This is a genomic window from Acinetobacter sp. YH12112 (assembly GCF_013418945.1).
In the GTDB taxonomy this organism is placed as follows: Bacteria; Pseudomonadota; Gammaproteobacteria; order Pseudomonadales; family Moraxellaceae; genus Acinetobacter; species Acinetobacter indicus.
The window spans coordinates 1-50024 of sequence record NZ_VPBA01000028.1 but is presented as its reverse complement, the minus strand read 5'-3'; the positions used below and the strand labels follow the sequence as shown (position 1 = coordinate 50024).

Genomic DNA, 50024 nt, shown 5'->3' with positions numbered 1-50024 from the left:
CAAAGTAAGCCCGTTGAGGATCAGTTTTCATATTGCATCTATTGCCCTTCTTAATTTACTCAGATTCGACTCTTTGGCTTCTGCAGGTAATCTACCCAAACATCTGGAAAGTTTAATGGAGAAATCTGATAGATATGTTTTACCTGAGAGACGGATGAGGAGTTACCCAAGAGTTGTAAAAGGAAAACCTCAAAAATACCCAAGAAAAAGCCAGTCAATCTCTTAACTGACTGGCATTACTCAACTGAGGGCTTTTTTAGGACTAAACACTTACTTTTTCTGAAACAGATACATCTGGTATTGCGCATTCAGCAGGAACTGATCCTGCTGCTCCAGCGCCTGACGGCGTTCCGGTTTGGCCTTATAGGCATATGGCGTCATCGCAATCAGATGTTTTAAATCGCTCTGATTTAAGCACATTGCTGCATCAACAACATCTTCACTGACCAACTCAAACACATCTTTTAGCTGTTCCACAAACTTCTGTGGTTCATGCACTTTAACTTCTTCAAACAAGGCTTCGCGCATCGCAAACAGATGCTGCGGTCCCGGGGTTACCACCATCAGATAAGCTTCCGGTTTCAGCACCCGCAGAATTTCCTCTTTCGGAATTGGGCTAAACAGACTGGTACACAGATCAATTGATTTATCCAAAACCGGCAAAGTCGCACCGGTTCCCACCACCCAGGTCACGTCTTTATTCAGTTTGGCGGCCACTTGCACTGCATTTTTGGCAATATCGACGCCCACACATTGCAGCACTTCAGCCTGCATGGCGTTGGTGTAATAGCCTTCCCCACAGCCAATATCAAGCAGGTTTTCAATACGCAGGCTGCGAATTTTCTCTACCACCGCCTGCTGCAGCGGTGCATAGTGTCCTGCACTTAAAAATGCCCGGCGCGCCTGTACAGACTCCGGAGTATCGCCCGGATTTTTACTGTGCTTATGTTGCACCACATGCAAATTGACATAGCCCTGTTTGGCCACATCATAACTGTGCTTGTTGTCACAGCGCCATGTTCGGTCGGTCAGGCTTAAGGGCTGACGACAGACAGGACACATCAGCAGGTTCATGTTTTTCTCCCAAGCTTGCTGCCATAAAAAAAGCCGGCAAGCGCCGACTTTTCAGTTCAATTTGCTTAGCGCAATTTTAAGGTCATTAAGCCTAAAACCACCAGCATAATTGTAATAATCCAGAAACGAATCACCACCTGGGTTTCACGCCAGCCTTTCTTTTCATAGTGATGATGCAGCGGCGCCATTAAGAACACGCGTTTATTACGCATCCGCAGTGAGCCGATTTGCAGGAAGACCGATATCGCCTCAACCACAAACACGCCACCCATAATCGCAAAGACGATTTCCTGACGCACCATCACCGCAATTGTGCCGAGCATCGCGCCTAACGATAAAGCGCCGACATCACCCATAAAGACTTGCGCCGGATGCGCGTTGTACCAGAGGAAGGCCAGACCGGCACCAATCATGGCGGCACAGATCACCACCAGTTCAGAGGCGTATTTGACATAAGGAATATGCAGATAATCGGCAAAGCGCACATCACCGGCCAGATAGGCAAATACACCTAAACCGGCCGCAACCAGTACAATTGGCATGATCGCCAGACCATCCAGACCATCGGTCAGGTTCACCGCATTGGAAGCACCATTAATCACCAGATAGGTAAAAATAATAAAGCCAATACCCAGTGGAATCATGGATAACGGAATGCTGAAATCTTTAAAGAACGGAATTAAGACATCCAGCATATCGGCGGTTTGCGCCGCGTTCGGCTGCTGTGTGGCAATATAGTACAGCGCAATACCTGCGCCCAAAGAGGCCACCGAAGTCCAGAAGAACTTCTTGCGTGCCGGTAGTCCGGCATTGTCTTTATAGCGGATTTTAATCCAGTCATCGGCCCAGCCAACCGCACCGAAGATCACCATAACCGCCAGCACAATCCAGACATAGGGGTTGGAAAGATCGGCCCAGAGCAGGGTCGAAATCCCAATCGACAGTAAAATCAGCACACCGCCCATGGTCGGGGTACCCATTTTTTTCGCATGCCCTTCTGGCGCAAACGAGCTGACTGCCTGACCGTATTTTAATGCCTGTAACTTACGAATCATCACAGGTCCAAGCAAAAGACCAATCCCGAGCGCTGTCAGGACACTCAGCAATGAACGTAATGTTAAATAACGAACCACCTGAAACGAGCTGTGATAGCCCGCAAGCTGTTCAAACAACCATAACAGCATTTAAAGTTTCTCCATCAATGCAGTCATCAACGTTTCCATATGGGTATAACGAGAACCTTTGAACAGGAAACTCATGGACTGAGGTTGATGTGTTTCGACTAGACTAATTAAAAATGGCAAGGCCTGTTCCTGATTCAAAAAGGCCTGGAGTTTTTTGCCGTATTGGGTACTGCGTGCCCCTTCCTGGCTGGCCGGAGCAAACTCGCCCACCGCCACCACAAAGTTCAGGCCTTTGAGCGACACTAGATCGCGGCCGAGCTTATAATGCTCAATTGCCGCCGATGCACCCAGCTCGCCAATATCACCGATGACCATGACCCGAATCCCCTCCTGCTGCGCCAGCACTTCACCGGCCGCCCGCATTGAGGTCGGGTTGGCATTATAGGTATCATCAATCAACAGATGCGCACCGTGCTGAATAAAATTCAGACGACCTTTGGCACCTTGGGCCTGTTCCAGTCCGGCTACAATATCATCCAGACCGATGCCAATCGCCAGCGCAAATGCCGCTGCGGCTGTGGCATTCTGGATATTGTGTTCACCAGCAAACGGTAAATCGACTGCACGCCCGCCTTGCGGGGTATGCAACTGGAAACGGGCCGATTGTGGCTGGAGTTCGATGTCGGTGGCAAACACATCCCCGCCATTACCAAAGCTGAGGCACTGTTCAGTGCGAACCGCCTGACGGATTGTGTCAGCAAAATCATCTGCGGCCGGTACAATCGAACATCCATCTGCCACAATATGCGCATAAATTTCAGATTTGGCCCGGCAGATGCCTTCACGGCCGCCGAACTCGCCCAAATGTGCGGTCCCGATATTAATAATTCCCGCTACCTGCGGCTGTACCAGCTGCGAAGTGTAATCAATTTCACCCTGATGGCTGGCCCCAAGTTCCATCACCGCATATTGATGTTCCGGACGCAGCTCCAGTAACATCATCGGTACACCTAAATCATTATTCAGGTTACCGCGGGTAATTAAGGTCGGCGCCAAGCGCGATAAAATACTGCCCAGCATTTCCTTGGTGGTGGTCTTGCCGCTGCTGCCGGTCAAGGCAATCACTTTCAGGTCGGGATATTGAGCACGACGATAAGCGCCCAAATGACCCAGCGCCAAGCGGGTATCCGGCACCACCAACTGGAAAATATCGGCATCGACCGGCTGGCTGACAATCGCTACCTGACAGCCGCTGGCTGCCACCTGTGCCACAAAATCGTGGGCATCAAAACGCTCACCTTTCAGTGCTAGAAAAGCATCGCCGGCTTCGGCATGACGGGAGTCGGTTAAAATCCGCTTAATTTCAGTGTTTGGCGCACGACCATTCAGCCAATAACCCTGGGTAGCCTGTTGTAACTGCGCTGCGCTCCACGGCGTTAGGACCGCAGTACTGGTGGTTGAAGTATGCATAAAAATTCCTGATTAGGCGGGATAAGCAGAGCTGGTAGCATGATGCTGGGCATCAATTGCAGCCTGTACTTCAACGACATCATCAAACCAGTGTCGCACCCCATCAATTTCCTGATAATTTTCGTGACCTTTACCGGCAATCACCACGATATCGCCCGGCTGGGCCTGCTTCACCGCAAACTTGATCGCTTCACGACGATCACGGATTTCATGATAGCTGTGGCCGCTAAAATCAATGCCCTGCTGCATGTCAGCAAAAATCTGGTCAGGCGATTCAGTCCGTGGATTGTCCGAAGTGAGCAAGGCGATATCGGCCTGCTCTAGCGCGGCTTGGGTCATTAACGGACGTTTGCCGCGGTCACGATCGCCGCCACAGCCAAAGACAGCCCAGAGCTGCTGCGATACATGCCGTTTCAGGGTAATTAACACCTGTTTCAAGGCATCTGGTGTATGCGCATAATCGACCACAAACAGACGTTCGCCATCACGAATCACCTGCATCCGTCCCGGTGCACCTTGCAGCTGTGGCGCGCTGGCAATTAAATCCGACAAGTCAAATCCGGCCTGCTCAACGGCAATCAGACTGGCCACCAGATTTTCCACATTAAAATGGCCCAGTAACGGACTGTGTACACGATAACGCTGCTGGGCGCTGATCAGTTCAAACTGCGCACCAGCCAGACTGTATTCGATATTCTGCACCTGATAATCCGCCGCTTGCGTGGTGGAATAAGTCAGGATTTTTGGTTGTGCCGGATTCTGACGCGCGGCGGTCAGCATAACTTCAGCAAAGGCATCATCCAGGTTAATGACCGCCACTTTTAAGCTGGCAAAACGGAACAGCGCGGCTTTGGCTTCAGCATAGGCCTCCAGCGTACCATGATAATCCAGATGGTCACGGCTTAAGTTGCTGTACACGGCAATTTCAATGCTACAGCCATTTAAACGACCCTGTTCCAGTCCATGTGAGCTGGCTTCAATTGCCGCAAATTCAGCGCCTTGCTGGGCATAGCTGTGCAGGGCCTGCTGGAGCTGTAAGGCATCCAGCGTGGTATGCGAAGAGGCTTCCAGATTCGGTAAAATGCCATTACCGGTGGTGCCCATCACCGCACACGGTTTGCGCTGTAACATCAGCAGCTCTGCTATCAGACGGGCGATGGTGGTTTTACCATTGGTGCCGGTAACCGCCAGAATACGTGCAGCCTGCAGCGGTTGGGTCGCGTGCAGATACTGTTTTTGCCACTGCCCCATTAAGTGACGTACCTCCGGTACGATCAGCTGATTCGGCAGGCCCAAATCGCTTTCTGCAATAATGGCCAACGCGCCACGCGCCAACGCCGCTTCGGCAAACTGGACGGTTTTTTCAGGCTGCGAAAAACTGGTCAGGGCAATAAAAATTTGCCCTGCTGTAACTTTGCGGCTGTCTAAGCTGAAGCCGGCAAAGGGTTGTGACATCCATCCAGCAACATGCTCAACGGTGTAAAGATCTTGAAATGTAATGGACATTCATCACCTATTTACTGGATTTGTGCTGTATCTAAAGGTTTATCTAAAGGTACATTCATTAAACGTAAGGATTCCTGCATCACCCGTGCAAACACTGGCGCAGCGACCAGACCGCCATAGTATTGACCGGTCGGGTTTTCTACCACCACAAACATGGCCAGACGCGGGTCACTGACCGGTGCAATTCCGGCAAACAGGGCGCGGTATTCATTTTGCGAATAGCCTTTGCGGTCGGCACGCAATTTATGTGCGGTACCGGTTTTACCGGCAACACGATAACCCGGAATATTGGCCTGACGCGCCGTACCGCCCGGTAAAGTCACCGCTTCCATCATCAGCAGAACCTGCTCGGCAATTTTCGGGTCAAGAATCTGCTCGCCCTGCACTTCGCCTTCCAACTTATACAGACTCAGCGGCAGTTTTTTGCCCTGATTGGCAATCATGGCATAGGCATCGACCAGTTGCAGCACGGTCGCATTCAGACCATAACCATAGGACATGGTTGCCACTTCAGAGACATTCCACTTGCTTGGCGGTAAAATCAGGCCGGCACTTTCACCCGGGAATTTCACAGCCGAACGCTGGCCAAAGCCCAAGCGTTTATAGAAGGTGGGCAAGGTTGAATAGGGCAAAGACAGGGCAATTTTCGCCACGCCGACGTTAGACGATTTCTGGATAATGCCAGCCAGGGTCAAATTGCCATAATTGCGGGTATCACGGATGGTATGGTTACCAACACGCATCGAACCACCCCCTAAATTGACCACAGTATTGGCCGAATATTTACCACTTTCCAGCGCCATGGCCACGGTAAATGGCTTCATGGTCGAGCCCGGCTCAAAGGAATCGACTGCCCCGCGGTTACGCATGGCATCTTTGTTCTCCAGGCCCTTTTTGTCATTCGGGTTATACGATGGCCAGCTGGTCATGGCTAGAATTTCACCGGTTTTCACATCGACTGCAATGGCTGTGGCAGAACGGGCATTATTGGCCACGCCGGCAGCGGTCAGTTCACGATACATGATGTATTGCAGGCGCGAGTCGATACTTAAAGTGATATTTTCACCGTGCTCGACTTCTTTAATCACTTCCGGATCTTTAACCCGGTTACCACGTTTATCACGGATAATTTGCTGTTCGCCATCGACCCCAGCCAGACGGCTGTTCAGCTGCATTTCCAGACCTTCAATCCCGGTGCCTTCACTATTGGTCAGGCCAATAATCTGGGCATTCGGCTGTGGCTGCGGATAATAACGCTTATAGTTTTTCTCGGTATAGACACCCTGGAAGTTGCGCTTCAGGATCAGCTCCGCCTGCTGTGGCGGTACTTCTTTTTGCAGCACCAGATAACGCGAACGCGGACGCTCATGCATTTTCTGATGCAATTCCTGACGGTCCATGCCCACCGCATCGGCCAGTTCATCCAGATTCAGGTTTTTATTGGGCAGTTGACGCTTGAGTTTGCGGTTATTCGGGTCTTTGGCCAGCTCAGCCATGGTGTCGTCATACAGCTCTTTGGCCTCAAAATAATCACGCGGATCAATCACCACTTTCATGATGGGGGTACTAATCGCCAAAGGCACGCCATGCCGGTCGTAAATCACGCCGCGCATGGCTTTGAGTTTTTCAGTTCTTAGAATATTGGCATTGGCCTTATTCTGCAGAAAATCATGATTGATAATCTGCACATAAAAGGCCCGGCAGACCAGCGCCACAAAGACCAGCAGCACCGTTCCCCACATCAGGTAGAAGCGCCACATATCGACATTTAAACTGCTTTTTTGGGTAACAGACTGCTGTTTTTTACCTGTTTGCTTCTTACGCGAATTTACCATGTACAGCCAGCCCTATTGTTTCTGTTCTGAAGTCGTCGGCAATGAAATCACCACAGTTTGTGCGGTGGGTGGTGAATACATGCGTAACTGGGTTACGGCACGTGTCCCGATCTGGGCGGTGGCACCAAAGGTCTGCTGTTCAATCAGCAGACGGCCCCACTCGGCATTGAGATCATCGCGCTCACGCATAAAAGAACTGAGCTGACGATAATCATGTCGATATTCAAACACCTGAAAGACCACCATGAGCGCACTGATAAACACCAGGGCCAACAAAATCAAATAGACGACCATTTTTTTCAGTCGTGACTGTTCTGTATTGTTTTCAACTGCTTTGGTTTTCATTCTTCGCCTGTTCAAGCTAACTTTTCAGCCACACGCAGCCACGCACTGCGTGAACGCGGATTGGCTTTGACTTCCTCTTCACTCGCACGGATACGAGCAATCTTTTTTAAACGGCGGGTATCTTGTTGTACTTGCGGCAGCCCCCAACCGGTATCTTCTGCCAAGCTTGATTCTTTTTGAATAAACTGTTTAATCAAACGGTCCTCTAAAGAGTGGAAGCTAATGACCGCCAGACGGCCTTCAGGCTTCAGCACTTCCACGGCCTGAGGCAAGAAAATATCAATATCTTCTAATTCTTTATTAATAGCAATACGAATGGCCTGAAATGTTCGCGTTGCCGGATGTTTATGCTTTTCCCATTTTGGATGGGCGGTTTTCACAATTTCGGCCAGCTGACCAGTGGTTTCAATCAAACCGGCATTTTTAATAGCTTTGGCAATACGGCGGCTATAACGTTCTTCGCCATATTTAAAAATAATATTGGCCAGTGCTTCTTCTTCAATCTGCAGCAGCCACTCCGCCGCGGTTTCGCCTTGCGAGTTGTCCATACGCATATCCAGCGGGCCATCCTGCATAAAGCTAAAACCACGTTCAGCCTGATCCAGCTGCGGAGATGATACGCCCAGGTCGGCCATCACGCCATCGACCTGTTCAATACCGCGTGCGGCCAGTTCCTGCTTTAAATCGGCAAAGCTGGCATGAATAATTTTAAACCGTGGATCTTGCTGTTCCAGTTCTGCTGCAACCGCTAAGGCCTGTGGGTCTTTATCAAAGGCATATACACGCGCATGTTCATCTAATTTGGACAGCAATAAACGGGTATGTCCACCGCGGCCAAAGGTGCCATCGACATAAATTCCTGTATTGCGTTCTGCCAGCAAGGCATCAACAGTTTCGTGGAGTAATACAGAAATATGCGACATAGGGATTCAATCAATACAGCCAAAATTTAACTGCACATTATTACCTTGTTTTGACAAAGCTCCAAACGACTTTTTGTACAGAAATATTACTTTTCATAGAGAAAACCGTTTTGTGATTTTGCCAAATATTCAAAAAGCCTCACAAGGAGGCTGTTTGAATTTATTTTTAACCAGTATGCAGACAATTAACGTTTGCTGCTATAAATCTGGTCGAAGATGGCGCCGTTCGCAAAGTGGGTTTGCTGCGCTTTGGCCCAGCCACCAAATACTTCATCAATGGTGAAGGTTTTCAATTTCGGGAACTGATGCGCATACTTGGCCAGTACCTTTTCATTGCGTGGACGATAGAAATGTTTGGCTGCCATTTCCTGTCCCAGCGGTGAATATAAATAGTTGATATAACCGGTTGCCAGCCACTTGTTGCCATTGCGCTCTACGGTACGGTCAACAATTGCCACTGAAGGCTCGGTTAAAATCGACATCGATGGATAAACAATATCGAACTTGTCTTTACCCAAGGTTTTCAGGGTCACCAGCGCTTCGTTTTCCCAGGTCAGCAGTACATCGCCAATGCCGCGTTCTGCGAAAGTGGTCATTGAGGCACGTGCTGCAGAGTCCATCACTTTAACGTTGTGATACATCTTGCTGACAAAATCTTTGGCTTTGGCTTCATTGCCGCCCGGCTGGTTCAATGCATAGCCCCATGCAGACAGGTATACCCAACGTGGCAGACCACCGGTTTTCGGGTTTGGGGTAATAATCTGTACACCCGGTTTGGTTAAATCGGTCCAGTCTTTGATGTGCTTTGGATTGCCCTTACGCACCATAAATACGATGGTTGAGGTATATGGTGCCGAGTTATGCGGGAACTCTTTTTGCCAGCCCGGCTGGATCTGGCCCGATCTGACGATTTCTTCAATATCGTTGGCCAGTGCCAGAGTCACCACATCACCTTTCAGGCCATCGACCACTGAACGCGCCTGTTTGCCTGAACCGCCATGGGACTGCTTGAAATTCACGCTTAAACCGGTGCGTTTTTTCCAGTAATCACCAAATGAGGCATTAAATTCATCATAGAATTCGCGTGTCGCATCATAAGACACGTTCAGAAATTGACGATCCGCTGCCTGGGCAGAATTGACCGTTGCCGCAAGGCCGGTTGCCAGCAAAGCCGCTGAAAATAAAGCTTTAATTTGAGATTTCATGACAGCACAAATAGGTTATCTACATTAATGCTAACTATATGAAATAAAATCATAAATCGCAATTCAGAAAAATTTTTACTTTCGTTTTAAGATGGGCAATTTTTTCTTTTAATCATTTGTTTTTCTTTTAAAAAGCAGCATAACCGATGGGCCAAAATCAGGTTATAGCTTTTTATGGAATAGATATTCAAAAATATGAATAAACCCGGCTTTCAAACGCTTAACGAGATGTCCTGATTTAAAGCAAGATTAAGATGAGATAGCCCGCGCTTGATCCATTCACCTAAATACCCAGTTACATATCAATAAAATGCGAAACTTGCATAATTATATATAAAAAAATATGATATAAGATAAGTTTTGTTGCTAATCTTCACTTTCTCTTCACAGTTATTTGCTAAAACATGTACTCAACAGCGAAATGTGAATAGAAGTAACCAGTAACCTGACATTTTTTATATTTTTGTAAAAAGTGTGATGCAGTTCTTACTTTTTACATTTTATCTGTGGTTATATAGTAGCCACAACGTAAAAAAAATTAAATCCAAAACCAGTTTGGGGGAGTATCAGGATGAAACAGTCAGTCTATGTACTGTGTTTAAGTTTAGGATTGGGCCTGATGGCGCAAACCAGCCATACGGCAGTGGTTAAAAATACCCATACTGCGGTGAAAATGGTGCCGGCCAAACCCTCCCTCATTGAAAAAGCCCTGTTGCAGCAAAAAGAACAGTTAGGCACCACCAAAACAGACAAGCTGCAAGCCGATAATGACCTGAAAATGATGACGTCAATTAAAGCAGCGCCAACCCAGAATTTCTTTGCTTCACAAAACCAGCGTTTTAGCCGTTTTGTACAATCCTTCTTCAGCTCAAACCAGTCTTAATTGACCGGATTGAACTGAACCTGCGCGTGGCTGACTCCCCCCTCAAGCCGCGTGCTGTTGCAGCCTGATCATCGAATGCAGAATAAAGCATTAAGTGATCAGGCTTTTTCGTTATAATAGATTCCAATTTACATTCTGACTCATTACTGATTATGACTGTTCGTACCCGTATTGCTCCTTCTCCTACCGGTTTTCCGCATGTAGGCACTGCATATATTGCCTTGTTTAACCTGTGCTTTGCCAAACAGCATGGCGGCGAGTTTATTTTGCGTATTGAAGATACCGACCAGCTGCGCTCGACCCCTGAATCTGAAAAAATGATTCTCGATTCTTTGCGCTGGTTAGGCCTGAACTGGTCAGAAGGTCCAGATGTGGGTGGCCCACATGCGCCATACCGTCAATCGGAGCGTATGGACATCTATAAACAGTATGCCCTGGAACTGGTTGAAAAAGGTCATGCCTTCTACTGCTTCGCGACTGCAGAAGAACTGGACCAGATGCGTGCTGAACAGCAAGCACGTGGCGAATCTCCACGTTATGACGGTCGCGGTTTACAGCTTTCTGCCGAAGAAGTTCAGCGTCGTCTGGCGGCAGGCGAACCACATGTAATCCGCATGAAAATTCCAACCGAAGGCATCTGCAAATTTAACGACATGCTGCGCGGTGAAGTGGAAATTCCTTGGGCGCAAGTCGACATGCAGATTCTGCTGAAAACTGATGGCCTGCCAACCTATCATTTAGCCAACGTGGTCGATGACCATTTAATGCAAATCACCCACGTCATTCGTGGTGAAGAGTGGATTCCATCGGCACCGAAACATCAGTTGCTGTATCAATACTTTGGCTGGGATATGCCGGTACTGTGCCACATGCCGCTGCTGCGTAACCCGGACAAATCCAAGCTGTCAAAACGCAAGAACCCGACTTCAATCAACTACTATAAAGACATTGGCGTACTGCCAAAAGCCTTGCTGAACTATTTGGGCCGCATGGGCTGGTCAATGCCGGATGAGCGTGAAAAATTCACCCTGGCGGAAATGATTGAACACTTTGACATCAACCGTGTGTCTTTGGGCGGTCCAATCTTTGATGTGGAAAAACTGAACTGGCTCAACGGTCAGTGGATTAAAGCCCTTTCTCCGGCTGAACTGCTGGATACCTTGTTGGCCTGGAAAGCCGACCGCGCCAAGCTGGAAGAAATTGCTGCCGCGATCCAGCCACGTATCAACCTATTATCTGAAGCCGTGAACTGGTCTGCGCACTACTTCAACCATTTCCCAACACTTTCAAAAGAACAGTTTGAAAGCAAAAAACTGTCTGAAGAACAGGTGCGTCAAAGCTTGCAGTTTGCCATCTGGCGCCTGGAAAGTCTGTTCACCTGGAACAATGACACCGTGAGCCAGACCTTAATGGACTTGGCCGCACAAATGGAAATTAAACTGCGCGACTTTATGCCGGCATTCTTTATTGCCATTGCCGGTTCAACTGCCTCTACGCCAGTGATGCAGACCATGGTCACTATTGGTCCGGATTTAACTTTTGCCCGCCTGCGCCATGCGCTGGAAATTGTGGGTGGACCAAGCAAAAAAGAGCTAAAAGCTTGGGAAAAACTCAATGAAAGCTTAAAATTGCCGAAAAATGATGCAGTTGATGCAAGTTAATGCAGTTTTTTGTTGACGTGTGAGCATTATCTTCATAATATAGCGCTCACACAGACTGGGGCCATAGCTCAGTTGGTAGAGCGCTACAATGGCATTGTAGAGGTCAGCGGTTCGATCCCGCTTGGCTCCACCATGGTTTCATAATTGTGTTGCCTCAATAAGTCCCTATCGTCTAGAGGCCTAGGACATCGCCCTTTCACGGCGGTAACCGGGGTTCGAATCCCCGTAGGGACGCCATATTTAAGCTCACTTTTAAAGTGATCTGATAAAAAACCCAAGCATTATGACTTGGGTTTTTTATTGCCTGTTGTTTTATTTTGCTGTGCTTTTTTGCTTTCTGATGTATTCCGATTAAAATAAACCACAGATTAGAATTTTGGAGTTGTAATGCAATACCGTTGCCCGAAGTGTCAAAGCCCGAAAATCATGCCTGTTGCGCAAGCAGGCCAAGCAGCTCCACGTCCGGTGGTGCCAAAAAGCCTGGTATTTCTGATTCCAGCCATTTTTATTTTATTGCTGCTGGTGCTGATTAGTATTGCAATGTGGATTTTTGGTGATGGTGCGGGCACTACCCTGCAAACAGCAACCGTAATTGTCTTTGTGATCTGTTTAATTGCCGGCTTCATGTTCTATCGTGATTTGCCAGATTTTAAAATTTCAATGCAGGCTTTTATGCAAAACCAGAAGAAATGGAAATGCCGCGAATGCAACCATGAGTGGGAAATCTGATTTTTCTCATTGATTCAAACAAAGCTGCATCTGGCGTTGATAAGGATAGCCCTCAACGCCAGCCTATGATTATAAAAAGATAAAAATCATCTCCCTCAATGAATTGCTAAAAAGTATTGCACCACTTCCCGCGATCGCTGCACACCCTCCTTCTATAATTTATATAGCGCGACCAGGATAATGCTCACCTCTTTATAGCTCTCTATTCAAACTACATAAAAAAACCAGCCCGAAGGCTGGTTTTTTATGCATCCAAATTAGGGATTAACCACCAATTTTGCGATATTTCTGACGCTTGGTAATCAGGTCATCACCATCACGTTTACGACGGTATTCTTCGAATTCAGCATAGTTACCAGTGAAGAATTCAGGAGTTTCACCTTCGAATGACAGGATGTGCGTTGCAATACGGTCGAGGAACCAACGGTCATGCGAGATCACCATCACGGTACCCGGGAAGACCAGAATTGCATCTTCAAGCGCACGTAAAGTTTCGATGTCCAGGTCGTTTGACGGTTCATCGAGTAGGATGACGTTAGCGCCCATTTGCAGGATTTTCGCCAGTTGCAAACGGTTACGCTCACCACCTGACAATTGACCAACACGTTTTTGCTGATCTTGGCCTTTAAAGTTAAAGCGGCCAATATAAGCACGTGATGCAATTTCGTATTCACCAATACGTAAGATGTCTAAACCGCCAGACACTTCTTCCCACACGGTTTTGTTATCATCTAGCGTGTCACGAATCTGACCCACGTAAGCGACTTTAACCGATTCACCCAGTGTTACCGTACCGGTATCTGGCTGCTCTTCACCAGTCATCATACGAAACAGTGTGGTTTTACCTGCACCGTTCTCACCCACAATACCGACAATTGCTGCAGGTGGTACAGTGAAGGTTAAATCTTTATACAGGGTACGATCACCAAATGACTTGCTGATGCCTTCAACCTCAACCACCTTGTTACCCAAACGTGGACCAGGTGGAATGTAGATTTCAGAAGTTTCGTTACGCTGCTGGAATTCACGTGAGTTCAGCTCTTCAAAACGCTCCATACGCGCTTTGTTTTTCTTTTGCTGACCTTTAGCATTTGAACGAACCCATTCAAGTTCTTTTTTCAATGCCTTCGCAAAAGATTCTTCCTGCTTCTGCTCTTGCTCTAAACGCGCGTTCTTTTGCTCTAACCAAGACGAATAGTTGCCTTGATATGGAATACCATGTCCGCGGTCAAGCTCCAGAATCCACTCGGCAACGTTATCAAGGAAGTAACGGTCGTGGGTAATCGCCACGATGGTGCCCGGGAAGTCTTTCAGGAAACGTTCTAACCATGCAACAGATGATGCATCTAAATGGTTCGTCGGTTCGTCCAGCAGCAGCATGTCTGGTTTAGACAATAGCAAACGGCACAGTGCCACACGACGGCGCTCACCACCTGAAAGCTTAGTCACATCTGCATCCCATGCTGGCAGGTTTAATGCCGCTGCGGCTTGCTCCAGCTGGTTATTCAGGTTGTGCGCATCCCAAGTCTGAATAATGGCTTCCAGCTTTTCCTGCTCTTTTGCAAGCGCATCAAAGTCTGCATCTTCAGCCGCATATTCAGCGAATACTTCGTCCAGACGCGCCAATGCATCAAGGGCTTCACGTACCCCATCTTCCACATTACCACGAACGTCTTTGGTTGGATCGAGCGGTGGTTCTTGCTCAAGGTAGCCGATTTTAATCCCTGGCTGTGCACGTGCTTCACCAGAGAAATCTTTATCTACGCCCGCCATAATACGAAGCAAGGTCGATTTACCTGCACCGTTTAGACCAAGCACACCAATTTTTGCGCCTGGGAAAAATGATAAAGAGATGTCTTTTAAGATTTCGCGCTTCGGCGGAACCATCTTCGACACTCGGTTCATCGTATAAATATATTGGGCCACGTAGGACTCCTCAATAGAAAAACCAATTTCGGGGGCAAAACCGCCACCCCTACTCAAATGAGCGAAAAAATAATCGGCTATTATACCTGAAAGCCAGAAAAAGATAAGGGATCGGCCTCATCTTCCACGCTTTGTTACAACTCTTTAAAGTGTCCAAAATTCAGGTATACATTGCAGCCTTATCCGCCGTTGAAATTTTAAAATGAGGGCGTCTTTATGAAATTTAAAGATAATTGTTGCAGATATTTCCCTCTTTATTTCATAAATAGACCTGCTACACTTGATCAACATATAACTCACGCAAGATGAACGAAAAATGACGTATAAAGCTGAAACTTTGGCCATTCATGCTGGCTACACCCCTGAACCGACCACCAAAGCTGTGGCAGTGCCCATTTACCAGACCACCTCTTATGCCTTTGACAATACCCAGCACGGTGCCGATCTGTTCGATTTAAAAGTACAAGGCAATATTTATACCCGTATCATGAACCCGACCACGGCAGTGCTGGAACAACGCGTGGCAGCGCTCGAAGGTGGGATTGGTGCGCTGGCACTGGCATCGGGGATGGCTGCAATTACCTATACCATTCAGACCCTGGCCGAAGCCGGCGATAATATTGCATCAGTTTCAACCCTGTATGGCGGTACCTATAACCTGTTCGCACATACGTTGCCAAAACAGGGCGTCGAAGTCCGTTTCTTTGATTATCAGAACCCGGAAGCCTTACGCGAACTAATTGATGACAAAACCAAACTGGTTTTTGTGGAATCAATTGGCAATCCGCTGGGGAATATTATTGATTTAGAAGCCATCTCCCAAATTGCGCATGAATATGGCATTCCGGTGGTGGTGGATAACACGGTGGCTACACCGGTGCTGCAAAAATCCTTTGATTTTGGTGCCGATATTGTGGTGCATTCACTGACCAAATATATTGGCGGCCATGGCACTTCGATTGGTGGAATTATTGTCGATAGCGGTAAATTCCCGTGGGGTAAATATCCTGAACGTTTTAAATCTCTAAATACCCCTGACCCAAGCTATCACGGGGTGAATTATGTCGAAGCCTTGGGCGAAGCGGCCTTTATTGCCCGCGCCCGCGTAGTGCCGCTACGCAATACCGGTGCAGCGATTAGCCCACATAATGTTTTCCTGATTCTGCAAGGACTGGAAACCTTAAGCCTTCGTATGGAACGTCATACCGAAAATGCCCAAAAAGTGGCGGAATATTTACAGCAGCATCCAAAAGTGAAATGGGTCAATTACGCCGGCTTAAAAGATCATCCACAACATGCGCTGGCGCAAAAATATGTCAAAGGCAAACCATCTGCGATTCTGTCTTTTGGTGTGCAAGATGGCCGTGAAGGCGGCACCCGCTTTATTGATGCGCTGCAACTGTTTACCCGTTTAGTCAATATTGGCGATGCCAAGAGTCTGGCCTGCCACCCGGCTACCACCACCCATCGACAATTAAATGATGAAGAGCTGAAAGCGGCGGGTGTAAGTGAAGATATGGTACGCCTGTCAATTGGTATTGAACATATTGATGATTTGATTGCCGATCTGGAGCAGGCGCTGGCTAGCGTTTAATTATTGCAATTTCACGACAAACGGTCTGCTTTTGCGCTGCAATGGCAGACTTTTTGCTTTTTAAACATAGAAACAAGGACTTGCTTTTTCGAAAAATTTTAAGCAGAATTTACCAAACAACCCCAATACCCCATTAGAGTAATTACTCTAAAATAACTTTTAATTTCAATCACTTATTTTATGGCTTTTTTTAAACTTCGGTTATTATAATGCCCATCATAACAGCCCGAACCAATGAGATTGGGCGCAAAAATTCAAATAACAAAGACCATTGAGTCTGATCTTTTAATCAAGCAGGGATACAAGTGTGAAGGCAAAACTAGAGAAACTTTTCAAGAAAAAAGTAAATGGAAAAACCGTACTGATTACCGGTGCATCCAGTGGTATCGGACTGACCACCGCTTATCGTCTGGCAGAGGCGGGAGCGCATGTGCTGCTGGTGGCACGTACCCAGGAAACCCTGGAGCAGGTAAAAGCAGAGATTGAAGCCAAAGGCGGCAAAGCATCTATTTTCCCGTGTGATTTAAATGATTGGGAAGCCATTGACCAGACTTCAAAAGATATTTTAGCGTCTGTCGATCATATTGATATTTTGGTTAACAATGCCGGACGTTCAATCCGTCGTGCCGTGCATGAATCTTTAGACCGTTTCCACGATTTTGAACGCACCATGCAGCTGAATTATTTTGGTGCCGTGCGTCTGGTGATGAATATTCTGCCACAAATGATGGTACGTCGTAGCGGCCAGATTATTAACATCAGCTCGATTGGCGTATTGGCCAATGCGACCCGTTTCTCGGCTTATGTTGCCTCTAAAGCCGCATTGGATGCTTTTAGCCGCTGTCTATCGGCCGAAGTACATTCACACAATATTGCAATTACCTCCATTTATATGCCACTGGTGCGTACTCCAATGATCGCACCCACCAAAATGTATAAATATGTTCCTACCCTTTCACCGGAACAGGCGGCCGATTTAATCTGCTATGCCATTGTGAAACGTCCGAAGAAAATTGCCACGCATTTAGGACGTTTGGCTTCAATTACTTATGCGATTGCACCGGATATTAACAACAAGCTGATGTCGATTGGTTATAACCTGTTCCCAAGTTCATCGGCTTCGGTGGGTCAGCCACAAAAGCTGAACTGGGTACAAAAAGCGTATGCCCGTTTGTTCCCGGGTGAACACTGGTAAAACAATCCTTTTAAAGACCTGTCTAATGACAGGTCTTTTTATGTTATAAAACCCCTCATTTTGAACAGTTAAAGTAAGACTATGCGGACCTTTTCCCTTATTCTGCAATATGGGTGTTTTGCCTTTGCCCTGTTTCTGGGCTATCAGGTGGCGATGGCGCTGTATCATCAGGATTATGAGCTGATGGAATTGATTGCCGATGTGGGCACGATTCTGATCTGTATTGATTTAGGTGTGTTTTTATTTTCTAGTAAAGCTGCCAATAAGCTGAGTTTGCAAGAATATGCCAAACAGCTGGAACAGCCGCCTACGCCACTGGTGAGTTTTACCCGCAAGCTGGGGCATTTGGGCATTATGCTGATTTTATGTAGCTGGATTGTGCCGATGGTCAATTAAATAGGGCAATAAAAAAACCTCCCAATTGGGAGGTTTTTTTAAGAGCTAAAGATTACTTCGAACCTTTAATGCCGGCTTGCAATAACAATGCACCTAAACCACCAATTTTATTGTCTTGTGGTTTGGCCGCTTGCGGCTTTTTGCCCTGAGGGCGATCACCCTGCGGACGCGCCTGTTGCGGACGTTTACCCTGCGGCTTACGTTCAGTACGCTGTTCGTTTTGGTCACGGCGTGGCTGACGTGGTGCTTTCGCTGCTGCAGCACCTTCCGGACGCATCGACAGGTTCACACGGTTACGCTCAACATCTACCGTTAAAACACGCACCTGAACAATTTGACCCGGTTTCACCACTTTATGCGGATCAGACACGAATTCATTCGCCAGTTCAGAAATATGGACTAAACCATCCTGATGCACACCAACATCGACAAATGCGCCGAAGTTGGTGACATTGGTGACCACACCTTCTAGCTGCATGCCTTCAGACAATTGCGATACTTCGGTAATATCATCACGGAATTTGGCAGTACGGAATTCCGGACGCGGGTCACGGCCCGGCTTTTCAAGTTCGCTCAGCACATCCTGAATGGTTGGTAAACCAAACTGGTCATCTACAAATTCTTCGGCATTGACCTGACGGATAATTTCAGTATTGCCAATAATGTCTTTTACAGTCGTTGCTTTGGCTTCAACAATTTTAGACACCAGCGCATACGACTCCGGGTGCACCGCAGAGGCATCAAGTGGCTCAGAACCATTTTGAATACGCAAGAAACCTGCCGCCTGTTCAAAAGTACGCTCACCTAAACGTGGCACTTTTTTCAGAGCCTGACGGTTATCAAAACGGCCATTTTCCTTACGGAAATCCACAATTTGCTGCGCGATTGATTTGTTCAGACCTGCGATATAACCCAGAATTGCTGCAGATGCCGTATTCACATCCACACCTACCGAGTTCACACAGTCTTCCACCACCGCTTCCAGGGTTTTGGCCAAACCAGTCTGGTTCACATCGTGTTGATACTGACCCACACCAATTGATTTCGGATCAATTTTCACCAGCTCTGCCAATGGATCTTGTAAACGACGGGCAATGGATACTGCACCGCGAATCGACACATCCAGCTCTGGAAGTTCTTGAGAAGCCAATTCAGAAGCAGAATAAACCGAAGCACCTGCTTCAGACACAGAAACGCGAGTCAGTTTCAGGTCACTGTTTGCTGCCATCATTTCAGCTACTAGCGCTTCAGTTTCACGGCTTGCGGTACCGTTACCGATCGCAATCAGGTCGACATTGAACTCGCGGCATAAACGTGCCAGCTCGGCCAGTGAACCTTCTTTATCATCTTTTGGAGCAAATGGATAAATGGTGCTATGTGCCAGTACATCGCCTGATTCATTCACGACTGCCAGTTTCACACCGGTACGGATGCCCGGGTCAACGCCCAGCGTCGTACGTGCGCCAGCAGGTGCAGACAGCAGCAGATGACGTAAGTTTTCAGCAAACACCTGCATCGCTTCTGCTTCAGCCGCCAGACGTTTTTCAGTCAGCAATGAATGCTCGATGGTCGGACGGACTTTACCCAGCCAGAACAGTTTTGCGGTCTGCTTTAAATAGTCCTGACGCGCTTGTGGCTGCACGGTATCTAAGTTGTATTCGGTTTCAATACGTGCCAGTGGCGCTTCATCTTCACCATCAACTTTTAAGCCCAGCACGTTTTCCTGACGGCCGCGCAGCATGGCCAGCAAACGGTGCGATGGTACTTTGTTCAGGCTTTCAGAGAAATCGAAGTAATCACGGAATTTTTTACCGACTTCTTTTTTCTCATCACTGGCCACCAGACTTTTCAGCACAGCAGTTTTGGCAAAGGTTGCTTTCAGTTCAGTGGTGAGTGCAATATTTTGCGCCCAGTCATCAATTAAAATATGCTGAATCGCATCGAGCTGGCTTTCCAGGTCTGGATAATCTTCATGGCTAAAGCCGGCAAGCGCTTCTACTGGATCAATCGCTTCTGCAAAGATTTTCTCTGCGATTGGACCCAAGCCGGCTTCTTTGGCTTTAAAAGATTTGCTGGTACGTTTTGGACGGTACGGCGCGTAAATTTCTTCTAAGGCATTTTTAGTTTCAGCCGCATTCACACGTGCCAATAAATCATCAGATAATTTATTTTGTTCTTTGAGTGATTCAATCACTTTTTCACGGCGTTCAAACAAATCACGCAAATACGCTAAACGTGTATCGAGCTGGCGAAGTTGCGTATCGTCTAAGCCCTGCGTTACTTCTTTACGGTAACGTGCAATAAAAGGAACACTGGCACCTTCATCAATGAGTTTGATGGCAGCTTCTACCTGATTTGGACGTACGGCAAGTTCTTTTGCCAACTGCTGAACTAAGTCAGTCATCGTGTTTGATCCCACAAGGATAAGTACTAAATGGCATGATTATAAAGACCAGGCCCATAAAATCCACAATTGTTTTATGAAATTTACAGATGGCGATTCTTGCCAATTCGCAGATATTTCACATTTTTGCGGTAAATTCATCATTTCAGGGCCTTTTCTTCCCCAAATTGTGGGATTTATCTTCTATCATAGATGTATATATTTGGTATCTATGTCTTGATTTTAACTGCAATATTTGTTGCTTTAGAGCATAGTCAAGGCATACAGATGAATCGTATACTCAAAGTCAGTGAAAGCTTTGCATACGACCACAATAAAGAATAAAGGAGCACATCATGAGTTTAGTTGTACCTGCTGAAAATACAGATGCCGTACATACCGAAACTGACCGCGTTGAACGCATTCTCGTTGTCGATGATGATGTGCGTTTGCGTACGCTGTTACAGCGTTTTCTGGAAGATAAAGGTTTCGTGGTCAAAACTGCCCATGATGCTACGCAAATGGATCGCCTGTTACAACGCGAGCTGTTTTCCCTGATCGTGCTCGATTTCATGCTGCCGGTTGAAGATGGCCTGAGCATTTGCCGCCGTTTACGCCAGTCCAGTATTGATACGCCAATTATCATGCTGACCGCACGCGGCAGCGACTCAGACCGTATTGCCGGCCTTGAAGCAGGTGCCGATGACTATCTGCCAAAACCGTTTAACCCGAATGAACTGTTAGCGCGTATTCGTGCCGTATTACGCCGCCAGGTGCGTGAAGTCCCAGGCGCACCAAGCCAGCAGATGGAAGTGGTCAGCTTTGGACCGTGGGCGCTAGATCTTTCGACCCGTACCCTGACCCGTGAAGGTCAAGTCGTGACTTTAACTACAGGCGAGTTCGCAGTGTTAAAAGCGCTGGTACAACATCCTCGTGAACCGCTGACCCGCGACAAGCTGATGAATCTGGCGCGTGGCCGTGAATGGGGCGCAATGGAACGTTCGATTGATGTGCAAGTGTCTCGCTTACGCCGCCTGATTGAAGAAAACCCGGCACGTGCGCGTTATATTCAAACGGTGTGGGGTGTGGGTTATGTCTTTGTTCCAGATGGTGCGGAATAAAGCTCACTCATCGAATCTATGACGGAGTCTTACGGTCTATTCCCCACTGATGGGATACAACCTGCGGTTCGCCTTACTTTTGTTTCGGCAAAAGTAAGCAAAACCATTGTCATCCGCAAAACTCGGCAAATTCCGTCATTTCAACCAATATTTCGCAGAAACATAAGTAATTTACTTGAGTCCTGCCTCAAACAGTTGCGGATGACCTAACGCGTATCCAATTTTGGGGGAGAACTTTCCCTTTTTAAAAAGGACTCATTGTGAAACTCGACCCCATCGATCCACAAGACTTTACCGACTTTGAAACCTATTCAGAACGCAAACGCACGCCGTGGGAACGCTTTCTGGATAAAATCAAACCGCGCTCGGCTGCCATGCGGACCACCGTGCTGGTGTTGTTTGTGGTGATTTTCAGTCTGTTTATGTCCCTGTGGTTCTTTTGGCGCACCCTGTATCTGCCGGAAATCCAGCAACATGCCCGTTATCTGGCGGTTGAACTGGAAATTCTGAACAATCCGGAATTACGGATTTTCCATAATGATGCCGAAGTCGATGTGGATGCCTGGCTAAAAAACCGGGTCGGGATTGAATACATTACCGATCCCAAGGAATATCCAAATGTCCGTGACAAGGTTATTGCCGAATTCTTTACCCGACAAATCGAGAAAAAACTGGCCAATGAACTCAAAGCCGATGATGTAACCGTGTATTTCCAGTTCAAGCCCAGCCCACGTATCTGGATTCAAACGCCGGAAATGAACGGCCACTGGGTTCGTGAACCATTAAAAACCTATGCCAACTACAGCCCGGAACTGGTGTTTGGCTGGCTGCTCGGCATTCCACTGCTGTCTGCCATTATTATTCTGACCCTAGTGCGTCAGCTAAACCGGCCATTACGCCGTTTGCAGGAAGCCGCCAATACCTATAGTCAAACCGGTAAAGCGCCTTATCTGGAAACCAACCACGGGCCGCTAGAAATCCGTCAGGTGAACCAGGCCTTTAACCAGATGATTTTTACCCTGGAGCAGACCGAGCGCGACCGCCGGATTATGCTGGCCGGAATTTCGCATGACCTGCGCACACCCCTGACCCGGATTCGCCTGAGTGCAGAAATGATGCCGGATGAAGACTTTTTAAAAGAAGGCCTGATTTACGATGTCGAAGATATGGACGCCATTTTGGACCAGTTCATTTCCTATATGCGTGATGGCTCGGATGAAGAACTGCAAGATACCGATTTAAATGCCTTGTTACAGGAACTGGTGATCCAGTTTAAACCGCTGGACATTCGCTTTAGCCCGGAAGAATTACCGATTTTGCAGGCACGTAGCCTGTCGCTGAAACGTTTAATTGGCAACCTGATTAACAATGCCAAGCGTTATGGCACCGAACCGATTGAGCTATCTGCCAAGGTACAGGAACAGTTTATCTGCATTAGTGTGGCCGATCATGGGGAAGGCATTCCTGAAGATCAGATTGAATCTTTAATGCAGCCTTTTGTGCGTGGGAATGCTGCACGTACCGTCCAAGGCAGCGGTTTAGGTCTGGCCATTGTGAAACGGATTGTCGATATTCACCAAGGCGAGCTGATTATTCGCAATCGCGAGCAAGGTGGACTCGAAGTCATCATCTCTTTACCGCTGCCCGAACAGCCAGATGATGAAAAAAACAACAGCAGCACTCTAGAAAAAATTAAGCAAAGTATTACAGAACATTTCTAAATCATGCTTAAACATTGATCAATCAGTTCTTGGTAAAGATTTGGCTTTTAATTTTTATTATTGAATTTTCAACAAGATAAAAAGCATCAAATATATTTATACCTGCATTTTTTGAAAAAATTAGACCTTAGCCTAACAGGTATGCAAAATGGCTTTTTTGATGGGTACAATCGCCATCAGTTCTGATTTTTCAAACGAGAGTAAACCATGTCCCTAGATCGCATCCGTTTAGCTTCCCTACATGACAAGGTTATGAGTGCGGAGCAAGCTGCTCAATTCATCCAAGACGGTATGACTGTTGGTATGAGTGGCTTTACACGTGCCGGTGAAGCGAAAGCTGTTCCTTTGGCTTTAGTGAAACAAGCACAAGCGAATCCTCTAAAAATTACATTAATTACTGGTGCGAGCTTAGGGAACGATCTCGACAAACAACTGACTGAAGCCGGTGTACTGGCACGTCGTCTGCCTTTCCAAGTGGATAACACTTTACGTAAAGCCATCAACAAAGGCGAAGTCATGTTCATCGATCAGCACTTGTCTGAAACAGTTGAGCAAATGCGTAACCAGCAGCTGAAAAAGCCAGATGTAGCGGTAATTGAAGCCGTTGCAATTACTGAAGATGGCGGCATCGTGCCAACCACTTCTGTAGGTAACTCTGCAAGCTTTGCAATTTTTGCTGAAAAAGTCATTGTTGAAATTAACACCAACTTAAGCCCGGCATTTGAAGGCTTACACGACATTTATATCCCGACCTATCGTCCAACCCGTCAACCAATTCCATTGACCAAAGTTGACGAGCGTATCGGTACTCAAGCAATTAACATCGATCCTGCAAAAATCGTTGGTATCGTATTTAACAGCGAATTACATGACTCTCCATCAACTGTCACTGCACCAGATGACGAGACTCAATCAATTGCCAACCACTTGATCGCATTCTTTGAAAAAGAAGTAGCTGAAGACCGTTTACCGAAAAACCTCGGTCCTTTACAAGCAGGTATTGGTTCAATCGCTAACGCAGTATTGACCGGCTTGAAAGAATCAAACTTCGAAGACCTGATCATGTACTCAGAAGTACTGCAAGACTGTACTTTCGAACTGATTGATGCCGGTAAAATGAAGTTCGCTTCAGGTTCATCTATTACCCTGTCTGCGAAATACGGCGAAAAAGTATTTAACAACCTGGAACAGTACAAAGACAAACTGGTTCTGCGTCCACAGGAAATTTCAAACCATCCGGAACTAGTACGTCGTTTAGGTATTATCGGCATCAACACTGCGCTTGAGTTCGATATCTACGGTAACGTGAACTCCACTCACGTATGCGGTACCAAAATGATGAACGGTATTGGTGGTTCAGGTGACTTCGCGCGTAACGCTCACCTGGCCATCTTCGTGACCAAGTCTATTGCCAAAGGCGGTGACATTTCATCTGTTGTTCCATTTGCATCGCACATTGACCATGCAGAACACGACGTTGACATTCTGGTGACTGAACAGGGTCTTGCCGATCTTCGTGGTCTGGCACCGCGTGAGCGCGCTCGTGCGATTATCGACAACTGTGCACACCCAATGTACCGTGATGCATTAAACGACTACTTCGACCGCGCATGTGCAAAAGGCGGCCACACTCCTCACCTGTTACGTGAAGCGTTGGCTTGGCACAGCAACTTCGAAGAAAATGGTCACATGCTGGCCCAAGAAGCAGCGGTAAAAACGGCTTAATCTCGGCCTGAATCAGATCTAAAAAAACGCTCCTCTGGAGCGTTTTTTTATGGTTGGATAGTTTCCCCTATCACGTCATCTATTATCGGGTCGGGTTGCGTAACTGTGAGCTGATATCGGGGAACAAGCTATTGCCCAGATTCATCTCATAATCGACCACGCCTAAAGAGATATTGGGTAAATCAAGCTGGATCTGTCCATCCGGGCCACGAAATGGCGCCAGCAGGGTTTCCAAGCCACGTAACGGGTTATCCGACTGCAAACCGGCGGCAATCGCCAGAATATGCTGCTGCAACGCCGGAGAAAGGTGATCCATATTGACCGGTTCTTTGGCCGGCATGGTAATCAGGACAGGCGGGTCCGGGTCAATGACCCGGTTTTGAGTGTCCTGCTGAATTTGCATGATCCGATGCTGTAATGCCTTACGCTTTGCACGATCTTCCTGATACGGAATAAAGCCCACTTCCTGACGTAGTTCAGGTTCTGCCATGACCTGAAGCGTTGCTAGACGCTCGGGTTGCGCCCAGACCGACGTTGAGCCGATTCCCAGCATAATCATTACAGTCGAGGAGAACATCTGAAAGCGCGTCATACACGGCCTCCTGAACAGTAATGAAACATGTCTCTCTATTAAGCGCCAGAATGCAATCTTATTCAGCAGGATTCGTGTTATTGAGCTGTTATTAGCGTAACTGTGTTCCCGATCTGATCAGACCCAGTGAATCTTGAAGATGAACGATGAACGATGAACGATGAAAGATCATGCTGCCATTTTTAAATGCCATAAAAAAAAAGCCCCTGCAATGCAGGGGCTTTTTGAATATGGTGGCGAGACCCAGGATCGAACTGGGGACACACGGATTTTCAATCCGTTGCTCTACCAACTGAGCTATCACGCCGATGCCGTGTATTAAGCCGCATCTGGGGAAATTAGTCAATATAAATCATGACATTTTTATTTAATCGAGTATTTTTTACCCAAAAAAAATCCCTGATTGGATCAGGGATTGAAAACGTTTAAACGTTTGAATATGGTGGCGAGACCCAGGATCGAACTGGGGACACACGGATTTTCAATCCGTTGCTCTACCAACTGAGCTATCACGCCGATGACGCGTATTAAACAATCTCCGCCCGGTGCCGTCAAGCAGCTTTTGCATAAATTCAAGTATTTGTTTACTTTTACAGCATTTTGTACGCTGTCTGCTTATTTTTTAAGTGAAACGCCCGCGATTCCAGCCATTTGCAGGCCAGCAGATAAAAAAAGAGAGGCGATTAGCCTCTCTTGAATTTCATTTTAACTCGCTTAGAGCTTGTCCAGATGTGCCAGACAACGGTGAATTGCGCCACAGCCCGGTTCAAACTGATTCACGCCTTTGGCTTCTTCCATGCGGCAGACTTCACTGACCAGACGCTCGGCCACACCACGACCACGATTGGCCGGATGCACCACAATATATTCCAGGGTCCTGCTTTCGCCCTGCCCGGTACACCAAATTGCACCAATTAATTTTGTATTAAATTCTGCGGTATAAAGTAGGGTATACTGGTTCAGATGTTGCTCGAGTTGCTCTACCGCATCCTGGCCATCACCAAACTCCGGACTGGTGTCATACAGTCGCTCAAGCTGGCTGCGCACTTCATCATTTTCCAGTGAAGTATAAGCATGTACGGTAATAGGCATTGATTAACCCTCCTGAGCAATCTAATATGCTGGGACTTCGTCGCAGCGAAACATTTTTACATCCATCATTTTTAACGTTTTTTGAGGAACGTGTCCATGACAGAGCGTATCAGTGAAGTGGTAAGAAACACTAACGAAACCAAAATTCGAGTTCGTTTAAACCTCGACGGTACCGGTCAAGGCACACTCAACACTGGTATTCCATTTTTAGACCATATGATTGATCAAATCAAGCGACACGGTTTGTTTGATATTGATATTCATTGTGATGGCGATCTGGAAATTGATGACCACCATACCGTAGAAGACTGTGGTATTACCCTGGGTCAGGCCTTTGCACAGGCACTGGGCGATAAAAAAGGCTTAAAGCGTTATGGTCACTTCTATGCCCCACTCGATGAATCTTTAAGCCGTGCCGTGGTTGATTTATCTGGTCGTCCGGGCCTGTTTATGGATGTACCATTTACCCGCGCCACCATTGGCCGTTTTGATGTCGATTTATTCTCTGAATTCTTCCAGGGCTTTGTGAACCACTCGCTAATGACCGTACACATCGACAACCTGAAAGGCAAAAACAGCCACCACCAGATTGAAAGTGTGTTTAAAGCATTTGCGCGCGCACTGCGTATGGCCTGTGAAATTGATCCACGTGCTGCCAATACTGTGGCATCGACCAAAGGTACCCTGTAATGACCCGTATTGCCCTTCTTGATTATGGCATGGGGAATTTGCACTCTGCCGCCAAAGCTTTGGAACACGTCGGTGCTACGGTGGATGTCACCAATGACCCGAAACTGATTGCCCAGGCCGATAAAATCGTGTTTCCGGGTGTCGGCGCCATGCGCGACTGTATGCAAGGCATGCATGAAGCCGGGATCGATGAGGTCGTGCGTCAGGCGGTGTTTAATAAACCGGTACTGGCCATTTGTGTGGGTATGCAGGCGCTGATGCAACATTCCGAAGAAAATGGCGGTGCCGATGCACTGGGTATTTTTGAAGGGGTGGTAAAACGCTTCCCGGACGTTGAAGGTCTAAAAGTGCCACACATGGGCTGGAACCAGGTGCATCAGGCTGACCCGAGCCATCCAATGTGGAACAACATTGAACAGGATGCGCGTTTCTATTTCGTGCACAGCTTCTATGTCGAGCCGAAAGACAGCGCGATTGTGGCAGCGACCTGTGACTATGGTCTGCAATTCTGTACCGCCCTGCACAAAGACAACCTGTTCGCGACCCAGTTCCACCCGGAAAAAAGTCATACTGCCGGTCTGCAACTGTTAAAGAACTTTGTCGACTGGAAGATTTAAATCACTTCTTCTATTGTGCAAGATGTATAAAGCCGGGTTCGTCCCGGCTTTGTTTTTAGCTATTTTTTATTTCTTTCTTTTTTAAGCAATTTTTAGTAATATTTGACTGCTTTTTATACAACTCAATAAAAATAAAACAGGTAATTCAAAGATGCATAGCACCACTCATACCCAACACATCACGACACAAGATTCGGCACTCAGCGCGGCGGGGCGTTTTGGACGTTTCTCCTATCTGGCCTGGAACTGCCTGATTGCACTGTTAATGATTCCGGTTTTTCTGGTTTTGACCCTGCTCTTTCCCGGGCTGATGAATATTGATCCTGCTGGCGGCATTCCGCTCACCCCACTGGTGCTGGGCGCACTGATTTATCTGGGGGTGTTATATCTGATGTTTATTTTCACCATCCGCCGTCTGCATGACCGTAACCATACCGGCTGGCTATCGTTACTGATGCTGGTTCCAGTGGCCAACCTGTTGCTGATGCTGTATCTGTTTTTCGCCCCGGGTGACCAACGTGTTAACAGCTATGGTCCACCACGTGCTACGGCTGGCTGGGAAGCGGCGCTGGCCTGGATTTATATTATTCTGTTGGTGCTGCTATTTGCTTTCGCCATTTTTGGTGCAGTACTGGCCTAAAAGGTCCCGCTTGCTTAAAATAAGGCCTGACAATTCAGGCCTTATTTTTATCGCCAGCCCAAGGAAAAGATGGCATGAGCTTATCTTCAACATCATCCCATATGCCCTCTTCCAGCCAGCTGGAACAGCTGCCGCGCTTTCAAAGTCTGCCACCCTCTAAAATTCATCTGATTCAAACGCTGGCCGAATGTCAGCACTATGCGCATGAACTGAATATTGCAGCGGTACTCGGCTTTGATTCGGAATCTAAACCGATTTTTAAAAGTGGCGAAGTGTCGGATGGCCCGCACCTGATTCAGCTGGCCACACTAGATCGGGCCTATCTATTTCAGATGAATGAGGAAATCTGGAACTTTCTTAAGCCAATCTTCGCCAACCGTGACCAGATTAAAGTCGGCTTTGGCCTGAAAAATGATGCCCATCTATTTCGCAAAAAAGGCGTAGAACTGAACAGTGTGCTGGAACTGTCCAAATGCTTTCACAGCTTTGGCTTTAAAAACCCGGTCGGATTAAAACATGCCATGGCGCTGCTGTTTCAGGTCTATTTTCCCAAAAGCAAACGGCTCAGTACCTCGAACTGGGCCAATCCGGTATTAAGCACAGCACAAATGGAATATGCCGCCGCCGATGCTTATGCCCCGGTACTGGTTTTTGAAGAATTGTTGCGTTTGGGCCTGTTGCCGAAACAGATTCCCAATACCTCGCTCAAACTCAGAATCCGGCCATCTAAAACCCCGCCCTAAACCGCTTTGAAGATCAAGCTGCACAGACAGCCGGATTTTCTTCATCGAACCTTTGTTGACCGCCTGACACAGCACAGGCTGTTTTTATTTTTGCATGCAAATATAGCATTTAGAAAATTTTCGTTTATTGCTAAGATGGGCGGCAAGAAATTTAACCGATGAAGCAAGGAGCGAAAGCATGCTGATCATCCCTGCAATTGACCTGAAAGATGGAAAATGTGTCCGTTTAAAACAAGGTCGTATGGAAGACGATACCGTATTTTCTGATGATCCGGTGGCCACTGCACAGCATTGGGTCAATGAAGGTGCGCGTCGCTTGCATCTGGTCGACTTAAATGGCGCTTTTGCAGGTACCCCAATCCATAAACCGGTGGTCGAGGCCATTGCCAAAGCACAGCCAGACCTGCCAATTCAGATTGGTGGCGGTATTCGCTCGTTTGAAACCATTGAACATTACCTCGATGCAGGCGTGTCTTTTGTGATTATTGGCACCAAAGCCGTTCAAGAGCCAGAATTTGTCGAAGAAGCCTGCAAAAAATTCGCCGGGCATATCATTGTGGGCATTGATGCCATGAATGGCATGGTCGCGACCGATGGCTGGGCCAACGTGACTGAAGTGAAAGCCACCGATCTGGCCAAACGTTTTGCCGATGCCGGTGTCTCCAGCATTGTGTATACCGACATTGCCCGTGACGGCATGATGCAAGGGGTAAACGTCGAGCAGACTGTGAATCTGGCGCAATATTCCGGTTTACCAGTGATTGCTTCTGGTGGCGTGACCAATCTGGATGATGTCCGTAACTTAAAAGGCCAGCCAGGCATTTTAGGCGCGATTACCGGTCGTGCCATTTATGAAGGCAGCCTGAATTTGCGTGAAGCGCAATTGCTGCTGGATGAGCAAGCCCTCTAAGTGCTGCTGTCAGAAAGAGGTCTTCGGGCCTCTTTTTTTATGCCCTCACCGGGTTGATGTCTTTTTTGAATACTCGCTGATCTGCCATGTCTGATGCCCCTGTGAACCTTAAAACCACACTTAACAGCAAAGCGCCGCAACTGGCCCTGATCATGATTACCATGCTCTGGGGCGGTACTTTTGTGGCAGTCAAGCTGGCGCTGAATTATGCCAGCCCGATGTTTTTTGTCGGCTGCCGCTTTGCCGCCGCTGCACTGGCGGTCGCGCTGATTTCACTGCCGCATTTACGCGGTATGCAAGTCAAAGAACTCTGGGCCGGTGCATTAATTGGGGTCAGCCTGACTGTCGGTTATGGTACGCAAACCGTGGGGCTGCAGACCATCAGCAGTAGCGAATCGGCATTTTTAACCGCGTTATATGTGCCGCTGGTGCCGATCTTGCTGTGGCTGCTGTTCCGGAAACGGCTGCACATCATGATCTGGCTGGGCGCAAGCTGTGCCTTTATCGGGCTGGTTTTACTGACCGGCAATGGTTTGGGGCAGCTACAGCTGAGTTTTGGTCAGCTGATTACCCTGCTCGGCGCCATTGCGATTGCACTGGAAATTATCCTGATCAGCCATTTTGCCGGACGGGTTAATCTGCAACGGGTCACGGTGATTCAACTGCTGTTCGCCTCCCTGTTTGCCTTTCTTGCCATGCCACTGGTCGGTGAGCAGCAACTGCCGCAATTTTCCTGGATGTTGCTACTCTTGGCTGGCGGTTTGGGGCTGGCCAGTGCCTTGGTTCAGCTGGTGATGAACTGGGCGCAGCGCGCAGTCAGCCCGGCACAGGCGGCAATTATTTATGCCGGAGAACCGGTATGGGCTTCGCTGTTTGGCCGTCTGGCCGGCGAGCGTTTACCGTTTATGGCTTTGGTCGGTGGTTTTCTGGTGGTGCTGGGCGTGATTATCAGTGAATGGAAACCGAAATTTCTGCGTCAGAAACAGCAGCACACGCCATCAGCGAGCGATCTTCCGGACTAAATTTTAGGAAGATCGGTCTGATCATTTAAGCAATTAAGAATACATCGGCTCATTATCATTCAGGCGCATAATACCGCGAATAGCCCGATAGACAATCCACAGCCAAGACAGGCCAATCACCGCCAGACAGAAGGCCGAAGCACCAAAAATGACCTGGGCAAAGCGGTTCGGGTCTTCATCAATAAAGAAAATAAAAAAGAACGGCACAAAGGCCACAATATTCCAGAATAGATACCACCAGAAGCTGCGAATTTGCCAAGTAAAGTGGCTTTCAAAAATCGAACCGCGTACCGCGCCGCGTTTTACATAATTGATGATTAGCGCGACGATTGCCAGCAAGCCGGCACTAAAAATCGCCACGATATACAGAAGGTACAGAATAAAAGTCAGACTACGATTCGGGTCACGGTCAATGGAAGTATTCATATTGTTGTCCTGCACTCCCCGCCCCGCTATGCTCAGAGCGTCAACAGATTAAAAGGAGAAATAAACCATAAAATCAAAAGAATGTTTAAGCCGATTGTACAAAAATAAATTTTACGAAAAGGTTGTTTTTGTGTTTTATGTCGCATTTTTTCCTGTGCCAGCCAGGCCGCCGGCCAGCCCCCCAGAGCCGAAACCAGATGCAGGCTCTGTTCCGGAATCCGGCGGTGACCGAGTTGGGCCGCTTCCTTGTCTTGTGCATACAGCCAATAGCTGAGTGCATTCATCAGGCTAATCAATAACAGCAGCAAGCCGTGCAATAAGCCGGTCAGGGTCAGTACTGCCAGCACGAGAATATAAGCCACACACAGGATTTGCATGGCCGGACGTTTGGCCGCAGGACGCTGCCGCGGCTTGCTCACCACATCAGCACGCGGCTTGACCTGTGAGGCTTTTAAATACACCACCTGCTGGGCCCGATAGCGGCCGCGTTCATCTAGAATGACCTGATAATCCAGTGCACAACCGACAATCGGGCGCGGCCCCGGACGGGCAAAATCCTTGATATGCAAAAATACGTGGTCTTTGTCCGGATCATTGGGCTGAATAAAGCCATAGCCCTTGTCATCAAACCATTCAATTAACCGGCCCTGATCGCGCATTTCCCTACCCTTTATATTTAAGCTGTGACGAACTTTAAGCGCTCAATCAACATATTACGCATCTCGAGCGGATTTTTCTGCAAAATTGCGTCACCGCTGCGTCCTTGCAAAGCATTTTTTTGTGCCACCTGTAAACGCATCATCCAGAAACGGCCAGCAGCCATTGCCAGATACAGCTCCAGACAGGCTTTTTCATCTTCGGTTAAAGGACGAATGCGGTCATAGGCTTTTAAAAAGGCCATGGCTTTGTCTTCATTCAGGCTGACCTGCGGATACTCAGTACAGAAGTCATTTAAGGTAATGGCAATATCAAACAGCCATTCATCCTGATTCAGCTCGTAAAAATCCAGAATGCCCTGCAGCTGATCGCCTTCAAACAGGGTATTATCGCGGAATAAATCAGAATGGATAAACCCTTTTGGACGGTCCGGATAAATCGCGGTAAGCGCTTCATACAGTCCCAGCAATTTGCTGAGCAGGACTTTATCGGCCTCGCTCAAGCTGGGTTTAATTTCCTGGGATACCGCCAGCCAGTACGCATGATCGCGGACAAAAGCGCGTTTTAAAGGAAAATCTTTTAAGGCCACATGCATTTTGGCCTGTGCCACGGCAATGGCTTCCACCTGAGCGATGCTGGCCGGCATTGGATGCTCGCCGATTAAACGCGGCGCAATCTGGGCCGGTTTCTGTTTAATCGAGTGGATGGCCTTGCCAGCATAACTGAGCGGCACCGCCACAGCCAGACCTGCCTGACCCAAATGTTCCAGTACCGGCACCAGTTCACCGGCTGCCTGTTCATCCATGTCTTCAAACACGGTCAACACATAGTGTGTACCGTCCTGAGCCACCAAAAAGTAATTGGTATTTTGAATACCGCCTTGAATCGGAATCAGATCGACCACCTCAAGTCCATAAGGGGCTGCAAAATCCTGAACTTCCTTTAAAGTCAAAGGCGTATAAACCGACATAGAAAACCTGCGAAAAATCTTACATAAGTTTGATAGAATAGCGTGTCCATCTGCCAAGGTGTAGCGCTTGTGTGGGTGAGTTTCATAATCAGCTGAAATGACTGGAAAAAATTATGCTTGCTAAACGTATTATTCCTTGCCTAGACGTAGATAACGGCCGCGTGGTGAAAGGTGTGCAATTTCTGGATATTCGTGATGCAGGTGATCCGGTTGAAGTGGCGCGTCGTTATAACGAACAGGGCGCTGATGAAATCACCTTTTTAGATATTACCGCTACCCATCATGGCCGTGACACCACCTACCGTACCGTTGAGCGTATGGCAGAAACCGTGTTTGTTCCACTGACTGTGGGCGGCGGCGTGCGTAAAGTCGAAGATATCCGTTTATTACTGAATGCCGGTGCCGACAAGGTCAGCATTAACTCGGCTGCGGTGTTTAATCCGGAATTTGTGCAGGAAGCCTCACAACGTTTTGGCGCACAATGTATTGTGGTGGCGATTGATGCCAAAAAAACCGGCGACAACAAATGGGAAATTTTCACCCACGGTGGCCGCAAACCGACCGGGATTGATGCAATTGAATGGGCCGTGAAAATGGCTGATTACGGCGCGGGTGAACTGCTAATTACCTCTATGGATGCCGATGGTACCAAAGCCGGTTATGACCTGGCACTAATGCGAACCATTAATGACCACGTCAATATTCCAACCATTGCTTCTGGCGGTGTTGGCAATTTACAGCATCTGGCAGACGGAATTTTACAAGGCGGCGCCGATGCAGTTCTGGCGGCCTCAATTTTCCACTTTGGTCAGCACACCATTCCGGAAGCCAAGCAATACTTGGCGGCACAAGGTATTGAAATGCGCCTTTAAGCCCATTGGCTCAAAAATTTCAGAACTGAAAAGAGTGTAGCCATACACTCTTTTTTTATGCGGCAAAGCAAAACAAATAAAAAATGAAGATAAAAAAAAGGAGTCTTGAAGACTCCCTATAAACCAAGAATTGCTACAGCGCTTGGCATTAAAACGTACATATTTCAACAGAATCACCTTCGATGTAGGCAGAAGTTCTGCCGCTATCTTCAGCTTCTTTACTATAGAAAACTTCCCTGAACAGATATTGACCATCAACGCCAATTTTATTGACAATTCACGACAACAGCTTGCAAAGCAGTTGTTTTCAATCAGTTTTATTTGATCTCTATCACATAATTGATCCAGTATTATTGTTCCGCGAATATACTGACTTTGGGCCAATCAACGATGAATTTGCTCAGCAGATAAACAACCGTTATTTAAAACCTACTCAAACCTACTCAATGTGGGTTTGATGTTTAATTCCTACTTCACCATCAAGAACCTAAAGCATTTGCTTTAGGGATTACCTCAATTCCATAGGCTGTCACGGTGTAACTCACCGCCTTAATCACCACTTATGCAGTGATTAAATCTTTATCCGCATATCGCAGGATATTAATTGATGCATTGACATCACGATTTTGGATGGTTTGGCAAACTAAGCACTTCCACTCTCGCGCAGAAAGTGTGAGAGATTGATTTAATTCACCACAGCACGAACACATTTTACTACTTGGGAAGAATCGACCAACCGAAAGTACCGATTTTCCATGCTGTTTGGCTTTATAAATCAACTGCCTTTTAAACTCATAAAAACCCATATCGGATATAGCTCTTGCGAGTTTACGATTCCTCAACATGCCTTTAACATTCAAATCTTCAATTGCAATCACATCAAAACGTGTTACCAAATCCGTTGTGACTTGATGAAGATTATTCTTGCGTAGACAGACAATTTTATAGTGCAGGCGAGATAGCTTGGCTTTTGCTTTTTCTCGATTCTGACTACCTTTTTTCTTACGACTAAAAGACTTGTTGAGTCGTCTTAGTTTTGCAAGCTGTCTTTTAAGTGGTGCGTTAGAAGGAATAACCTCACCATTTGAAAGGGTGGCAAGATTAGAGACACCCAAATCAACACCGATACTTAAACCTGTTTTCGGTTTAAGCTTTTCGATCTGGGTGAGTTCGACAGCGATTGATACAAACCACTTACCACCTTGTTTAAATATTTTGGCCGAGAGAATTTTACCCTTATAGCGCAGATTCTCAGTCATTTTCACCCAACCCAAATTAGGGATTTTAATAGACCGACCCTTGACGCTAAATTGATCATTTGATAATGAAAAACGGTCATCCTTGCCTTTTTTTCTTGGCTTGGGGTATCCTGATTTGCCGTTAAAAAATCTATCAAAAGCACTACCCAACTGCTTAATCGCCAACTGTGGTGCGCACTTAGTCACTTTCTTCATGAAAGGATATTTTTCAAATTTAAAAGTGTTTAGGTGTCTTCTTAATTTACTCTCTTTAGGTCTATTAAGAAGCATTTCATTCACCGCAACATCATAATACTCACACTGATCTCGATATTCCTTATCAGCCTTGTATTGTCGCTGCCACTCTCTTAAAGCCCAATTATACGACAAACGAGCAACACCACTTGCCTGAGCAAAATGGCTTGCTTGTTTATTATTGGGCATCAATTCAATGATATGCCCTCGTATAAATCGACTCATAGTGCTTCTTTGACCGCCTGTATTAACTTTTGGTTCTTTTTACTTCGGCTTCCATATAATCGTGCTGAAAATACAGTGATAATTTCCAGGACATCTTGAGCCAGTTCCTCCTCAAAACTCAAATTTTCACCCTGATTAATAATTACAATTTCAACATTCCGAGCTTCACATAAAGCAAAAACCAATTCAGCACCAAAACGTAATAATCGATCTTTGTGGGTTAAAACCAATCGACCAATTTCATTATTAATAATTCCATCCAAAAGAGCCTTAAGCCCTTTTTTGTGATAATTCATCCCTGAGCCTAAATCACTAATAATCTCAAATGTCCATCCCTGCTTGGCACAGTACATTTCCAAAACTTGTTTTTGTCGCTCAAGATCAGCCTTTTGATCGTGACTAGATACTCTTGCATAAGCAATAGTTTTTCGGCTGTTCTGGATTGATAGATCATGGATAAGTTCAGGTGTGATCTTGCTTAGATCGTAACGTCTGTGATTTTTTGGGGTTCTATCTGCGACTAAAGTGCCTTCCTCATCCCATCTTCTTAGGGTTTGGATGGAAACACCCAGTGTTTTAGCTGCAACGCCAATACTAACATATCTACTCATCTGTATATAATAATATAGAAATAAGTAGATTTCAATTAGCAGTTATTAACCCTCTCATTAACTGGCTTTAGGTAGCGACTCAAGATCTGGGGATGGCTTTTCATTCCGGTCGACCCATTTGGCCGGGAAGAATTTTTCCGCGCCGCGGTTTAATAGCGCCGACAGCGGCCGTGGCAAGGCAATCCCGAGCGGATTCTGCTCCTGCAAATCCGGTGAAGATATAACCCGGGTGCCCAGAATATAGTCAAACCAGGGCTTGGTTACACACCAGTTGGCATCCTGATTGCTGTTCATATGATGGTCATAGTGCCAGGGAATTTTTGTTCTGGCCCACTCTGGCTCCAAATGGGCACGGCGGTGAATATAGTAATAATTCAGGGCACTATACATGCTGCCGGCCATCATGCCTTTGGAAATCGGGAAAAATACCAGCCCAAATACACCCGCGGCGGCGGCCAGCGAAATAATCTCGTTTTTATTGCGCCAGTGCGACCAGCCAATCACATAGCTTTCATCATTAAACTGATTTTTCCGCACCTCACGATGATGCTCCCAATGCGAACGCATACTGCGTGGCACCGGACTGTGACGCGGCTGCCCCGGCCGATGGGTACCATGTAATACATATTTATGTGCCACCCATTCAAAGGCATTGGCCACCAATAAACCTGCAATAAATCCTTTTAACATGCTCCAGTCCTCCTGTGCTTTTCCTTCACTATAAGCGTCGGCACAGGCTAGATATTGACGGAAAAATTGAATATGATTGACAAATCACGACAAGAATAAAATGACAAGCTATGCAACGGATAAAGGATTATACCGGCTCGATTTATGGTGGCTTGGCCCAGTTGTTGTACGACTTTTATCAAGCACAACAGCTGCCGGTTCCAGAAAAATTACAGCAGGTTCAACATCAGGAACGTTTTGATTATATTCTCTGGCGCGACTTGCTGACCGAACTGGAACAGCAGCTACAGCGTCCGGCGTTGGGACTGGAAATTGCCGCACTGGTGCAGCCCAAACATCTGGGCATTATTGCCTATATTGCCCTGTCCTGTGACAATCTGGGCGAAGCGTTGCAACGCTATCATGACTTTCACCGGCTGGTGTATGACGGCAGTCCGTTACAGGTGGAAGTGCAAGGCAATTATCTCTCCATTCGCTGGGCTGATCTGCCGCCGACCATGACCACGCAACTGACCAATGAAATTGCCATTGCGCTGATGGTGGAATTCCTGAAACATTTTATGGAATTTCAGGATATTTGCCTGCATGAGGTGCATTTCCAGAATCCGGCGCCACGACATGTGGCACTGTATGAGCAGTATTTTCATTGCAAGGTACGTTTTTCCCAGGAAAAAACCCAGGTGCTAATGCCGTTGCAGGAGCTGTCCAAACCCTTTTATCAGGGGGATCAGACCTTACAGCATTTATTGCTCCAACAGGCCAAGGCTCTGCTGGAAAAACTGCCAAATTCCACCCAGATTGACCACCGTTTACAGCAGGCGATTCTGACCGGTTTACAACGCAATATGTACCAGATTGAACATATTGCCCAGCAGCTGAATTTGTCAGTACGGCAGTTACAACGGCATTTACAGCAGCAAGGCACCACCTATCAACAACGGATTCAGGAAGTACGCTGCTTACTGGCCGAACAATATTTAAAAGATCCACATTTAAGCCTGCAGGAAATTGCCCTGCTGCTCGGCTATTCGGAACAGAGTGCCTTTCAGCGTGCCTTTAAGCAGTGGACCCAGCACACTCCACAGCAATGGCGTCAGAACAACTTAACCAATCTTTCATCTTTTTAGTTTAATTTGAAGCACATAAAAAAAGAGTATTTTACAAAAATAGTGTGATATATTTCACACTTTATAATTTTCATCACATAAATAAAATTCTGGAGACATGAAAATGAATAAATATTGTGCAGAATTTCTGGGGACCTTTTGACTGGTATTCGGCGGCTGTGGTAGTGCCGTGCTGGCTGCAGCCTTCCCTGAACTGGGCATTGGCTTTGTCGGCGTATCGATTGCCTTTGGTTTAACCGTTTTAACCGCAGCCTATGCCTTGGGGCATATTTCAGGCGGTCACTTTAACCCGGCCGTGAGTCTGGGCTTATGGGCCGGCGGCCGTTTTGAAGCCAAAGAACTGCTCCCGTATATCGTTGCCCAGGTATTGGGTGCTGTCGTCGCGGCCTGGATTTTATACCTGATTGTCCAGGGTCAGGCCGGTTTTAGCGGCACCGGTGGTTTTGCCAGCAATGGTTTTGGTGAATTATCCCCGGGGCAATATTCACTCGTTTCAGCACTGATCATTGAAATTGTCTGAACCGCCTTTTTCCTGATTATTATTTTAGGCGCTACCGATCAGCGTGCGCCGGCCGGTTTTGCGCCAATTGCAATTGGTCTGGCCTTAACCCTGATTCACTTAATCAGTATTCCGGTCACCAACACCTCAGTCAACCCGGCCCGTAGTACCGGTGTAGCGTTCTTTGCAGAAACTGCAGCCTTAAGCCAGCTCTGGTTATTCTGGGTTGCACCAATGATTGGTGCGGTAATTGGCGCGGTGATTTATAAAGTGGTTGGCAAGAAGGACTAATCTTGCTGCACGTCCTACAAGCTCACTTCGGTGGGCTTTTTTATATTTTAAATGAACAGTTTATTAGTTAGAGCGTAAAAACCCTGTCCTCTAAGACAGGAAGAATGTCAAAGAAAAGGATTTTCGATTTCCCGTACTTCGGTACGCTGGACTTTTTCAGGCAGATTTGGCTCTTTTTCCAGAGCCGCAACCACCTCATTCAGCAGTGCCTGCAAGGCTTTAGCCGCAGCCAGACCCGCCTGGTCCTTGGTGAGCTGTAAATTGCCATAGACATTCACGCAGTCCAGATCATTCTCGACAGTCAGATCATGAATGGCATGAGATTCTGTCCCATGTTGAAACGGTTTAAACATACCCACCTCGGCCGTAATGCTTGTTGTTGTGGCAGGATCAATTGCCATCCTGCCGTTTATATGCGCTGATCAGCTTTTATTCATTAACTGTAAGATATAGTGCAACAAGGCCTCAATCAACTGCTTAATGATGGCATCCTGGGTATCGGCATCCAAGGTTGTACCACTGGCAGTGGCCGTGCTACCTCCCGATTTAAACTGACGCTGTAAGGCCTGTAGCTGCTCCGGGGCAACATCTTCAGCACACTGGCTTTCTGCATCCCAATGCGAATATTCCAGTGGTTTATTGGCTTTTACCGCGTTGGCGGTCAGCGGCAATTTATAGGTATTGCGTTTTTGCTCTTCGGTCAGCTGCGGAAACAGGTTAATGCCCAACTGTTCTTCTAAATAACAGACGCTGACCACCTTGACCTGCAGGGAATTGTCATTCGGTGCATAGTAGGCGCCAATTGCGCCGGTTTTAGGTAAGTAAATGGCTTTATACACCGAGGTTGGAACAATCACCCCATTACCAATCGCTTTCAGTTTTTTGCCACTAAAAGTCGGCCCGGTAATGACATACACATCCTGTTTATGCTTGGTCACCAGCGCACGGGTGGCTTCTTCCAGTTCACGCCAGACCTGCTGATTATTCTTCGGCGCTTGCGGCACCATATTGGCCAGCGAGAAACTGTCGTATTGCGCCGCTTTATTGGACATATCCGCATTTGGGGCCATATGTCCGCGGTCATAACCTGAACCACGATAATCCGCCAAGGTCGCGCGGTGCTGCTCTTTCACCCGCTCTTCTTCATGGAAACTGTCTTCACGGGGAATTTTCTGGCTTAAACGCGCCGGGGTCAGACTTTCTGCCACCCACAGCGGAGTTTTGGACACGCCGGAATACATCACATTAAAACCATTAAAGCACAGCGGATAACTGTCTTTGCGCAGGCTGTCTTTAATTAAATACGGCGGCACATCACGGTAAAATTGTTCCAGACAGGCACTATTCGAAGTGCTTGGTGTCAAGGACATCCACTGGCTGATTTTTTCCTGTCCAAAGGCAATCGCGAAACTGCCAGCGGCCACCACACCTAAAACAACTTTTAAACTTCCTTGATGAAAAAAGGGAAAGAGAGGCTGACTTGTACTGCGCTTTTTTCTGGCCATTACACTGCTAAAAACTATAAGAATCACATATTGGCCGAGCTTAACAAGGGGTCTGCAGCTTGTATATGTTCTGGCTGTTGTTCGCTTAACAATTAGACAATAAACCGCTGTACAGGCGGTGACTGTGTAACAGTCTGTCAGAGTTTTAACGCAGTTTATGATAAGTCTGGATGGCTTTCAGTGTGATGCGTTGCGTCAGGCCAAGGTTATATGCCAAGGTAGTTCACGAAAAAATCGTGTGATAAAAATTTGATGGAGGAATCTATGTATTCCAAATTACTGGGTGCCGGCCTGATTACCGGTTTAATGAGTGCAACTGCCTTTGCCGAACCTCCCATTCAACCGGGTGATACCCTGGAAAGCTTATCGAAAGCCAAAGTGGTGACCACGGTCAATGGTCAGCCGGGTTCATTGCAGGATATCGTGGCCAGCGGTCAGGTGCGCATTGTCTCTGAAGCCAATCCGCAAGTGGTTCAGCCGATGCCGACCAATCCGCAGCTGGATGTGATTCCGGCAGATGCACCCGCCCAGGCGCCAGGCCATGATGCCCCGGTACAAGCGGTTGCACCCGATGCATCAGCGCTGACCTCACAACCGGTACCGGCCGGCCAGTCAACCGATCCGCTGGCACAGGGCGCGCAGCCTATTACTGAACCACCCGCAGCAGAGTTGACTGCACCAGCAGCGGAAGCCGCCCAGAATGCAGCGCCCATGATGGACTCCTCAGCTGAAGCGCCGGTGAATGGTATAGAAGCCGAAACCGATGTTACCCAGGAAGCCTTAGCCGCTGCACCAGAAGCAGCACCAATGGCAGACCCTGCTATTCAGGCCGCACCTGAAGCTGGCGCCGAGCAAATGCAAGCGCCTGTTCAAGCCTTACCTGAAGCCCCAAGCCTGAATGAAGCCAATTAAAGACCTGTTTTAGGCTTTTATCCTCCAAAAAAACCAGAGCTATGCTCTGGTTTTTTTATTGCAGTTGCGTTGAGACCACGCCGTTGCATCAGATCTGGATTTGACTGCCCAGCTCCACAACCCGGTTGGTCGGAATCTGGTAGAAGTCACTGACCGGACTGGTATTGCGCTGCATCGAAATAAACAGCTTTTCCCGCCACGGTGCCATGCCTTCGCCGACTGTGCTGATAATGCGTTCACGTGAAATAAAGAAGCTCATTTGCATCATGTCGAATTCAAAGCCCAATTCATCATAGGCCTGCTTTAACGCGCGCGGAATATTCGGCTGATCTTTAAAACCGTAATAGATAAAAATCCGGTAAAAACGTTCATCTAGCCGTTCAATCTGCACCCGCTCTTCTTGCGGCACATACGGAATATCGCGCGTCACCACCGTCACCATAATATTGCGCTCATGCAGCACCTTGTTGTGCTTGATGTTATGCAGCATCGCATGTGGCACGATATTCGGCGTACCAGTCAAGAATACCGCTTCGCCCGGCACAAATTTGGTGTCATTGCCCATGCTGATACTTTTAATAAACAGCTCAATCGGCAAGGCATCTTTTTCCAGATGATGAATCAGCAAGGCGCGGCCATCTTTCCAGGTCATCAGGAGGGTAAATACAATGGCACCAATTAAAATTGGTACCCAGCCACCGGCGACAATTTTCAGTGAGGTTGAACCGACAAAAATCAGATCCAGAATTAAAAAAGGCAGTGCAAACAGCAGCACTTTCCACACCGGCCAGCGCCAGAAACCATAGGCCAGAATGGAAATTAAAATGGTGCCGCAGAGCATGGTCATGGTCACCGCTACGCCATAGGCACTGGCCAGATTGGCACTGTTTTCAAACAGCAGAATCAGAATCACCACCGATACAAACAGTACCCAGTTAATGAACGGCAAATAAATCTGGCCCTGTTCCACTTCTGAGGTATGCTTGACCGATAAACGCGGCAAATAACGCAGCTGAATAGCCTGATTGACCATCGAAAATACACCGGTAATTACCGCCTGTGAGGCAATCACCGCCGCAGCCGTGGCCAGCGCAATCATCGGATACAGACCCCAGTCCGGCACCAGCAGATAGAAAGGATTGGTAATCGCGTCCGGATCACGCAGCAACAAGGCGCCCTGTCCGGCGTAATTCAATAACAGACATGGCAGCACAATCACAAACCAGGCCATCCGGATTGGCAAGCGGCCAAAATGCCCCATATCGGCATAAATCGCTTCACCACCGGTCATGGTCAAAATGACTGCGCCCATGGTTAAAAAGGCCACATAAGGCTGTTCCAGCACAAAGTTGATGGCCCAGTGCGGGCTGATCATCGCCAGCACATACGGCGTCTGGATAATACTCCACAGCCCCACCCCGCCAATCGACAGGAACCAGAGCAGGGTCAACGGCCCAAAGAAGGTGCCCATGATGCCGGTACCATGACGCTGCACCAGAAACAGTCCGGCCAGAATCCCGATAGATAAGGGAATCAGCCACTGGTTAAACATCGGGGTGGCAATACTCAGCCCTTCAATCGCCGACAGCACCGAAATGGCCGGGGTAATAATCCCATCACCAAAAAACAGCGATGCACCAATAAAGCCCAGTGCAATCAGGTAGATTTTCTTCTGTTCAGAAATACGGGTGGTACGCAGGTTTAAGGCCAGCAGCGACATAATCCCGCCTTCACCGTTGTTGTCTGCACGCATGATGATGGTGACGTATTTAAAGCTGATGGTCAGCATCATGCACCAGAAGATCAGCGATAAAATCCCCAGAACACTGCCTTCAGAAATGGCCAGATGTGCGGTCAGGAAACATTGACGCAAGGCATAGAGTGGACTCGTTCCAATGTCACCAAAAACTACGCCCAGTGCCGCGAGGGTAATCACAGGCAGGGCGGCTTTTTTTGCAGTACTTTGCATAGAATGTCTTCATGGATAGACCGTATTTTTGCGCATAATAGCACCAGCCCAAAAGTTTTTCCGCAAATCAATTGTTTCAGCTTGGCAGAGTGACTTTTTTTGGGTATTATCCACGGCCTATGGTGAGGTGTCCGAGTGGCTGAAGGAGCACGCCTGGAAAGTGTGTATACGTTGACGCGTATCGAGGGTTCGAATCCCTCTCTCACCGCCAGAATGTTTAAAAAGACTCAAATTGTAAAATTTGGGTCTTTTTTTTATGCTTCGACTTTTCTGCTTTTTCAAAATTATTCAGTTCCAGACAGTGAAATTATCTGATTGTTTCTGGATTAGATTTTAAAATAACAACAGTACTTTTATTTTTTTGAATTTAAAAACTTGAGCCTGAATACATCCGCTAAGTTTTAAATTCATCAGCTTTTGAATTTAAATTTATAGTTGAAAAAGCAGAGCCTCTATCGCATCTGCTTCCCTAAAATTTAAATGGATGGTCAAGTTTTTAACACAGATAAAACAGGAAACCTGAGATAGACTTTTTCTATCAAATTCAAAACTATATTGATAAATTCATTGACTTGTAGCGCTTATTTTTCCAGCACCATCTCAGGCTTTGCTGAAAATAGCATCAATTTTTCTGACTCCCCGTTCATCTTTTGGGTTGTTAAGCATGATCTTCGGGTTATGCCATCCTGCCCGCATATATGTGAAAGTTACAGCCTGCCACAGTTCCAACCTGTTTTTAAACCACAGATGTCAACAAAAAGTCATCATCTCATGCTACAACAATAAAAAGTGGCATAGAATTCGCAAGCTTTACAGCAGCAAGCATTGTGCTATGTTAAACACAGACCTAAACAGAACAAGGAGAACAATAGGCAAAATAAACAACTGTTTAAAACTATTAACTTAAAAAATATTCTTCATTTAATCGTGCCAAAAAAGATGTTTAAAGCCAATCAGTCAAAAAACTGCTATTCGGGAGCGAGCATGAATAACAGCGCAAATTATGTCAAACAAATTAAAAATGCCAAACGTGGTGGTTATACCCCCACCATCGCCAAAGACCTCAATCGACATAAAATTCAAAAAGCCCTTAAACTTATTGAGCAGTGGAGATCTCTCGCCAACGAACTCAAACCACAAATGCAACTCGATATGGCTTTTACCCTTGAAGAATGTGCACAAGATTTAGACCGTATTTTAAGGAGCAAGTAGCACGCCTCTGCGGCACTTAACCCCCCCTTTATTTTAAATTCAAAACAATAGCTCGCCCTGAACGTGAGCTATTGTTGTCTTGAGCAGAAACTTGCCTCTTCCACGATGTTTAAGCGCGAAAACAAGAGCTGGATAAAAATAAAACAGCGCCTGTCGCCTACTTTTAATTGCTTATTTTTTCGCTTGCGCCCGAATTAAAAATCTGTAAAATGCAACTCCACAATGCCGGCATAGCTCAGTTGGTAGAGCAACTGACTTGTAATCAGTAGGTCCACAGTTCGAATCCGTGTGCCGGCACCATTTTCTTAGGCTCGCTATTTTAGTGGGCCTTTGTTGTTTTTATGGCGCTATTTTTTCTGCTTTATTGCGTGTGTGCGGTCACTTGCACATATCTCACCCAGCCATCTTTATATAAACGTCGGCACAGCTTTGCGGTCATGGCAATCTTGATCCGGTCCAGACCTGAACTGTGCTGCGGCCAGTGCAGCTGCTGGATATATTCGGCAAATCTGTTTAACACTGGTGCAGATAAATCTTCAATCTGAATCTGGGTAAAACCGCGTTCCTGCAAACACTGCTCCAGTTGTACTGCGGTTTTCAGTTCCGGCAACGACACATCCGCCGCCTTTAATAAAGCGCGATAAGCGTGCTGCTGCACAGTATTTGAATTTAAAAACTGCGGTGACAATATCAGGGTGTGAAAACCCAGACGGCCTTTTGAATTTAAAACCGGTTGCACGGCATCCAGAAATGAATTCAAAGCATGATGATAGGCCGCATCAATACACAGCACCACATCAAATGGCGCCAGAGGTATGAGATTTTTTAAATTTAAAAAAGACTGCGCATAGATGGGCAGCTCTGGCCAGCGCGCTTGAATCTGCTCGACACAGGTCGTTTGCAGTTCAACGGCGGTAATATTTGAGAGTTGATAATGCTGTTGCCAGTGCAACAGGCTGGCGCCCTGTCCACAGCCTAAATCGAGCAGCCGATCTGTGGATTGCAACTGAACGGCTTCGGCCAAATGATCGGCCAGCTGCTGGCACGCCGCCGGATAGTCCTGTGCAGATGAGTGCCAGTAGCCCAGATTGCTCCAGGGCAACTCGGCAGGATCTCCCAAAAGCGCTGCATTGATTGCATATTTATGGGAAGGAGCCTGTCGAAAAATTGCCTGAAGCCAGCGCATAGATTAATAGCCGAGTTGGGGAGCAACCTCTACTTTAGGTTTTAAGCCCACAAACGGCAACGGTGCACCAAAAATTTCTGCAATATGCATGGCTGAAGTCACGGCTGATTCTAAAATTGGCAAGCCGTCACATGACCATGAACCACAGAAGAACACCTTGCGATCAGCGACTTTATGACGCTGTTGCAATTCTTTGTTCAGTGCCACAGTTTTTGAATCCACCACCGCACGGGTCAGGGTGACAGAAGAAATGACTTTCTTCGGATCAATAGGCGTGACCGGACGCCAGGTCTGGAACACCGGCGTTTTACCGACCAGCGATGGCTCAATCGAGTTTAGCCAGACAGTAAATTGCTGACGGGTAAACTTGCGGTCCATCATATAGCTCAGTACCGACCAGTCTTTGCGTTTTGGCGGCATCACTGTGCTATCGGTATGAATCACCAGTTCGCCCTGTTCAAACTTGAACTGCTTTAACAAGGCAATATCTTCGGCAAACTGTTCACGATCGAGGAAGTTCTCGATATTGGTGGTTGGGGTGGCCACCACCACACGGTCAAATACCGCAGTTTCGCCTTCGGCATTTTTGACATAGACCTGATCATCTTGCTGGCTAATATGGGTGATGGGTGAACCACTCTTGATATGAATACCTTCAATCAGCTTATTCACCAGCGCCGGAGTGCCACCCTGAATACGCAACAGCGCATCACCATCGGTCAATTGACGCAAGAAGGTCAACAGCGGCTTCGCTGGCCATTCGCCAATGGTTTTCGGGTTACAGGTACAGATGGTGTACAACACCGGCATTACCGCGCCATGCCAGAACACTTCTTCAATTTCATTCTGGTTGATGAACTCGGCCAGGGTAATGTCCTGATTCTTCGACCGGAAGAATTTGGCAATTGCCGTTTTTAACTGCAACATGCCTTTAACCAGACGCCAGCCGTATTGCTGCAAGCCTTTACGGTTATTGATAATCGGGAAATTCCCGATACGCGTACGCGAGGTGGTTAACCAGGTTTCGGTCCGGTCCTCAAACAACCAGCTACAGGCCATATAGGTCCGTACCGGGAAGGTCGGAATACCCAGATAAGTGGCTAAACTGAGCGTGTTTTTCCACAAATGCGGATTCATGACCCGCAGCGGTGCGTCAATTAAACCGCCTTCAAACTCAGTACTGTGGCTGTCCATTCCACGTCTAGGCAGAGCTTCAAAAATTGTAATGTTATGCCCTGCATCTTTAAGAATTCTTGCGGTAGCTAGCCCAGCCATGCCACTACCGATGACTGCAATATCCAAAACGTCTTATCCGTTAATGAAAACATTGACCGAAATTATGAACCATGCCTTGCCAAAATGAGCTATTAAAAACTACCAGATTCACCCTTTTTACAAAGTGTAATAAAGTTCTAAAATGCCACTTCTGTTACATTTTTTAACGTATTTTCAAGCCCCGTGTAAATATAAGAAATACCTGAAATTTATTTATTAATTTTTAAAAATCATTTAAAAACAATAGATATAAATTAACCAGTTTTAGAATAGTTGTTTTACAAAGCGCGTGCTTTCCGCTAGTATACGCCCCACACAAGAATGACAACCACATCACATAAAATCATTACAGATAATGATACAAATGAGATAAAACAAGAAACTTAACAGCGCAATAACAAGAAAGCCTCTGATTTTTATCAGAGGCTTTTTTCTTTTCGCAGCAGGATCGCTGAATGCTTAGCTTTGCAGCGGAATTTGGCCAAACTTACCAGAATGAAAGTCATCAAAGGCCTGAATAATTTCCTGTTTGCTGTTCATCACAAAAGGACCATGGCCTTGAATTGGCTCATTTAATGGCTCACCGGTCAGAATTAAAAACTGTGTTTCCTGCTGCGCCTGCAACTGAATGGTCGGCTCGGCATCGCGGGCAAACATCACGATAGAACTGTCCTGCACCTGTTGAGTGCCATTCACCAGCAGCTCACCTTTTAGCACCACCAGCAGGACATTGTGAGTCACCGGGACATGCACAAAGGTTTGCGCATCTTTATGCAAGCTACCATCCCAGACATTGACCGGACTAAAGGTCTGTGCCGGCCCGGTGTGACCTAAATAGTTCCCGGCAATCACCCGGAGGTGCCCGGCGGCATCGTCCAGTTCAATTCGGGGAATATCGGCAGCGGCAATAGCCTGATAACGCGGCGTGGTCATTTTGTCTTTGGCTGGCAAATTGACCCAGAGCTGGACCATTTCAAACAGTCCACCGGCTTCGGCAAAATCGGCAGAATGAAACTCTTCATGCACCACGCCGGCACCGGCTGTCATCCATTGCACATCACCAGTCTGAATAGTGCCCCCGCCACCGGCCGAATCTTGATGGGTGACGGCACCCTGATAGGCCAGAGTCACAGTTTCAAAGCCACGATGCGGATGTGAACCCACACCACGCTGCGCTTTCGTCGCCTCAAACGGATAAGGCGCAGCATAGTCGAGCATAAAAATGGGCTGATGGCCTGACCTAAACGGTCATAAGCAAACAGGTTCTGTACCAGAAAACCATCACCGACCCAGTGCATGTTTTTATTTCGATATAAACCAATTATTTTTTTCATACTGTCCTGCGCCTGCAAGGAGAATTGATCGTTTCATGTTAAGCCTTTGCGGTGCGGCCAGCTAGCGCAAATCTGGCATACTGCATTGCAAGAATAGAATCATCCAGGCGTATCCGGATTCTGCTTGGTTTCTCTTTCAACAGACAAAAAAAATCCAGAACCGGAGTTCTGGATTTTCATCAGAAGATAAATGCAACTGGATTAGATTTTACCGACCAGGTCGATTGACGGTGCAAGCGTTGCTTCACCTTCTTTCCATTTTGCCGGGCAAACTTCACCTGGGTGTGCATGGACATATTGCGCTGCTTTGACTTTACGTAGCAGTTCCTGGGCATCACGGCCAATACCGCCAGCGTTAATTTCAACAATCTGGATGGTACCTTCCGGATCAATCACGAAAGTACCACGGTCAGCCAGACCTTCAGCCTCAATTAACACTTCAAAGTTTTTTGCCAGAGTCCAGGTTGGATCGCCAATCAGCGGATACTGGATTTTACCAATCACGTCTGAAGTATCGTGCCAGGCTTTATGGGTGAAGTGGGTATCAGTGGATACGCCATAAATTTCAACGCCCATTTTCTGGAATTCAGCATAATGATCAGCCAGATCGCCTAATTCGGTTGGACAGACAAAGGTAAAGTCTGCAGGATAGAAAAATACCACCGACCATTTACCGATCATGTCCTGCTCAGACACTTCAATGAATTGACCATTCTGGTAAGCAGTAGCGTTAAAGGCTTTCACTTGGGTATTGATTAAACTCATTTTGTATTCCTCAGTGCGTTGTGGGGATTGCTTATCTTGTGAAGCTAGAATACAAAACTCAGGTAAATCGGTAAAACAGTACTTTTTTATAAAAATAATCGGAAATACAGATTTAAATATTCTATCTCCATTGAAGTTTTTATCGTTTTCCTCAATTGATCTATCCTACTTTTCACACAGGCAATAAAAAACCCTTTGCCAAAACAAAGGGTTTTTATTTATTTTCTGCTTTAGATGATGGCCTTAAAAAGTATATACATACCAAATTATAATTAATATATATATTTCAAAAACTTAATGAATTATGTATTGTATTTTGTAAAAATTCAATAAAAAATACTTAAAAATTTACACTTTTTATCTCACTGAAATTTAGTGTTAATTCGGAAGCTATGAAAAATAAATATACTAAACTGGAACATAAGCCTGAGCTAAACGCTTTTCTGTAGATGCTTGTGTTGTGTAAAAACGCTCTTAGATGGCATATACAAAATTCTTTAAGGACTCTTCGTCTGTAATCGTGTATTTACCATTTGCATCCATAGGTAAGCCCAAGGTTTGGATATAGCTATGTAAGTTTTTTTTAACTTGAGGGCTATACGCATTGTAAGTATCTAATGCTTTAGCAATATTCTTACGATTTGGAATGCCTACTTTATCTACAGTATATGAGGGGTGGTAATCCTCCCATAAATAACCGAAGTTAAAAGTAGAGGTTAAGCAGCCATTAGAGGTGGCCTTCCTTTGTTTGCTTGGTGTGGTCTTTCATGGTTGTAATGCCACAACCAGTTTGTTGCATAATCTTGTACTTCATCCAAAGTATCAAATAAATGCTTGCTCAGCCAACTATAACGTATGGTCCGATTATAGCGTTCAATATACG

At 46.8% G+C, this 50024-nt stretch carries 43 protein-coding genes, 6 tRNA genes and 4 pseudogenes; 25 read left to right on the top strand and 28 right to left on the bottom strand.

Annotated features, from left to right (window positions below):
- Positions 1-226, top strand: a pseudogene (locus tag FTU50_RS15380) (DDE transposase); the annotation flags it as partial.
- Positions 227-270: 44 nt separating this feature from the next.
- On the opposite strand, the gene FTU50_RS11150 reads toward FTU50_RS15380, so the two are convergent.
- From FTU50_RS11150 to FTU50_RS11115, 8 genes and pseudogenes are all read right to left on the bottom strand, one after another.
- On the bottom strand, positions 271-1074 hold the full coding sequence (locus tag FTU50_RS11150) for a putative RNA methyltransferase (protein ID WP_168408065.1): 804 nt from the start codon (positions 1072-1074) through the stop codon (positions 271-273).
- Between the two features lie 65 nt (positions 1075-1139).
- A complete protein-coding gene (gene mraY, locus FTU50_RS11145; protein ID WP_180047079.1) occupies positions 1140-2258 on the bottom strand; it encodes a phospho-N-acetylmuramoyl-pentapeptide-transferase in 1119 nt (372 codons plus the stop codon).
- The gene (gene murF / locus FTU50_RS11140; RefSeq protein WP_005180532.1) at positions 2259-3668 is read right to left on the bottom strand and encodes a UDP-N-acetylmuramoyl-tripeptide--D-alanyl-D-alanine ligase; all 1410 of its coding nucleotides are present in this window, start codon (positions 3666-3668) and stop codon (positions 2259-2261) included. It abuts the gene before it with no gap.
- A 12-nt stretch (positions 3669-3680) separates the two neighbouring features.
- Complete coding sequence (locus FTU50_RS11135; RefSeq protein WP_005180534.1) at positions 3681-5174, bottom strand: UDP-N-acetylmuramoyl-L-alanyl-D-glutamate--2,6-diaminopimelate ligase; 1494 nt, start codon at positions 5172-5174, stop codon at positions 3681-3683.
- Positions 5175-5177: 3 nt separating this feature from the next.
- Positions 5178-7009 (bottom strand): annotated as a pseudogene (gene ftsI / locus FTU50_RS11130) (penicillin-binding protein PBP3).
- A gap of 12 nt (positions 7010-7021) precedes the next feature.
- Positions 7022-7354: a cell division protein FtsL gene (gene ftsL / locus FTU50_RS11125; protein WP_005180539.1), complete on the bottom strand. Its 333-nt coding sequence runs from the start codon at positions 7352-7354 to the stop codon at positions 7022-7024.
- A gap of 11 nt (positions 7355-7365) precedes the next feature.
- Complete coding sequence (gene rsmH / locus FTU50_RS11120; RefSeq protein ID WP_005180541.1) at positions 7366-8277, bottom strand: 16S rRNA (cytosine(1402)-N(4))-methyltransferase RsmH; 912 nt, start codon at positions 8275-8277, stop codon at positions 7366-7368.
- A 185-nt stretch (positions 8278-8462) separates the two neighbouring features.
- The gene (locus FTU50_RS11115) at positions 8463-9482 is read right to left on the bottom strand and encodes a sulfate ABC transporter substrate-binding protein (protein WP_180047077.1); all 1020 of its coding nucleotides are present in this window, start codon (positions 9480-9482) and stop codon (positions 8463-8465) included.
- Between the two features lie 571 nt (positions 9483-10053).
- Here FTU50_RS11115 and FTU50_RS11110 point away from each other — a divergent pair.
- From FTU50_RS11110 to FTU50_RS11090, 5 genes are all read left to right on the top strand, one after another.
- A complete protein-coding gene (locus tag FTU50_RS11110; RefSeq protein ID WP_104472435.1) occupies positions 10054-10365 on the top strand; it encodes a hypothetical protein in 312 nt (103 codons plus the stop codon).
- A gap of 152 nt (positions 10366-10517) precedes the next feature.
- Complete coding sequence (gene gltX / locus FTU50_RS11105) at positions 10518-12026, top strand: glutamate--tRNA ligase (protein WP_180047075.1); 1509 nt, start codon at positions 10518-10520, stop codon at positions 12024-12026.
- Between the two features lie 57 nt (positions 12027-12083).
- Positions 12084-12159 (top strand) — tRNA-Ala (locus FTU50_RS11100).
- A gap of 28 nt (positions 12160-12187) precedes the next feature.
- A tRNA-Glu gene (locus FTU50_RS11095) sits at positions 12188-12263 on the top strand.
- A 150-nt stretch (positions 12264-12413) separates the two neighbouring features.
- Positions 12414-12755 carry a hypothetical protein gene (locus FTU50_RS11090; RefSeq protein WP_005180548.1) on the top strand — a complete coding sequence of 114 codons (342 nt, stop codon included), beginning with the start codon at positions 12414-12416 and terminating at the stop codon, positions 12753-12755.
- Between the two features lie 264 nt (positions 12756-13019).
- Here FTU50_RS11090 and ettA read toward each other — a convergent pair whose 3' ends face one another.
- Positions 13020-14681 carry an energy-dependent translational throttle protein EttA gene (gene ettA / locus FTU50_RS11085; RefSeq protein WP_005180550.1) on the bottom strand — a complete coding sequence of 554 codons (1662 nt, stop codon included), beginning with the start codon at positions 14679-14681 and terminating at the stop codon, positions 13020-13022.
- A gap of 316 nt (positions 14682-14997) precedes the next feature.
- Between ettA and FTU50_RS11080 the strand changes: the two genes are divergently transcribed.
- The 3 genes from FTU50_RS11080 (at position 14998) to FTU50_RS11070 (ending at position 17866) form a co-directional block, all read left to right on the top strand.
- The gene (locus FTU50_RS11080) at positions 14998-16275 is read left to right on the top strand and encodes an O-acetylhomoserine aminocarboxypropyltransferase/cysteine synthase family protein (protein WP_005180552.1); all 1278 of its coding nucleotides are present in this window, start codon (positions 14998-15000) and stop codon (positions 16273-16275) included.
- A gap of 307 nt (positions 16276-16582) precedes the next feature.
- On the top strand, positions 16583-17470 hold the full coding sequence (locus FTU50_RS11075; protein WP_005180554.1) for an SDR family NAD(P)-dependent oxidoreductase: 888 nt from the start codon (positions 16583-16585) through the stop codon (positions 17468-17470).
- 81 nt (positions 17471-17551) lie between these two features.
- Positions 17552-17866, top strand: a complete 315-nt coding sequence (locus FTU50_RS11070) for a hypothetical protein (RefSeq protein WP_005180556.1) — start codon at positions 17552-17554, stop codon at positions 17864-17866.
- Between the two features lie 52 nt (positions 17867-17918).
- On the opposite strand, the gene FTU50_RS11065 is transcribed toward FTU50_RS11070, so the two are convergent.
- Positions 17919-20270 (bottom strand): Tex family protein, encoded by a 2352-nt coding sequence (locus tag FTU50_RS11065; RefSeq protein WP_180047073.1) that lies wholly within the window; start codon positions 20268-20270, stop codon positions 17919-17921.
- A 335-nt stretch (positions 20271-20605) separates the two neighbouring features.
- Between FTU50_RS11065 and ompR the strand changes: the two genes are divergently transcribed.
- The 3 genes from ompR (at position 20606) to FTU50_RS11050 (ending at position 24816) form a co-directional block, all read left to right on the top strand.
- Positions 20606-21370 (top strand): two-component system response regulator OmpR, encoded by a 765-nt coding sequence (gene ompR / locus FTU50_RS11060; RefSeq protein WP_005180561.1) that lies wholly within the window; start codon positions 20606-20608, stop codon positions 21368-21370.
- Between the two features lie 260 nt (positions 21371-21630).
- Positions 21631-23091, top strand: coding sequence for an ATP-binding protein (locus tag FTU50_RS11055; RefSeq protein WP_075167846.1), 1461 nt, complete (start codon positions 21631-21633; stop codon positions 23089-23091).
- Between the two features lie 207 nt (positions 23092-23298).
- Positions 23299-24816, top strand: coding sequence for an acetyl-CoA hydrolase/transferase family protein (locus tag FTU50_RS11050; RefSeq protein WP_005180567.1), 1518 nt, complete (start codon positions 23299-23301; stop codon positions 24814-24816).
- 82 nt (positions 24817-24898) lie between these two features.
- Here FTU50_RS11050 and FTU50_RS11045 read toward each other — a convergent pair whose 3' ends face one another.
- The 4 genes from FTU50_RS11045 to FTU50_RS11030 form a co-directional block, all read right to left on the bottom strand.
- The gene (locus tag FTU50_RS11045; protein WP_104483905.1) at positions 24899-25408 is read right to left on the bottom strand and encodes a hypothetical protein; all 510 of its coding nucleotides are present in this window, start codon (positions 25406-25408) and stop codon (positions 24899-24901) included.
- A gap of 231 nt (positions 25409-25639) precedes the next feature.
- Positions 25640-25715 (bottom strand) — tRNA-Phe (locus FTU50_RS11040).
- 133 nt (positions 25716-25848) lie between these two features.
- A tRNA-Phe gene (locus FTU50_RS11035) sits at positions 25849-25924 on the bottom strand.
- A gap of 198 nt (positions 25925-26122) precedes the next feature.
- A complete protein-coding gene (locus FTU50_RS11030; protein WP_016658426.1) occupies positions 26123-26500 on the bottom strand; it encodes a GNAT family N-acetyltransferase in 378 nt (125 codons plus the stop codon).
- Between the two features lie 96 nt (positions 26501-26596).
- Between FTU50_RS11030 and hisB the strand changes: the two genes are divergently transcribed.
- The 6 genes from hisB to FTU50_RS11000 all read left to right on the top strand — a co-directional run bounded on the left by hisB (position 26597) and on the right by FTU50_RS11000 (position 31122).
- A complete protein-coding gene (gene hisB, locus FTU50_RS11025) occupies positions 26597-27190 on the top strand; it encodes an imidazoleglycerol-phosphate dehydratase HisB (RefSeq protein WP_005180581.1) in 594 nt (197 codons plus the stop codon).
- Positions 27190-27807 carry an imidazole glycerol phosphate synthase subunit HisH gene (hisH, locus tag FTU50_RS11020; protein ID WP_160232268.1) on the top strand — a complete coding sequence of 206 codons (618 nt, stop codon included), beginning with the start codon at positions 27190-27192 and terminating at the stop codon, positions 27805-27807. The genes hisB and hisH overlap by 1 nt, the downstream gene beginning before the upstream one ends.
- Before the next feature lie 151 nt (positions 27808-27958).
- Positions 27959-28447 carry a DUF805 domain-containing protein gene (locus FTU50_RS11015; protein ID WP_016658424.1) on the top strand — a complete coding sequence of 163 codons (489 nt, stop codon included), beginning with the start codon at positions 27959-27961 and terminating at the stop codon, positions 28445-28447.
- A 74-nt stretch (positions 28448-28521) separates the two neighbouring features.
- Positions 28522-29190 (top strand): 3'-5' exonuclease, encoded by a 669-nt coding sequence (locus tag FTU50_RS11010; protein WP_168408671.1) that lies wholly within the window; start codon positions 28522-28524, stop codon positions 29188-29190.
- Positions 29191-29368: 178 nt separating this feature from the next.
- The gene (gene hisA, locus FTU50_RS11005; protein ID WP_075167328.1) at positions 29369-30100 is read left to right on the top strand and encodes a 1-(5-phosphoribosyl)-5-[(5-phosphoribosylamino)methylideneamino]imidazole-4-carboxamide isomerase; all 732 of its coding nucleotides are present in this window, start codon (positions 29369-29371) and stop codon (positions 30098-30100) included.
- Positions 30101-30186: 86 nt separating this feature from the next.
- The gene (locus tag FTU50_RS11000) at positions 30187-31122 is read left to right on the top strand and encodes a DMT family transporter (RefSeq protein ID WP_168383896.1); all 936 of its coding nucleotides are present in this window, start codon (positions 30187-30189) and stop codon (positions 31120-31122) included.
- Between the two features lie 33 nt (positions 31123-31155).
- On the opposite strand, the gene FTU50_RS10995 is transcribed toward FTU50_RS11000, so the two are convergent.
- The 3 genes from FTU50_RS10995 to FTU50_RS10985 are packed head-to-tail and all read right to left on the bottom strand — an operon-like array spanning position 31156 to position 33175.
- Entirely contained in the window at positions 31156-31548 is a 393-nt protein-coding gene (locus FTU50_RS10995) for a hypothetical protein (RefSeq protein ID WP_005180599.1), read from the bottom strand.
- A gap of 32 nt (positions 31549-31580) precedes the next feature.
- Positions 31581-32207: a DUF1294 domain-containing protein gene (locus FTU50_RS10990; RefSeq protein WP_163170452.1), complete on the bottom strand. Its 627-nt coding sequence runs from the start codon at positions 32205-32207 to the stop codon at positions 31581-31583.
- 17 nt (positions 32208-32224) lie between these two features.
- A complete protein-coding gene (locus FTU50_RS10985; RefSeq protein ID WP_005180603.1) occupies positions 32225-33175 on the bottom strand; it encodes a homoserine kinase in 951 nt (316 codons plus the stop codon).
- 110 nt (positions 33176-33285) lie between these two features.
- Here FTU50_RS10985 and hisF point away from each other — a divergent pair, with 110 nt between their 5' ends.
- Positions 33286-34047, top strand: a complete 762-nt coding sequence (hisF, locus tag FTU50_RS10980; protein ID WP_303113667.1) for an imidazole glycerol phosphate synthase subunit HisF — start codon at positions 33286-33288, stop codon at positions 34045-34047.
- A gap of 560 nt (positions 34048-34607) precedes the next feature.
- Here the strand turns inward: hisF and FTU50_RS10975 are convergent.
- Genes FTU50_RS10975 through FTU50_RS10965 form a run of 3 tightly spaced genes read right to left on the bottom strand, consistent with a single transcriptional unit; the run spans position 34608 to position 37066 of the window.
- Positions 34608-35765: an RNA-guided endonuclease TnpB family protein gene (locus FTU50_RS10975; protein ID WP_180055147.1), complete on the bottom strand. Its 1158-nt coding sequence runs from the start codon at positions 35763-35765 to the stop codon at positions 34608-34610.
- Positions 35762-36376 carry an IS607 family transposase gene (locus FTU50_RS10970; protein WP_075167936.1) on the bottom strand — a complete coding sequence of 205 codons (615 nt, stop codon included), beginning with the start codon at positions 36374-36376 and terminating at the stop codon, positions 35762-35764. Before FTU50_RS10970 ends, FTU50_RS10975 begins: the two co-directional genes overlap by 4 nt.
- A 57-nt stretch (positions 36377-36433) precedes the next feature.
- On the bottom strand, positions 36434-37066 hold the full coding sequence (locus tag FTU50_RS10965) for a hypothetical protein (RefSeq protein WP_104472616.1): 633 nt from the start codon (positions 37064-37066) through the stop codon (positions 36434-36436).
- 110 nt (positions 37067-37176) lie between these two features.
- On the opposite strand from FTU50_RS10965, the gene FTU50_RS10960 reads away from it, so the two are divergent.
- On the top strand, positions 37177-38193 hold the full coding sequence (locus tag FTU50_RS10960; RefSeq protein ID WP_168408842.1) for an AraC family transcriptional regulator: 1017 nt from the start codon (positions 37177-37179) through the stop codon (positions 38191-38193).
- 142 nt (positions 38194-38335) lie between these two features.
- Positions 38336-38983: pseudogene (gene aqpZ, locus FTU50_RS10955) on the top strand (aquaporin Z).
- Positions 38984-39090: 107 nt separating this feature from the next.
- Here the strand turns inward: aqpZ and FTU50_RS10950 are convergent.
- A complete protein-coding gene (locus tag FTU50_RS10950) occupies positions 39091-39336 on the bottom strand; it encodes a hypothetical protein (RefSeq protein ID WP_005180612.1) in 246 nt (81 codons plus the stop codon).
- Positions 39337-39405: 69 nt separating this feature from the next.
- Positions 39406-40488 carry a DNA/RNA non-specific endonuclease gene (locus tag FTU50_RS10945; RefSeq protein WP_180047389.1) on the bottom strand — a complete coding sequence of 361 codons (1083 nt, stop codon included), beginning with the start codon at positions 40486-40488 and terminating at the stop codon, positions 39406-39408.
- A gap of 264 nt (positions 40489-40752) precedes the next feature.
- On the opposite strand from FTU50_RS10945, the gene FTU50_RS10940 reads away from it, so the two are divergent.
- Positions 40753-41400: a hypothetical protein gene (locus FTU50_RS10940; protein ID WP_163141045.1), complete on the top strand. Its 648-nt coding sequence runs from the start codon at positions 40753-40755 to the stop codon at positions 41398-41400.
- A gap of 88 nt (positions 41401-41488) precedes the next feature.
- Here FTU50_RS10940 and FTU50_RS10935 read toward each other — a convergent pair whose 3' ends face one another.
- Entirely contained in the window at positions 41489-43369 is a 1881-nt protein-coding gene (locus FTU50_RS10935; RefSeq protein WP_104513218.1) for a potassium transporter Kup, read from the bottom strand.
- Positions 43370-43490: 121 nt separating this feature from the next.
- On the opposite strand from FTU50_RS10935, the gene FTU50_RS10930 reads away from it, so the two are divergent.
- The 3 genes from FTU50_RS10930 to FTU50_RS10920 all read left to right on the top strand — a co-directional run bounded on the left by FTU50_RS10930 (position 43491) and on the right by FTU50_RS10920 (position 44881).
- Positions 43491-43580, top strand: a tRNA-Ser gene (locus tag FTU50_RS10930).
- Between the two features lie 773 nt (positions 43581-44353).
- Entirely contained in the window at positions 44354-44581 is a 228-nt protein-coding gene (locus FTU50_RS10925) for a hypothetical protein (RefSeq protein ID WP_005180651.1), read from the top strand.
- A 224-nt stretch (positions 44582-44805) separates the two neighbouring features.
- Positions 44806-44881, top strand: a tRNA-Thr gene (locus FTU50_RS10920).
- 61 nt (positions 44882-44942) lie between these two features.
- Here the strand turns inward: FTU50_RS10920 and FTU50_RS10915 are convergent.
- The 5 genes and pseudogenes from FTU50_RS10915 to FTU50_RS10895 form a co-directional block, all read right to left on the bottom strand.
- Positions 44943-45767, bottom strand: coding sequence for a cyclopropane-fatty-acyl-phospholipid synthase family protein (locus FTU50_RS10915; RefSeq protein WP_180047391.1), 825 nt, complete (start codon positions 45765-45767; stop codon positions 44943-44945).
- 3 nt (positions 45768-45770) lie between these two features.
- Positions 45771-47069 (bottom strand): FAD-dependent oxidoreductase, encoded by a 1299-nt coding sequence (locus FTU50_RS10910; RefSeq protein ID WP_127800065.1) that lies wholly within the window; start codon positions 47067-47069, stop codon positions 45771-45773.
- A 432-nt stretch (positions 47070-47501) separates the two neighbouring features.
- Positions 47502-48376 (bottom strand): annotated as a pseudogene (locus FTU50_RS10905) (pirin family protein).
- Between the two features lie 201 nt (positions 48377-48577).
- Positions 48578-49141: an alkyl hydroperoxide reductase subunit C gene (gene ahpC / locus FTU50_RS10900; protein ID WP_005180661.1), complete on the bottom strand. Its 564-nt coding sequence runs from the start codon at positions 49139-49141 to the stop codon at positions 48578-48580.
- 716 nt (positions 49142-49857) lie between these two features.
- Positions 49858-50024 (bottom strand): integrase core domain-containing protein (locus FTU50_RS10895; protein ID WP_180047395.1); only part of this gene is annotated, 167 nt, incomplete at its 5' end.

Coding starts and splice junctions, on each gene's coding strand:
- FTU50_RS11150 (WP_168408065.1), bottom strand. CDS start 1,074: ATGAACCTGCTGATGTGTCCTGTCTGTCGTCAGCCCTTAAGCCTGACC.
- mraY (WP_180047079.1), bottom strand. CDS start 2,258: ATGCTGTTATGGTTGTTTGAACAGCTTGCGGGCTATCACAGCTCGTTT.
- murF (WP_005180532.1), bottom strand. CDS start 3,668: ATGCATACTTCAACCACCAGTACTGCGGTCCTAACGCCGTGGAGCGCA.
- FTU50_RS11135 (WP_005180534.1), bottom strand. CDS start 5,174: ATGTCCATTACATTTCAAGATCTTTACACCGTTGAGCATGTTGCTGGA.
- ftsL (WP_005180539.1), bottom strand. CDS start 7,354: ATGAAAACCAAAGCAGTTGAAAACAATACAGAACAGTCACGACTGAAA.
- rsmH (WP_005180541.1), bottom strand. CDS start 8,277: ATGTCGCATATTTCTGTATTACTCCACGAAACTGTTGATGCCTTGCTG.
- FTU50_RS11115 (WP_180047077.1), bottom strand. CDS start 9,482: ATGAAATCTCAAATTAAAGCTTTATTTTCAGCGGCTTTGCTGGCAACC.
- FTU50_RS11110 (WP_104472435.1), top strand. CDS start 10,054: ATGAAACAGTCAGTCTATGTACTGTGTTTAAGTTTAGGATTGGGCCTG.
- gltX (WP_180047075.1), top strand. CDS start 10,518: ATGACTGTTCGTACCCGTATTGCTCCTTCTCCTACCGGTTTTCCGCAT.
- FTU50_RS11090 (WP_005180548.1), top strand. CDS start 12,414: ATGCAATACCGTTGCCCGAAGTGTCAAAGCCCGAAAATCATGCCTGTT.
- FTU50_RS11080 (WP_005180552.1), top strand. CDS start 14,998: ATGACGTATAAAGCTGAAACTTTGGCCATTCATGCTGGCTACACCCCT.
- FTU50_RS11070 (WP_005180556.1), top strand. CDS start 17,552: ATGCGGACCTTTTCCCTTATTCTGCAATATGGGTGTTTTGCCTTTGCC.
- FTU50_RS11065 (WP_180047073.1), bottom strand. CDS start 20,270: ATGACTGACTTAGTTCAGCAGTTGGCAAAAGAACTTGCCGTACGTCCA.
- ompR (WP_005180561.1), top strand. CDS start 20,606: ATGAGTTTAGTTGTACCTGCTGAAAATACAGATGCCGTACATACCGAA.
- FTU50_RS11050 (WP_005180567.1), top strand. CDS start 23,299: ATGTCCCTAGATCGCATCCGTTTAGCTTCCCTACATGACAAGGTTATG.
- FTU50_RS11045 (WP_104483905.1), bottom strand. CDS start 25,408: ATGACGCGCTTTCAGATGTTCTCCTCGACTGTAATGATTATGCTGGGA.
- FTU50_RS11030 (WP_016658426.1), bottom strand. CDS start 26,500: ATGCCTATTACCGTACATGCTTATACTTCACTGGAAAATGATGAAGTG.
- hisB (WP_005180581.1), top strand. CDS start 26,597: ATGACAGAGCGTATCAGTGAAGTGGTAAGAAACACTAACGAAACCAAA.
- hisH (WP_160232268.1), top strand. CDS start 27,190: ATGACCCGTATTGCCCTTCTTGATTATGGCATGGGGAATTTGCACTCT.
- FTU50_RS11015 (WP_016658424.1), top strand. CDS start 27,959: ATGCATAGCACCACTCATACCCAACACATCACGACACAAGATTCGGCA.
- FTU50_RS11010 (WP_168408671.1), top strand. CDS start 28,522: ATGAGCTTATCTTCAACATCATCCCATATGCCCTCTTCCAGCCAGCTG.
- hisA (WP_075167328.1), top strand. CDS start 29,369: ATGCTGATCATCCCTGCAATTGACCTGAAAGATGGAAAATGTGTCCGT.
- FTU50_RS11000 (WP_168383896.1), top strand. CDS start 30,187: ATGTCTGATGCCCCTGTGAACCTTAAAACCACACTTAACAGCAAAGCG.
- FTU50_RS10995 (WP_005180599.1), bottom strand. CDS start 31,548: ATGAATACTTCCATTGACCGTGACCCGAATCGTAGTCTGACTTTTATT.
- FTU50_RS10990 (WP_163170452.1), bottom strand. CDS start 32,207: ATGCGCGATCAGGGCCGGTTAATTGAATGGTTTGATGACAAGGGCTAT.
- FTU50_RS10985 (WP_005180603.1), bottom strand. CDS start 33,175: ATGTCGGTTTATACGCCTTTGACTTTAAAGGAAGTTCAGGATTTTGCA.
- FTU50_RS10975 (WP_180055147.1), bottom strand. CDS start 35,765: ATGAGTCGATTTATACGAGGGCATATCATTGAATTGATGCCCAATAAT.
- FTU50_RS10970 (WP_075167936.1), bottom strand. CDS start 36,376: ATGAGTAGATATGTTAGTATTGGCGTTGCAGCTAAAACACTGGGTGTT.
- FTU50_RS10965 (WP_104472616.1), bottom strand. CDS start 37,066: ATGTTAAAAGGATTTATTGCAGGTTTATTGGTGGCCAATGCCTTTGAA.
- FTU50_RS10960 (WP_168408842.1), top strand. CDS start 37,177: ATGCAACGGATAAAGGATTATACCGGCTCGATTTATGGTGGCTTGGCC.
- FTU50_RS10950 (WP_005180612.1), bottom strand. CDS start 39,336: ATGTTTAAACCGTTTCAACATGGGACAGAATCTCATGCCATTCATGAT.
- FTU50_RS10945 (WP_180047389.1), bottom strand. CDS start 40,488: ATGGCCAGAAAAAAGCGCAGTACAAGTCAGCCTCTCTTTCCCTTTTTT.
- FTU50_RS10940 (WP_163141045.1), top strand. CDS start 40,753: ATGTATTCCAAATTACTGGGTGCCGGCCTGATTACCGGTTTAATGAGT.
- FTU50_RS10935 (WP_104513218.1), bottom strand. CDS start 43,369: ATGCAAAGTACTGCAAAAAAAGCCGCCCTGCCTGTGATTACCCTCGCG.
- FTU50_RS10925 (WP_005180651.1), top strand. CDS start 44,354: ATGAATAACAGCGCAAATTATGTCAAACAAATTAAAAATGCCAAACGT.
- FTU50_RS10915 (WP_180047391.1), bottom strand. CDS start 45,767: ATGCGCTGGCTTCAGGCAATTTTTCGACAGGCTCCTTCCCATAAATAT.
- ahpC (WP_005180661.1), bottom strand. CDS start 49,141: ATGAGTTTAATCAATACCCAAGTGAAAGCCTTTAACGCTACTGCTTAC.